Here is a 57,671-nt window from a genome sequence, read left to right as displayed (position 1 = left end):
GGCTCGGTCCAGGCGGCGACGCGGGTGTGGTGCTCGGCTTCGCGGGCCCGCCAGACGGATTCGGGGAGGACGAGGGGGGTGATGTGCTGCTCGGCCTGGTCCACGCTCACGCTTCGACGGTACCTGGTGCGGTGGGCGGGGCCGAATCGCGATGCGGGCTGAACCAGCGATGGGGGCCGAGCTGCGTTTCGCAGCTCGGCCCAGCGGCTCCTCGGCGACTAGGCCGCCGAGGAGGAAGCGCTGCTCGACGCGCCGGTCGACGTCGGCGAGGCGGGGGCGGTGCTCGACGTGCCGGTCGGCGCTGGGGTGCTCGGCACGCTCGGAGTGTTCGGCACGCTGGGCGTACCCGGGGTGGTCGGCGCGCTCGGCGTCGTCGGGCTGCTCGGCGTGCCCGGAGCGCTCGGCGTACCCGGCGTGCTCGGCGTGCTCGGGCTGCTCGGCGCACCAGACGGCCCCGACCCGTCCGAGCTGGCCGGGGCACTCGGCGTCCCGCTCCCGTCCTGCGAAGCCTGCGACGCGGCCTCCTCCTGCTTCATGATCGCGACGAAGTCCGCGCTCTGGCTGTCCGGGATCGGCGTCACCGTCACCTTCGTGCCCCAGTCGCTGTAGTCGATCTCCCCGGTCATCGAGCCGATCGACGTGCTCTCGGTGAACGTCATCGCGACCGGCAGCCCGTCGGCCCGCAGCCACACGTCGTACGCCAGCTTCGTCACCACGCCCTGGCCCAGGGCGTTGCCGACCACGTCGGCCTGGTCCTGGGTGAGGCCGGTGCGGCCGGCGATGTTCGGGTCGGTGGCGTCCGCGCCGCTCACCGCGCCGGAGTAGTGCACCGTCTGCACGCCGCCGCGCTGCTCGGTGCCGACGGCGTGCAGGTCCTGCGCGGCCGCCAGCAGGGTCAGGCCCTTGGTCGGGGAGGTGTTCTCCAGCACGTCGGCGCCGAAGTTGGCGGTGTTCGGGTCGGCCGCCATGGCCTGCAGGTCCATCTTCATCCACTGCTTGCCGTTCATCTGCGCGGCCAGCAGCGGGTCGTTGCCCATCTGCACGTACATCACGTCGTCGGCGAAGCGCATCGGGAGGGCCTGCGGCTGCGCGCTCGGGTCGCCGGAGCTCATCGCCATCGTGCCCTGCAGCGTCGGGTGCTCGTCGAACGTCGCCACCACGTCGTCGGTCTCCGTGGCGGTCGGCGCCACCAGCACCGTGTGCACCTTCGCGCTCGGGTGCGCGGTGACGGCGCGGGTCGCGGCCTGGATCGCGTCCTTGGCGCTGAGCGAGGACAGCTGCGCGAAGGACTGCGGCGTGCCGTCCGACGCCTGCAGGGAGCAACCGGTGAGCGAGGACGCGGCCACGGCCGCCAGCACGGCGCCGGACCATATCTGCTTGCGGGGCATGTGTTTCCCACCCTTGATCGTGAAAGCTGAAGAGCGGGGGAATCTTAGCTTTGCCGCAGATCAGAGCCGTCGCCGGGGGTCGGGGCAAGATCGCTGATCAGGGAAGTCGATCACGCGGAGCGAGCGGACGGGACGAGAAAGCGGCGGCGACGGCCGAAAAGCCGTCGCAGCCGCCACCTCGAACTCATCAGGCCCAGCACTTCGCAGACCCAGCTGTTCGTCAAGCCCAGCTGTTCATCAAGCCCAGAGCTGCCCCTCGATCCGGTCCTCGGCCTCGTCGAGCGTGCCCTCGTAAGCGCCGGTGGACAGGTACTTCCACCCGCCGTCGGCGACGATGAACGCGATCTCCGCGCCCTCCCCCGCCTCGACGGCCTTGCGCGCGATGCCGAGCGCCGCGTGCAGCGCGCAGCCGGTGGAGATGCCCGCGAAGATGCCCTCGGCCGCCAGCAGCTCCCGGGTGCGGCGCAGCGCGTCGTGCGCGCCGACCGAGAAGCGGGTGGTCAGCACCGACTCGTCGTACAGCTCCGGGACGAAGCCCTCGTCGAGGTTGCGCAGGCCGTAGATCAGCTCGTCGTAGCGCGGCTCGGCGGCGACGATCTGCACGTCCGGCTTCTGCTCGCGCAGGTAGCGGCCGACGCCCATCAACGTGCCGGTGGTGCCCAGGCCCGCCACGAAGTGCGTGATCGTGGGCAGGTCGGCCAGCAGCTCCGGGCCGGTGCCGTGGTAGTGCGCCAGGGCGTTGGCCGGGTTGCCGTACTGGTAGGGCATGACCCAGTCGGGGTGCTCGGCGGCCAGTTCCTTGGCCACCCGGACCGCCTCGTTGGAGCCGCCGGCGGCGTTCGAGGAGATGATCTCGGCGCCGTACATGCGCAGGATCTGCCGGCGCTCCTCGGAAGTGTTCTCCGGCATGACGCAGATCAGCTTGTAGCCCTTGAGCTTGGCGACCATCGCCAGGCCGATGCCGGTGTTGCCGGAAGTCGGCTCCAGGATCGTGTCCCCGGGCTTCAGCCGCCCTTCCTTCTCGGCGGACTCGATCAGCCCCAGGGCGACGCGGTCCTTGACCGAGCCGGTCGGGTTGCGGTCCTCCAGCTTGGCCCACAGCCGCACCTCGGGGGACGGCGAGAGGTGCGGCAGCCCGATCAGCGGGGTGTGGCCCACGGAGTCCAGGAGCGAGTCGTAGCGCATCGTCGGCGCCCTCGTGCTTTTCCCGTGTCCCGCGCCTCAGCCGCCGGCGACGGCGGGCAGCACGGTGACGGCGTCGCCGTCGACCAGCGGGGTCTCCAGGCCGCCGAGGAAGCGCACGTCCTCGTCGTTCTTGTACACGTTGACGAACCGGCGCAGCTGCCCGGCGTCCAGCAGCCGGTCGCCGAGTCCGGGGTGCCGGGCGTCCAGGTCGGTGATCAGGGCGGCGAGGGTGCTGCCCTCGGCCTCGACGCGCTTGGCGCCGTCGGTGTAGGTGCGCAGGATGGTCGGGATCGACACGTTGACGGACATGGCCGGTCATCTCCTCGGGGGAACAGGGCGGAACAGGCGAGCGGGGCGTATGGGAGGCTCCGCGGGGAGGTCGCGCGCGACGGAGGCGGCCCGACCTGGCGGAACGGATGCGGTCGCGGGTTCAGGCGCCCCGGCGACACAGCGCGCTGGCCAGCCGGCCGAAGTCGACATGGCGGCGCGCGACGAGCAGCACCGTCGGATCCATGCCGGGAGAACGCATGCCTCCATGATATTCATCCCGGCCGGACAGTGGACCCCTGTTCCCGAGCGGTGAGATACCCCACTACCGGGAGAAACCGACGGGCCCGCCGACGCCCCGGGTAGGGGTCGGCGGGCCCGTCGCCCGGCTTCGGTCACCGCCGCCGAACGGCTCAGGCGCCCGGCACGCGGTCGGCGCGGTAGCGCTCGATCGCGGCGTTGGTCGAGGAGTCGTGCTCCAGCGGCGCGTCCGTGGACAGCTCGGGCACGATCTTCTTCGCCAGCACCTTGCCGAGTTCGACGCCCCACTGGTCGAAGGAGTCGATGTCCCAGACCGCGCCCTGGACGAACACCTTGTGCTCGTACAGCGCGACCAGCTGGCCCAGGATCGCCGGGGTCAGCCGCTGCGCGGTGACCGTGGTGGTCGGGTGGTTGCCGCGGAAGGTGCGGTGCGGGACCTGCGCGGCCGGCACGCCCTCGGCCTCGACCTGCTCGCGGGTCTTGCCGAAGGCCAGGGCCTCGGTCTGGGCGAAGAAGTTCGCCATCAGCGCGTCGTGCTGCCCGAACGGGTCGGTGCCCTCGATCGGCCGGTCGAAGCCGATGAAATCGGCCGGGATCAGCGCGGTGCCCTGGTGGATCAGCTGGTAGTAGGCGTGCTGGCCGTTGGTGCCCGGGGTGCCCCAGACGACCGGGCCGGTCTCCCACTGCACCGGCTCACCGTCGCGCCGCGTCGACTTGCCGTTGGACTCCATGTCCAGCTGCTGCAGGTACGCGGTGAACTTCGACAGGTAGTGCGAGTACGGCAGGACGGCGAGCGTCTGCGCGTCCCAGAAGTTGCGGTACCAGACCCCGATCAGGCCCAGCAGCAGCGGCAGGTTCTGCTCCGGCGGCGCGGTGCGGAAGTGCTCGTCGATGGTGTGGAAGCCCTGGAGCATCTCCTCGAAGCGCTCCGGGCCGATGGCGATCATCAGCGACAGGCCGATGGCCGAGTCGTAGGAGTAGCGGCCGCCGACCCAGTCCCAGAACCCGAACATGTTGTCGGTGTCGATGCCGAAGGCGGCGACACCCTCGGCGTTGGTGGACACCGCGACGAAGTGCTTGGCGACGGCGGACTCGTCGCTGCCGAGGCCGGCCAGGAGCCACTTCTTCGCGGAGGTGGCGTTGGTGACGGTCTCGACCGTGGTGAAGGTCTTGGAGGAGACGATGAACAGCGTCTCGGCCGGGTCCAGGTCGTGCGTGGCCTCGTACAGGTCGGCGCCGTCGACGTTGGAGACGAAGCGGAACTGCATGTCGCGCATGCTGTAGGGCTTCAGCGCCTCGTAGGCCATCGCCGGGCCCAGGTCCGAGCCGCCGATGCCGATGTTGACGACGGTCTTGATGCGCTTGCCGGTGGCGCCGGTCCACTCCCCGCCGCGCACGCGGGCGGAGAAAGCCGCCATCCGGTGCAGCACCTCGTGCACCTCGGGCACCACGTCGGCGCCGTCGACCTCGATGCGCTCGGTTTCCGGGGCGCGCAGCGCGACGTGCAGCACGGCGCGGTCCTCGGTGAGGTTGATCTTCTCGCCGCGGAACATCCGGTCCCGCAGCTCGAACACCCCGCGCTCGCGCGCCAGGTCCAGCAGCAGCCGCAGGGTCTCGTCGGTGACCAGCTGCTTGGAGTAGTCCACCGACAGGTCCCCGGCCTGCGCGAAGTAGCGCTCGGCGCGGCCCGGGTCGGTCTTGAACAGCTCGCGCAGGTTCACCCGGTCGAACTCCGCGTGGTGCGCCTCCAGCGCCTTCCACTGCGGCAGATCGGTGAGTTTCTCGGTCATCGGCGTCCTCCTAGCGACGTGCTGTATCGGCGTGAAAACCCTATCGCCGCGCCGGGCGCGTGGCCTGGCCAGTGCGGTGAACGCCGTGGACCGAGGAGATGATTCCGGTATGACGAGGATCGGAAATCGCGATGCACGCCTGGCCGAGGCGGTGGCCCTGCGCACCGCCGGGGAACCCGAGCAGGCGCGGCAGTTGCTGGTCGCGCTGAGCACCGAGTTCCCTGCCGACGCCGAGGTCGCTTATCAGACCGCGTGGGTCCACGACGTGCTCGGACTGGAGGTCGAGGCGGTGCCGTTCTACGAGCGCGCACTCGCCGGTGCGGGGCTGTCGAGCGACGACCGGCGCGGGGCACTGCTTGGGTACGGCAGCACCCTGCGAGGACTCGGCCGGTATCCGGAGGCCGTCGAGGCGTTCCGGCGCGGGCTCGCGGAGTTCCCCGAAGACAACGCCCTGCGGACGTTCTGCGCGATGGCGCTCTACAACGTCGGCGAACACCACGAGGCGACACGGAACCTGCTTTTGCTGCTGGCGATGACCACCAGCGACCCCGACATCCAGCGCTACCGCCGCGCCATCGAGCACTACGCGAAGGACCTGGACGCCGTCGAGTAGCAAGATCGCGCAGGTCGCGGCACACCCTGTGCCGAAACTGTGCACGGCCTGTAACAACGCCGACCCCCGGCGTCCTGGTGCCTATGCTGAAGCCGTGACCAGCATTCTCGTCGTCGAGGACGAACCGACCCTCGCCGAGGCGATCGCGGCCCGCCTGCGCGCCGAAGGCTTCGCCACCCACCTGGCCGGCGACGGCCCGGCCGCGGTGCGCACGGCCCAGGAGCACCTGCCGGACCTGATCGTGCTGGACGTCATGCTCCCGGGCTTCGACGGCCTGGAGGTGTGCCGCCGGATCCAGGCCGAGCGGGCCGTCCCGGTGCTCATGGTCACCGCCCGCGACGACGAGAGCGACCTGATCGAGGGCCTGCGCACCGGCGCCGACGACTATCTGACCAAGCCGTTCTCTATGCGCGAGCTGATCGCGCGGGTGCACGCGCTGCTGCGGCGGGTGGAGCGCGCCGCGGAGATCGGGGCCGGCGGCGGCGCCGAGAGCACCGGTACCAGCAACGTCATCCCCATCGGGACCGGCTTCGGACCGGGCACGGCCGCCGCCGCCCGCACCCCGCGGCCGCTGCGCTTCATGGCCATCGGCACCAGCGCCGGCGCGCGGATGCTGGAGATCGACCCGGCGCAGCGCCGGGTGCGGATCGGGGCCGGGCGCTCGCAGGACGAGGCGCACCTGACCCCCACCGAGTTCGACCTGCTCGCCTGTCTGGCGGGGCAGCCGCGCACCGTGCTCACCCGGGAGAAGCTGCTGGCCGAGGTGTGGGACTGGCTGGACGCCTCCGGCACCCGCACCGTCGACAGCCACGTGAAGGCCGTGCGCCGCAAGATCGGCGCGGACTGGATCCGCACCGTGCACGGCGTCGGCTACGCGCTGGAGGCCGAGCCGGTCCTCGGCGACACCAGCCTGGAGGCGGCCGGACGATGAACTCCCGCGTCTCGCTGCGCTTCGGCACCCGCGTCACCACGCTGAACGCCGCCTCGCGCAAGGTCGGCGGCACGGTCGTGGACCGCGCCCGCGAAGTGCGCCCGCTGGACCGCTTCCACAGCATCAAGGTCAAGCTCGGCGTGCTGGTCGTGGCCTCGGTGTCGGTGGTCGGCGTGTTCACCGCGATCGGGGTCTCGGCCGGCATCCAGGCCCGGTACGTGGTCAGCGTCGCGGTGATCCTGTCGCTGGGCGTCACGCAGATCCTGGCGCACGGCATGACCAGCCCGCTGCGCTCGATGGCCGACGCCGTCTCGCGCATCGCCCGCGGCGACTACAGCCGCCGCGTCACCACCTCCAACTCCCGGGACGAGGTCGGGCAGCTGGCGACCGCGTTCAACCTGATGGCGGCCGACCTGGAGGCCGTGGACCGGCAGCGCAAGGAGCTGATCGCGAACGTCTCGCACGAGCTGCGCACGCCGATCTCGGCGCTGCGCGCGGTGCTGGAGAACGTCGTCGACGGCGTCACCGAGCCGGATCCGCCGACCATGCGGCTCGCGCTGGAGCAGGCCGAGCGGCTGGGCCGGCTGGTCAGCACCCTGCTGGACCTGTCCCGGATCGACGCCGGGGCGGTCGAGCTGGACCGCGAGGACGTGGCGCTGGAGGAGTTCCTGGCCACCGTGGCCCGCGAGGCCACGGTCTCGATGCTGACCCGGGATTCGTCGCCCGGCGCCGACCGGCGCCCCTACACGGTCGTGGACGTGGTCCCGGCCGAGCTCACCGTGCGCGCCGACCGCGAGCGCCTGCACCAGGTCGCGGCCAACCTGCTGGACAACGCGGTCCGGCACTCGCCGCCCGGCGGCCGGGTGACGCTGCGGGCCCGGCGGCTGGAGGAGGGCGGGGTCCGCGTCGAGGTCTGCGACCAGGGCCCCGGCATCCCGCAGGGCGAGCGGGTCCGGGTCTTCGACCGGTTCGACCGCGGCTCGCGGCAGGCCGCGGACGGCGGCACCGGGCTGGGGCTGGCGATCGCGCGCTGGGTGGTGGATCTGCACGGCGGACGGATCTCGGTGGCCGAGCCGGTCGTGCCGGTCGTGCCGGCGGCCGCCGGCGATTCCAGTGCCGCCGCCCCGTCCGGCCATCCGGTGGCCGTCGGCGCGCAACCCGGATGTGTCATCCGCGTCGATCTGCCGTAACCGGACCGGTGAGCACAACGCACTAATGTGCGGCCCGCGTGTGAATCTGGTCACTCCTGACCACCGCGTTGCCACCTGTCCCTAGTCACATGGAGGGATTTTCCCCGCACGGCGGTGTGATCAGTGCCTCGAACCCGGGGCGCGACTGCAATAAAGCCCCACATCGGCGTAGCCTGGATGACCGCTATACGTCTACGGCCGGAGCCGGTCGTAGCCGCTGTGCACTCCTATACGCACCCACGCGGAAGAGGGCGGAAACCGCCGTGTCGCCACAGCCGTCGCAGCAGGCAACCACCGATCAGACTGCCGGTACTCCGGGCTCCACGCCGGGGCACACCCTGGCCGAGTTCGGCCCGAACGAGTGGCTGGTGGACGAGATCTACCAGCAGTTCCTGCGCGACCCCGAAAGCGTGGACCGCGCGTGGTGGGACTTCTTCAACGACTACCAGCCCACGGACAGCTCTGCCGCCGCGCAGGCTCTTGCCCCCGTTGCGAAGGTTGATAACCCCGAAGTGACTGTGACCTCCGACACATCGGCCCCTGCCCAAGCCGCTGCTCCCGCCGCGCCGACCGCTCCGGCGGCGGTGCCGGCCCCGGCGCAGGCCCCCGCCCAGGCGGCGGCCGCCGCCCCGGCGGCCCCGGCCGCCCCGGCTCCGACCGCCCCGGTCCAGGTCCCGCGGGACGCGGCGACCACCGCCGCCCCGGCCCCGGCCGGCGGCAGCGCGGGCACCACCACGGCGGTCCTGAAGGGCCCGGCGGCCCGCGTGGTCACCAACATGGAGGCCTCGCTGGAGGTCCCCACCGCGACCAGCGTGCGCGCCGTCCCGGCCAAGCTGCTGATCGACAACCGCATCGTGATCAACAACCACCTGAAGCGGGCCCGCGGCGGCAAGGTCTCCTTCACCCACATCATCGGCTACGCCCTGGCGCAGGCGCTCAAGGCGATGCCGGAGATGAACCGCTCCTACACCACGGAGAACGGCAAGCCCGCGGTCGTCACCCCGGCGCACGTCAACGTGGGCCTGGCCATCGACCAGGTGAAGCCGGACGGCACCCGGCAGCTGCTGGTGCCCTCCATCAAGGGCGCCGAGCTCATGGACTTCCGCGAGTTCTGGCAGGCGTACGAGGACGTGGTCCGCCGCGCCCGGAACAACAAGCTCACCCCGGACGACTTCGCCGGCACCACGATCTCGCTGACCAACCCGGGCACCATCGGCACCGTGCACTCCGTGCCGCGCCTGATGAAGGGCCAGGGCGCGATCCTGGGCGTCGGGGCCATGGAGTACCCGGCCGAGTACCAGGGCACCAGCGAGGAGACGCTGTCCCGGCTGGCGGTCAGCAAGGTCATGACCCTGACCTCGACCTACGACCACCGGATCATCCAGGGCGCGCAGTCCGGCGACTTCCTGCGGATCATCCACCAGCTGCTGCTGGGCGAGGACGGCTTCTACGACAAGCTCTTCGAGTCGCTGCGCATCCCCTACGAGCCGGTCCGCTGGATCCAGGACATCTCGGCCTCGCACGAGGACGACATCAACAAGACCGCGCGCGTGCAGGAGCTCATCGAGTCCTACCGCACCCGCGGCCACCTGATGGCCGACACCGACCCGCTGGAGTACAAGCAGCGCCGGCACCCGGACCTGGACGTGGTCAGCCACGGCCTGACCCTGTGGGACCTGGAGCGCGAGTTCGCCACCGGCGGCTTCGGCGGCAAGAAGATCATGAAGCTGCGCGACGTGCTCGGCGTGCTGCGCGACTCCTACTGCCGCACCATCGGCATCGAGTACATGCACATCCAGTCCCCGGACGAGCGCAAGTGGATCCAGAACCGGGTGGAGCACGGCTACGCCAAGCCGGACCGCACCGAGCAGCTGCGGATCCTGGAGCGCCTGAACGCCGCCGAGGCCTTCGAGACCTTCCTGCAGGTCAAGTTCATGGGCCAGAAGCGGTTCTCGCTGGAGGGCGGCGAGTCGGCGATCCCGCTGCTCGGCGAGATCCTGGCCGACGCCGCGCGCTCGGGCCTGGACGAGGTCGCGATCGGCATGGCCCACCGCGGCCGGCTCAACGTGCTGACGAACATCGTCGGCAAGGAGTACGCCGAGGTCTTCCGCGAGTTCGAGGGCAACCTGGACCCCAAGAGCATGCACGGCTCCGGCGACGTGAAGTACCACCTGGGCGCCTCGGGCTCGTTCACCGCGCTGGACGGCTCGGAGATCGCGGTGACCCTGGCCGCGAACCCCTCGCACCTGGAGACCGTGGACCCGGTCCTGGAGGGCATCGTCCGCGCCAAGCAGGACATCATCGACAAGGCCTCGGCCGGCTTCACCGTGCTGCCGCTGCTGATCCACGGCGACGCCGCGTTCGCCGGGCAGGGCGTGGTGGCCGAGACGCTGAACCTGTCGCAGCTGCGCGGCTACCGCACCGGCGGCACCGTGCACCTGGTGATCAACAACCAGGTCGGCTTCACCACCTCGCCGGCCGCCTCGCGCTCCTCGATCTACGCCACCGACGTGGCCCGGATGATCGAGGCGCCGATCTTCCACGTGAACGGCGACGACCCCGAGGCCTGCGTGCGGGTCGCGCAGCTGGCCTTCGACTACCGCCAGGCGTTCAACAAGGACGTCGTCATCGACATGATCTGCTACCGCCGCCGCGGCCACAACGAGGGCGACGACCCGTCGATGACGCAGCCGCTGATGTACAACCTCATCGAGGCCAAGCGCAGCGTCCGCAAGCTCTACACCGAGGGCCTGATCGGCCGCGGCGACATCACCCTGGAAGAGGCCGAGGAGGCCCTGCGCAACTACCAGGGCCAGCTGGAGCGGGTGTTCGCGGAGACCAAGGAGGTCTCCAAGGCCCCGGTCTCGGCGACCTTCGCCGTGGACGTGCAGCCCTACCCGGCGCAGGTGGACACCGCGATCAGCGAGCAGACCGTCAAGGTCATCGCCGACTCGCAGGTCTCGCTGCCCGACGGCTTCACCCCGCACCCGAAGGTGCTGCAGCCGCTGCAGAAGCGCGCGCAGATGATCACCGACGACCGGATCGACTGGGGCATGGGCGAGACCCTGGCCTTCGGCTCGCTGCTGATGGAGGGCGTCCCGGTCCGGCTGGCCGGCCAGGACTCCCGGCGCGGCACCTTCGTGCAGCGCCAGCACGTGCTGGTGGACCGGGAGAACGCCACCGAGTACACCCCGCTGTCGAACCTGACCCCGGACCAGGCCAAGTACACGGTCTACGACTCGCTGCTGAGCGAGTACGCGGCCCTGGGCTTCGAGTACGGCTACTCGGTGGCCCGCACGAACGCCCTGGTGCTGTGGGAGGCGCAGTTCGGCGACTTCGTCAACGGCGCGCAGTCGGTCATCGACGAGTACATCTCCAGCGGCGAGCAGAAGTGGGGCCAGCGCTCCGGCGTGGTGCTGCTGCTGCCGCACGGCTACGAGGGCCAGGGCCCGGACCACTCCTCGGCCCGCCCCGAGCGCTTCCTGCAGATGTGCGCGCAGAACAACATGACCGTGGCGATGCCCTCGAACCCGGCGTCCTACTTCCACCTGCTGCGCTGGCAGGCGCACAACCCGGCGCACAAGCCGCTGGTGGTGTTCACGCCGAAGTCGATGCTGCGCCTGAAGGACGCGGTCTCGCCGGTGGCGGACTTCACCTCCGGCCGCTTCGAGCCGGTGCTGCCGGACGTCACGGTCGACCCGGCCGGCGTGCGCCGCGTGCTGCTGGTCTCCGGCAAGCTCTACTGGGAGCTGGCGGCCAAGCGGGCCAAGGCGGGCATCACCGACACCGCGGTCATCCGGGTGGAGCGGCTGCACCCGCTGCCGGCCGCCGAGATCGCCGCGGCGCTGGCGAGTTACAGCCCGGACGTGGACGTGCGCTGGGTCCAGGAGGAGCCGGCCAACCAGGGCGTGTGGCCGTTCGTGGCGATGAACCTGCCGGCCGCCCTGGGCCGCGGCCTGACGGTGGTCTCGCGGGCCGCCGCCTCGTCCCCGGCGGTGGGGTCGGGCAAGCGCCACGCGGTGGAGCAGGCCCAGCTGGTCGAGGACGCCTTCACCGGCTGACCTGGCCGATCTCTGGCACGACATACGGGGTGGGATCCGCGCTTCGGCGTGGGTCCCACCCTTTTGCATAGCAACTCAGAGCTCTTTCATAGTGAACGGGTAAAGCATGTACTTCACGGACCGCGGTATCGAGGAACTGGAGAAGCGCCGGGGGGACGAGGAGGTGTCGCTGGCGTGGCTCGCCGAGCAGCTGCGCACCTTCACCGACCTGAACCCGGAGTTCGAGGCGGCGGTGGACCGGCTGGCCACCTGGCTGGCGCGGCTGGACGACGACGAGGACTGAGCAGCCTTCAGATGCCGTGTTCGTCCTGGTCAGGCCGGGGTACTTGCCCTCGGGGGCAACGCGATATATCGTCTCCTACAGAGACGCGATACATCGTGAAAGGGCCCTGGTGATGACGAGACACGAGCTGAGCGGGCCGGACCGGCTCGCCTTCGAGGGGATCCACCGGCTGAAAGTCGTCACCACCTCGGGCAAGGTCGACGTGGTGGGGGCCGGCGAGGACGGCGCGGCGGTGGTGGACGTGACCCGGGTCAAGGGCGAGGAGCCCCTGGTGGTCGCGGACGAGGACGGCGAGCTGACGGTCCGGCACGGCGAGTTCCGGCCGAACGTGCTCGGCTGGCTGATGCACGGCCGCAGGATCGAGGCCGACATCTCGATCCAGGTGCCGCCGGACTGCCTGGTGGACGTCACGGTGGTCTCCGGGCCGCTGGTGGTGTCGAACCTGCACGAGCGGACCCGGGTCCAGGGCGTGTCCGGCGAGATCACGCTGGCGCAGCTGCACGGGCCCACCGACGTCAAGACGGTCTCCGGGGCGATCACCGCGGAGAGCGTCACCGACGACCTGAGCGCGCACACCGTCTCCGGGCCGATCACCGTTATCGCCCTGGGCTCGCAGAACACGATCAAGGCCGGCACCACGTCGGGCGCGATCACCGTGGACCTGGAGGACGGCACCGACGCCCCGCGCCTGGAGCTGAACGTGGTCTCCGGCCAGGTGATAGTCCGCGCGCCGGCGGACGCCAACCTGGAGGTGGACATGTCCACCATGAGCGGCCGGACCGTCACCACCTTCGACGGGCTGGACTCCGCGGCGCTGTTCGGCAACAAGCAGATCCCCTTCACCAAGCCGCGACAGCTGTCCGGACGCCTGGGGACCGGGCAGGGACGTCTGAAGGCCAGAGCGGTGTCCGGTGACATGACGCTGCTGAGAAGGGCAGTCGACCCCGAGACGAAGTTCTCGGTGGACGGCGAAGATGGAGAGGATCGTTAGATGGCACCCGTCTTCGGACACGGACGGCTGCGGCTGTACCTGTTGAAGCTGCTCGCCGAGAGCCCCAAGCACGGGTACGAGATCATCCAGCAGCTCAAGGAGCGGTTCCAGGGCCTGTACGCGCCCAGCGCCGGCACGGTGTACCCGCGCCTGTCGCGGCTGGAGAGCGAAGGCCTGATCCGGCACGAGACCGACGAGCGCGGCCGCAAGGTGTACCACATCACCGACGCCGGCCGCACCGAGCTCGCCGCGCGCGCCGACGACATGGACGCGCTGGAGACCGAGATCCGCGAGTCGGTCAGCAGCCTGGCCGAGGAGATCCGCGACGAGGTCAAGGAGTCGGCGCGGCACATCCAGGAGGAGCTGCGCGCCGAGGCGGCCGAGGCTCGTACCGAGGCCCGCACGGACTCCGCGAAGGGCCGCGGCGGCGCCGCGCACGCCCCGGCGCATCCTCCGGCGGACCGCTCGCAGTGGGGCAAGGACGAGTGGCGCGACTGGAAGCGTGCGCAGAACGACTGGAAGGAACAGTGGAAGGACCAGTGGGCCGCGCAGTGGCGCGAGCACTGGCAGGACGAGGCCTCGCGCTGGCAGCGCTTCGCGCAGGACAGCGTGGACGACTGGACCGGGCGGCGCTCGCGCGACCGGGCGGACCGGGAGCAGCTGGACGAGCTGCGGGCCACGTTCATGCGGTTCCGGGACGAGGTGCGGACGATGGCCCGGGAGCACCGGGACGACATCCCGGTGTCGCAGGACCAGCTGAACGCCGCGCGCGAGGTGCTGGAGCGCGCGGCACGGGAGCTGCGGGACATCTTCCGGGGCTGATACAGGACGAGCCGGGACCGGTCTGGGCTCCATGAGCTGACCGGTTCGGTTTGAGGGGGATGACGGCGCGTGCCGTGGGCTTGGGTCCACGGCACGCGCCGTCAGCGTCTTGCGGCATCATGGGGCCTGGGAGGGAGCCGCTGTGGTCGCTGGATTGATCGACGCTTTGCACTTCGCGCACCCTGACGACGTCGCGGCGGTGCTGCACGGCATCGGCGACGCGCAGGTGGCTGAAGGGATCGCGCAGGCTTCGCTTCCTCTGTCCGCGGCGGTCAGCGATTTCGTGCTCGGACAACCTCCTTCCGCCGCGGCCGCCGCTGCCGCCGCGCTGGCCCGGAAGGCGCTGGCCGACGAGACCGTGGCCGACCCGGACGCCGTGCTGCGCGCACTCCTCCGTATGGCGGATCCGGCGGTCGACGAGGTGCTGGTCCGGACCGCGGGGAAGCGGTCGCGGGCCTGGATCCTGGCCGCGCTGGTGCGGGACCGGCGCGGGGCGGAGGGCCGGCCGGTCATCGCGCCGGGCGTGAAGAAGTTCCTGCGGAACCAGCTGGCGCGCACCGAGCGGCGGCACGCCGACCGGCACTCGCCGATGCCGGCGCGGATCGAGACCGACCTGACGGTGGCCGCGTGCTCCGCGGACGACATCGGGCTGGCGCTCACGGCGCTGCCGCTGGCCGTGCACCTGCGGCAGGTGGCCGCCGTGGTGCGGGGGCTGCGGACGCTGCGCGACGCCGGGATGCTGGCCGACGTGTGGCAGGACGAGCTGCGCGAGCGGGTCACCACGGTCCTGGCGGCCGGGGCGTCGTACTACGCGCCGTGGTGGGAGACGGTGCTCGCCTTCGGGGACACCGGCGACGACGCGGAGCTGGACAAGGCGCCGCGGCCGCTGCGCCTCGACAGCCTGCCGCCGGCCGAGGAGGCGGACTCCTGGACCGCGCCGAACACCGGGTCGCAGCACTACGCGATGCCGTGGGACGCGGTGTTGGCGTACGCGTCGGTGGTCGGCACCGGCGAGGAGTGGACGCAGGCCGGGCAGGCGACGTCGCGCGGCCTGGACGAGGCGGCGGCGCGCGAGGACGTGCCGGGGGACGTGCGGGAGCTGTTCGAGGCGCGGTATCCGCGTGCGGTGTTCTGGGCGGCGCGGCCGGATGTGGAGACGGTGCTGCGGGCGCACGCGGCGGCCGGGGCGCTGAACCCGGCGACGCGCCACTTCGCGACCCGCGAGCTGCTGCGCCGCGGCCTGCTGCACGGCTCGCTGAACGCGACGGAGGCGGTGGCGCACGCGGCCCCGGCGGCGGACGTGCTGGCCCTGGCGCTGCCCACGCCGCCGGGCCTGGCGGAGTACTACACGGCGAAGGGCAAGAACGGCTTCGCGCCGCACTTCGTCACCATCCCGCCGCAGGCCGAGGAGCGGTACCAGGCGGAGCTGCGTGCGGCGGTCGCCGAGGCGATCGGGCCGGACGCGGGGCGCTGGCTCCGGGTGCTGACGCGGGTCGCGGCGTGGGAGGGCAGCCTGGGCGGGCTGCTGGAGGCGGTGGACGCCGGGGCGCCGCTGCCGGCCCGGCGTGCCGGGCGGTGGCCGCGGGGGGTGGATCCGGCGGCGGTGTTGTTGGAGGTGGCGCCTGCGGGGGTGGTCGGGGCACTGGTGGAGGCGGCGGGGTTCGGCGGTGCTGAGGCGCCAGCCGGCACAGATCGACCGGCCGCGGAGCCGGTGCGATCATCCGACCCCGAAGTACGCGCCCTGATCGGCGTCCTCACCCGCGTCCTGGACCGCGGCCCCGAGCCCCGCTGGCTGCTGGACCTCGCGATCGGCCCGCACGGGACCCCGGCCATGCGGCTGGCCGCGGCGCGGAATCCGGCGGCGTCGGTCGGCACGCTGTGGCGCCTGGCCGACCGCGAGCCCGCGGAGCCCGGGGTGCTGGCGGCGGTGTATCAGCACCCGCTGGCCTCGCTGGAGCTGCGGATCGCGGTGGTGGTGCGTTCCGAGGCCGTCGGCGGCATCTACCCCGCGCTCGTGCAGCGCCTGGTGACCCGCTACGCCGAGCCCGCGCTGTTGCAGCCGGCCCTGGAGTCGCACGACCCGGAGTTGCTGCACGCCGTCCTCCGGCGCAGCAACCGCTCGCTGCAGACCGACCGCCGCATCGTCGCCTACGCGCGCCTGGCCGCGGCCGCCGGGCCGGAGCCGGTGTGGGCGCTGGAACTGGAGCGTGCCGGGAGTCTGGAGAAGATGCACGAGGCGGTGCGTGACTCGATGAGCGAGCACAGCGACGAGCCTCTGCGCGCGGCGGCGACCGGCATCGCGCGGCCGGATCCGGAGCGGGTGATCGCGCTGTGGGACGCCGGGTTCCAGCCCACGCGTCCGGTCACCGCCGACCTGGTCCGCCGGCATCTCGAAGGCCGCCCCGAGCGCTGGATGCGGCTCGCCGAGGACGGGGTCACGCTCCACGGCCTGCTCGCGGAGTTCGAGGGCATCACATCTGAGTACGCCGGCCAGCACCTGCCGCAGCCACGTCAGAGCTCCGACATGCCCGCGCCCCACACCCCGCGCGAGCCCAGGCCCCGCCTGAGCCAGACCCCGAGCCTGCTCCCGCCCCTCCCCCGCAGCGAGCCCCCGAAGCCGCCGGCCCCGTGAGCACTCCGACTCGTGCAATGGGCAACAGCCCAATCGGTTCGACCGACGGGCCGCGACATAGAAGACTTGTATCAGGCCGCAGTACCGCGCAGGAGGACGCCGCATGAAGACCGACGAGTCGGGCCGCCGCTCGCGCCGCCTGCCGGTCAGCGCCACCGACCGCAAGGCGCTGGCGGCGTGGCAGCCGGCCGAGCCGGCGACGATCGCCGAGGCCGTGCGGCTGAAGGAGGCGGCGCTCGTCGACTTCGGCATGGAGTCCTCGGCGGTGGCCGGGTGGATCTACTCCAAGTGCACGCACCAGATACCGACCACCGCCATCGACAGCGCGGCGGTGATGGCCGCCGGGGACGGCACCTGCCTGCTGCTGTTCAACCCGGACTTCTTCGTCGAGCTGGGGCTGGACGGGGTGAAGTTCGTGCTCTTCCACGAGGCGCGGCACCTGATCCAGCGGCACCTGTTCACCGAACCGGAGCTGCGCGAGGACCCGGTCTTCGACATCGCCATCGAGAGCACCATCAACCACGTCGCGCTGACCCGGCTGCGGCGGGACGCGCTGCCGGTGGTGGACGGCAAGCCGACCGGCGTGGACCCGCGCAAGATCTTCGCGAGCTACCGCGCGGACCTGACGGCGCAGGGCCTGAACCCGTTCCCGTACGAGGAGTTCATCCGCACCGACATGGGCTGCTACACCGAGCTGCGCCGGATGAAGCACCCGCCGAGCCCGCCGCCGATCTGCGTCCACGAGATCCTGCAGGAGCTGCAGGACGAGCTCGCCGACGCCGAGACCATCGAGCGGATCGGCAACGAGGTGCTGGCGAACGTGCTGCTGGCCGCCAAGCGCGGGGTGCGCGCGGCGCGCTCGGAGCTGCTGGACCTCATCGACCGCACTGACGGTGCCACCGACCGGCTCGCCAAGCTGTGGGGCGACCTGGGCGCCGGGATGATCCGCGGCCAGACGCAGAAGACCCGGCGGGTGGACTGGTGGCAGCGCTGGCTGGTGGACGTGCTGGCCTCCAAGCTGGCCGAGGGCGAGCGCCTGGTCTACCCGAAGAAGCGCGGGGCGGTGCTGGCCGCGCTCGGCGAGGACCCGATGCTGTCCCGGCGCGGGCCGGAGCGGCAGCGGGTGGTGGCGATCGCCGTGGACGCCTCCGGGTCGATGCCGCCGCCGGTGGTGGACTGGGTCGCCTCGCTGGTCGGGCAGCTGGACGGGGTCGAGGCGCACTGGCTGTCCTTCGACGCCGAGGTGGTGCCGTTCGCCCCGGGCGACCCGCTGGTCGGCGGCGGCGGGACCAGCTTCCAGGCGGTCGCCGACTACCTGGAGGGGCGCGCGCCGTCGGCGCGGACCGGGGAGCCGTTCGACGAGACGCTGGACGCCGTCATCATGGTGACCGACGGCATCGCCCCGCCCATCACGCCGGCCGAGCCCGACAAGTGGATCTGGCTGATCACCGAGCACGGCGACGACTGGCCCGAAGGGCACACACCGCAGATGGCCTGTCACAAGGTACGAACGGGGGACCGTTGAGCGAGCACACCACCGGCCAGACCGCCTGGGCGCCGGACGAGGAGCAGTTCACCGCCGGGTACGGCGGCGACCAGCTGCCGCGGCAGAGCGGGGGCGCCGGAGCGGGCGGCGCGGCCGGAAGCGCAGGGGCCGCCGGAGCCGCCGGGTCCGCCGGAGCCGCCGCGGGCCGGGCCGCCGCCCGGCCGTCGGCCCTGGAGGCGTTCATCGACGCGATGATCGACCTGGGCCAGACCGGGCAGATCTTCGGCGAGCACGGCATCGGCAAGACCGCGACGTTCGCCGCGCACATCAAGCAGGCTTACGACGACACCGAGCTGGTCTACGTCCCGGCCGCCAACCTGGCCCCCGACGACCTGCTGGTGAATGCCCCGGTCCGGGACCCGCGCACCGGCGAGCTGGTGCTCCGGCAGCTGGTGATGCGCCAGCTCAAGCCGGGCCGGCGGTTCGTGCTGCTGATCGACGACTCGCTGCAGGCGGGCCCGGCGATCCAGTCGCAGCTGATGCAGATCGCCTGCAACTGGACCCTCGGCGAGCACGACCTGCGCGCGCTGGGCTGCATCGGCGTCTTCCTGGCCGACAACGAGTCGCTGGCCGAGACCGCGGCCCGCCGCAGCGACTTCGCGATCCTGGACCGGATGGTCACCATCAGGGTGACGGCGAACGACACCGCGTGGCGCGACGCGCTGCGCCGCAAGTTCGGCCAGTTCGACCTGACCGGCGTGTTCCGCGTCTGGGCGGCGCAGCCCCCGGAGATCCGCCGCCTGCTCTCGCCGCGCACGCTGGAGCACATCCTGGCCAACGCCGCCGAGGGGTTCCCGCTGATCTGGGGCCTGCCGCTGCTCAACGGCACCCGGCTGCGGCTGGCGCTGCCGCCGGCCGAGGGTACGCGGGCCCAGGAGGCGGACCGCACCGCGGAGATCCTGGACGCGATCGCCGGGGCGCTGAACGTCCCGAACCGCTCGACGATCGCCGACCCGGTGCGCCGGCTGGTGCGCGCGGCGTTGAAGAACCGGTGGTGCGTGCTGGTGCAGGGCCCGCCCGGCTGCGGCAAGACCGAGGTGGTCAGGACGCTGATCCAGGAGGTGCTGCGCCGCGACCCGCTGTACTTCTCACTGCCGGTGACCAACGTCGAGGACCTGTGCGCCCCGGTGCCCTCCCCCGACGGCACCCTGGACAACCTGCTGGCCGCGGGCTTCACCGGCGACGAGCCCAAGGCCGTGGTGTGGGACGAGTACAACCGGCCGAAGGACAAGGCGGCGTTCGCCCGGCTGATGGAGATCACGCAGGAGTGGTCGGTGGCGGGGCGTCCGATCCGCGGCCTGCGGGCGCAGATCGCGTTGCAGAACCCGCCGTACCACGTGGGCCGCAAGCTGCTGGTCTCGCGCAACAACATCGCGCAGGCCTCCCGCTTCACCGCCTCGCTGGACATCACGCCGGAGGACATCCCGGCGAACGAGTGGCTGATCGCCAAGTACGGGCCGGTCGCCGAGACCGTCCTGGAGTGGTGGAAGAACGACATCGACGACGAGGGCCGCGCCTGGATCACCAAGCGCACCCTGGAGCGCCTGATCCGCCTGCACGGCCGCGGCCTGCCGCTGCAGCAGGGGCTGGTGTACCTCGGCGACGGCGAGTACGCGCCGGTCCCGCTGGGCGCGCTGACCGCGCGGCTGGCGGGATCGCAGCGCACCGGGCTGAAGGAGCTGGCCGCGGACGTCGACTCCTGGGAGCGCCGCCTGGCCCAGGCGGTCGCGGGCAACGCCGAGGGCGACGACGCCTCAGACGTGGTGCACCAGGTGTTCGCCAACGCGGAGCTGTCCCAGCTGAAGAAGCAGAAGGAGGTGGTGATCCGGCTCGCCACGCACCTCCCGCCGAAGCTGCGCGCCACCTACCTGGTGGGCGCCTCGGAGGACGCGCAGGCGTTCTGGGTCGGCATTCTCGCGGCTTGCAAGGCGCGGGAGGGTTCCGCCAGGATTCCGTGAACGGCCCCGTAGCGCAGAGGCAGGCGCACCGCTCAGATCCACTCAAGCGACGCGGGGAACGCCGGTTCGAATCCGGCCGGGGCCACCTGGGGAGGGCGAGGGCCGCATGGATCCGGAGGAACTGAGCCGCGCACTGTCGGCGCTGAGCGCCCTGCCGGTCGACGACCCGGTAAGGCTGCGCGTGGAGCGCGTCGCGGAGTCGTTCGTGCGCGACGGCCGCCGGCGCCGGCAGAAGGAGCAGCGGCTCCGGCGCGAGGCCGCGGACCGGGCGGTACTGGCGGCTTCGGCGACCGGGGCCGCCGGGCGACGCGAGGATGCGGCGCTGGCGGTGCCGGGGGCACGAGTGCCGGCTGCGGCGGGAGAGCTGGCGGCGGCGGGCACGCGGTCGGGCGAGTCGGCGGCGGAAGGTGCGCCAGGAATCGTGCACACAGCGCAGCAGGCGGGCACTCGGGCGAGCGGCTCGGCGGCGGCGGAAGGTGCGCCGGCTATCGGGCGTGCAACTCTGCGCACGGAAACGCGGGCGAGCGGCTCGGCGGCGGCGAACCAGGCGGCGGCGAGCGCGCAAGTGATCGAGCACACGGACCGGCAGGCGGCGATATCCCTGGTCGCGCCGAGCATGGCGGGCCCGGCGTCCGATTCCGTCGGCACCCTGCTGCGCCCCCGCCGCTGCTACGTCTGCAAGCAGCACTTCACCGAAGTCTCAGCCTTCTACCACCAGCTCTGCCCGGCCTGCGCGGCCAAGAACCTGGCGTGGCGCTCGGCCCGGACGCCGCTGGACGGCCGGCGGGCGCTGGTCACCGGCGGGCGGGTGAAGATCGGGTTCCAGGTGGCGCTCATGCTGCTGCGCGACGGGGCCGCGGTGCGGGTGGTCACGCGGTTTCCGCATGACGCCGTGCGGCGCTTCCGGGCGGTCGAGGACAGCACGAAGTGGCTCGACCGGCTGACCGTCACCGGGCTCGATCTGCGGGATCCGCGGCAGGTCGTCGAGCTCTGCGACGGGTTGCTGGCCGCCGGGGAACCGCTGGACGTCCTGATCAACAACGCGGCGCAGACCGTGCGGCGCCCCGAGTCCTCCTACGCGCCGCTGATCGCGGCCGATCGGCGGGCCGCGGCCGAGCTGGGCGGCGGGCTTCGGGAGCTGGCGCCGATCGCGGGGTATCGGGGTGCGAGTGCTGACGCGGTCCCGCACAGTCCCGAGCCGGCGGTCGACGAGAACGGCCTGCTCCCCGACCCCTCGCCGAGCAACTCCTGGTCCGCGGAGCTCGGCGGGCTCGACGCCGTCGAGCTCCTCGAGGTCCACCTCGTCAACGCCGTCGCCCCGGCGCTCCTGGCCGACCGGCTGCTGCCGCTGATGACCGGCTCGCCGTTCCCGCGCCGCTACATCGTGAACGTGACGGCCGTCGAGGGACGCTTCGAGGTGCGCAACAAGACCGCGGGCCATCCGCACACCAACATGGCGAAGGCCGCCCTCAACATGCTGACGCGCACCAGTGCCGAGGCGCTGGCCCGCCGCGGCGTCTACCTCAGCAGCGTGGACACCGGCTGGATCACCGACGAGAAGCCGATGCCGAGCAAGACCCGGCACGCCGAGTCCGGCTTCCGCACGCCGCTGGACATCGTCGACGGCGCGGCCCGGATCTACCATCCGATCGTCAGCGGCGAGAACGGCGAGCCGTTGTTCGGCGTGTTCCTGAAGGACTATCGGGCGGTGGCATGGTGAACGACTCCCCCGCACGCCCAGCACGCCCCGCCGAGGAGCTGGCGCCGGTCCTGGCCTGGCTGCGGCGCGGCGAGCCGGTCCGGGCCCGCACCGCGTTCCCCGCCGGGACCGCGCTTCCCGACGGCCGCCTCGACATGTGCAAGCAGGACCTCGGCCCGCTCGGCGCCGCCGCCGTGGCCGACGCCCTGCCCGAGGGCGGCGGCCCGGTGAGGCACCTGCTGCTCGGCACCGACGGGCTCGGCGACGGAGGCGTGGCCGCGGTGGCTCCGAAAGCCGTCGCCGCCCGCGTCGAAACGCTCTACCTGGGCTGCAACAACATCGGGGGCGGCGGCGTCTGCGAGATCGCGGGCCAGCTGATCGCCGCCCCCGGCGTGGTGAAGGCGCTGTGGCTGAAGCGGAACCCGGTCGGCGCGGACGGCGTGCGCGCCGTCGCCGAGACCGTCCGCGCCGGCACCGTCCTGCGCACGATCGATCTCACGCAGACCGGCCTGGCCGCGCCGGAGGTCGCCACTCTCGTCGACGCCATAATCGACGCCGGCAGCGGCGCCGCCAACGGCACCCACGCCATCGAACGCCTCTACCTCAGCGGCAACAAGCTCGGCGCCGAAGAAGCCCAGGAACTCGCCCGGATGCTGTCCGCGGGCGCGGTCGCAGAGCTCTACGTCTCAGCCGCGCGACTCGGCGACCCCGGCGCCCGACTCCTCGCCGCAGCGCTGCGCACCGCACCGCCCGGAGCCCTGCGGCGCCTCAGCGTGGCCAGTAACGGCATCGGCTCGGAAGCCCTCGCGGACCTGGTCGCGGCGGCCGCCACGGCTGGCGTCGAGCTGATCGACGCCGGCCGCGTGAAGGCCGCCGCCGTCCTGTCCGCCGCCGACAACCACCTCGACGAGTCCGGCGCCACGGCCATCGCCACCGCCCTCGCCGCTGCGCCCCACAGCCTCGCCTTCCTCAACCTCCGCTACACCGACCTGGGCAGCCCCGGCGCCCTCCGCCTCCTCGACGGCGCCCAGCGCGCCGCCACACCGACCCGCTTCATGCTCGGCACCGGCATCGCCAAGCGCGTGAAGAAGGAGCTCGCCGCGCTGGCCGCCGACATCCCGGCATCAGTGTTCGACGTCGCGCCCGACGTCCGCGCCATCCGCAGCGTCTACCGGACCGCGCCGCCGGCCTGAAGCGCCGACCTGACCCGAGGCCGTGACGGCGCGCACAGTGGCAACGACACCGCACTGCGCGCCGTCTAAGCTCGGCCCCATGTTCGCAGTGAGCGCCGTGCGCATCGACTCCAAGGACCCCCTCTCCGGCCTCGAGCTCGGGGAACGCGACGAGCCCGCGCCCCGCGCGGGCTGGACCGCCGTGACGGTCAAGGCCGCGTCCCTGAACCACCACGACCTGTGGACCCTGCGCGGCGTCGGCATCAGCGAGGACAAGCTGCCGATGGTCCTGGGGTGCGACGGCGCCGGGATCGACGAGGACGGCAACGAGGTGATCATCCACTCCGTGGTCGACCCGCGGGACGGCAAGCCGTCCATCCTCACCGAGGTCTACGACGGCACCTTCGCGCAGCGGGTCCTGGTCCCGAAGGCCAACCTGGTGCCCAAGCCCGCCGCGCTGTCCTGGGAGCAGGCCGCGTGCCTGCCCACCGCCTGGCTCACCGCCTACCGCATGCTCTTCCGCAACTCCGGCCTCAAGCCCGGTGACACGGTCCTGATCCAGGGCGCCGGCGGCGGGGTGGCGACCGCGGCGATCGTGCTGGCGCGGGCCGCCGGATTCCGGGTGTGGGCGACGTCGCGCAGCGAGGAGAAGCGCGCGCGGGCCGTGGAGCTCGGGGCGCACGCCGCGTTCGAGTCCGGGGCCCGGCTGCCGGAGCGCGTGGACGCCGTGCTGGAGACGGTCGGCGCCGCGACCTGGTCGCATTCGGTGAAGTCGCTGCGCCCGGAGGGCACGATCGTCATCTCCGGCGCGACCTCCGGCGCCATGCCGCCGGCCGAGCTGACCCGCATCTTCTTCCTCCAGCTGCGCGTCATCGGCTCCACCATGGGCTCGCTGGACGAGCTCAAGGCGCTGGCGAAGATGTGCGAGGTGACCGACGTGCGGCCGGTCATCGACTCGGTCCTGCCGCTGGCCGAGGCCCGGGCCGGCTTCGAGCGCATGGAGCAGGGCGAGGCGTTCGGGAAGATCGTCTTCACGGTGTGACCTCGACGATCCCGAGCCGCCGCGTCGCTCGGGTGAGCGCGACGTAGAGATCGTTCTCGCCGTGCGGGGCGGCGGCGATCGCAGCCGGGTCGACGACCAGCACCGTGTCGAACTCCAGCCCCTTCGCCTGGCGCACCGGCAGCACGACGGTGCGCCGCTCCAGGTCCGGGTCGGAGCCGTAGCCCGCCTCGGGCAGCAGCGCCGACACCGCCCCGGCGACCTCGGCGAGCCGCTCGTTCGGCACCAGCACCGCCATCCGGCCGGTGTCCCCGGCGCCGCCGCCGTCGGTGCCGATCCCGCCGCCGCCGTCGGCACCACCGCCGTCGGCACCACCGCCGTCGGCACCAACACCGTCGGCCCCGGCGGCCAGCGCCGAGTCCTCGCGCGCCGCCAGCTCGGCGACCTTCTCAGCGAGCGAGGACGCCGACACCGACACCCGCCACGGCTCCTCGCCGCTGGAGCGCACCGAGCGCGGCGGCTTGAGCTCGGGGTCGATGCGCTGGAGGACTTCGGCGGCGACCGCCATGATCTCCGAGGGGGTCCGGTAGTTCACCGTCAGCTCCGCCAGCCGCCACCGGTCGCCGACGTGCGGGGCCAGCACCTGGCCCCAGGACGCCGCGCCGGCCGGGTCGCCGGTCTGCGCCACGTCCCCGACCAGCGTCATCGACCGGGCCGGGCAGCGCCGCATCAGCAGCCGCCAGGCCATCGGCGAGAGCTCCTGCGCCTCGTCGACGATGACGTGCCCGAAGGTCCAGGTCCGGTCGGCCATCGCGCGGTCGGCCACGCTGCGCTCGTCGCGCTCCTCGAACCGCTCGGCCAGCATCTCGGCCGACACCAGGTCCACGGCGGTGACGATCTCCTCGCGCGGGTCTTCCAGGTCGATCGACCGGGAACCCTCGGCCACCTCCAGCGCGCCCTGCGCGTAGGCGATCCGGGCCCGGCGCTCCGCCTCGGCCCGCGCCGCCGCCTCGGCGGTGTCGGAGTCGCCCAGCAGCTCCGCGGCCTCGTCCAGCAGCGGGATGTCGGCCGCCGACCAGCCGCCGGGGGTGCGGACCAGCAGGTCGATCTCGGCGTCCGTCAACAGCGGAGCGCCGGCGCCTTCACCGGAGCCTGCGAAAACTCCGCCGACCTCCTCCACCGCCTCCCGCAGCAGCTCCGGCGTGGCGAACAGCTCGGCCAGCATCCGCTGCGGCGTGAGCTGCGGCCACAGCCAGTCCAGCGCCTCCTGCACGCTCGGCTCCTCTACCAGCGACGCCGCGATCTGCTCGCGGTCCGCCCGACCGAGGAACACCCCGTCGGCCATCTCCGCCGGGTCCTCGCCGAGCTCCTCGGCGATCAGGTTCACCATCGCCAGCGTCTCCTGGCGGTGCGGATCGTCGTTCAGCCGGTCCACGACCTGCCCGGCGAGGGCGTCGACGACGTACTCGGCGAAGGCCTTGCGGCCCAGGTTGGGCAGCCGGCTCGCCTTGCGCCCCAGCTCGCGCGCGGCGATGCAGGTCTCGCGGTCCAGGCGGTACTTCACGCCCTCGTACACGACCTCCAGCACGTCCTCGGGCACCCGCTGCCGGGCCCGCACCGCACCGGCGATCAGCTCCGCCATCGCCGCCCGGCCCTTGATCTCGGCGACCTCCGCCGAGTCGGCGCGCGAGGCCCGCACGCCCGGGAACATCTCCCCGACCGTGGCCAGCACCGCGCTGGTCTCCCCCAGCGCCGGCAGCACGTGCGAGACGTAGCGCAGGAAGGTCGGGTTCGGCCCGACGATCAGCACGCCGCGCTTGGCCAGCCGCTCGCGGTAGGTGTAGAGCAGGTAGGCCGCGCGGTGCAGCGCCACCGCGGTCTTGCCGGTCCCCGGGCCGCCCTGCACCACCAGGACCCCGCGCAGCTCCGAGCGGATCGCGTGGTCCTGCTCGGCCTGGATGGTCTCCACCACGTCGCGCATCCGCCCGGTGCGGCCGGCGGTCAGGGCGGCCAGCAGCGCGCCCTCGCCGACCAGGCCGGAGGCGTCGCCGTCGGCCGCCACGTCCAGATCCAGGACGTCGTCGTCGACCCCGACGACGGTCCGGAACCGGGTCCGGATGCTGCGCCGCCGCCGTACGCCCTGCGGCGCCGCGGAGGTCGCCACGTAGAACGGCCGCGCCGCAGGGGCCCGCCAGTCCAGGAGCAAGGGCTCGAAGTCGCCGTCGTCGTCCAGGATGCCGATCCGGCCGACGTAGCGGCGCTCACCGTCGTCCAGGTCCAGCCGGCCGAAGCAGAGCCCTTCCTCGGCGGCGTCCAGCTGCGACAGCCGGCCCGCGCCGACCGATGCCATGCCGTCGCGCTCGGTCCGGGCCTGCTGGGTGCCGCCGGAAGCCTGAAGCACCCCCGCGAGCTGGCCCGCGACGTGCGCGCGCAGGGCGTCGAGGCGGGTGTACAGGAGATCCAGATAGCGCTGTTCGTGGAGGATTTCTTCCGTGCCCCTTGACAAAACGCCTCCCGCTGCCTCAGAATCAAGCACGTACCAGTTTTCTGGTTATGTGATTGTGCCCGAAAACTCTACGATAGCAGATGCCATCGTCAGAGCCTTCGGGCCTGTTTTGTTTCCGGGCTTCGCCGGTTCCGGCAGCTTCGGCCGGCGGATTGTTCAGCCGGCCGTGACCAACTCCTCCACCTCGGCCAGCGCCTCGGCCTCCGCCTCGCTGTGCACGTTGCGGGTCCGCAGCGCGATGACCGCCGCGCACGCCACCGCGACCGCGCAGGCCGTCAGCGCCCAGGACAGGCCGGAGGTCATCGCCGCCGCGGGTGAGACGCCGGCCTTCAGCTCGTGGTTCAGCCGCGCCGTGGAGATCGCCGCGAAGATCGCCAGCCCCAGCGCACCGCCGACCTGCTGCGAGGCGTTCAACAGCGCCGCGGCCAGGCCCGCCTGGTGGTGCGGGACGCCGGCGTTGGCCGCCGTCGAGACGCCGACGAACAGCAGCCCGAGCCCGACCGCCATGATCACCATGCCCGGCAGCAGGCCGCTGACATAAGAGCCGTGCACCTTCAGCTGGGCCAGCAGGTAGATGCCGACCGACGCGATCGCGGCGCCGGTCACCACCACCGGCCGGGTGCCGACCTTGGCGATCAGCTTCGGCGCCGCCCCGGCCCCGATCCCGACCGCCACGGTGATCGGCACGTAGGCCAGGCCGGCGCGGATCGGCGAGTAGCCCTCGACGTTCTGCATGTAGAGCGTCAGGAAGAAGAACAGCGAGATGAAGCCCGCGACCCCGACCAACTGCGTCACGTCGGCGGCGACCAGGCCCCGGATCCGGAAGACCGACAGCGGCAGCAGCGGATTGCGGCTGAAGCGCTCGTTGATGATGAACACCACCAGCAGCACTCCCGCCCCGGCCAGCTCCAGAATCGTCCGACTCGACCCCCAACCCTGGTCGGGCGCCTTCACCAGGCCGAACACCAGCAGCAGCATGCCCGCGGTGACCAGGAACGCGCCGACGAGGTCCAGGCCCTTGAAGGAGACCCGCTTGTCTTCGGGCTCGAACATGCGCAGCGCACCCACCATGATCACGACGGACAGCGGCGGGTTCACGAACATCACCCAGCGCCACCCCGGCCCGTCGGTGAGCAGCCCGCCGGCCAGCACGCCGACCGCGGAGGCGAGCCCGGCGACCGCGCCCCACACCCCGAAGGCCTTGGTGCGGTCCTGACCCTCCTTGAACGTGGTGGTGAGCAGCGACAGGGCGGCGGGCATCATCAGGGCCGCCCCGACGCCCTGCGTCAGCCGCGCGCCGACCAGCAGCCCGGCGCTGTTCGCGAAGCCGCCGGCCAGCGAGGCGACGCCGAACACCGTGGTCCCGGCGAGCAGCACCCGGCGCCGTCCGAACAGGTCCGCGGCGCGGCCGCCGAGCAGCATGAAGCCGCCGTAGGTGAGCAGGTAGCCGCTGGTCACCCACTGCAGGTTCTGGGTGCTGAAGTGCAGGTCCTCGCGGATCGAGGGCAGGGCCACGTTCACGATCGAGGCGTCGACCAGATCCAGGAACGCGACACCGCACAACAACAGCAGAATGAGCTTGCCTCTGCCGGTTGATAGGAAGGATGCAGACACGGGAGACCCCCTCCGGTACGCTTTATTTTGAGTTTCGTACGTTACGAAGAAGGTATCATATGAGTTCCGTACCATCTACCGGGGCTGCGGGCTCCCGCGAACGCCGCCGGACCATGAACCAGATCACGGACACCATCCGCGAGATGGGCGTGGTGATGACGGTGCTCAACCTGCGGGCCGGGGAACAGGTGGGGCTGCGGGACGTCGAGCTGAAGGCGCTGGACGTCCTGATGCGCGACGGCGCGATGAGCGCCAAGGCGCTCGGCCAGCGGCTGGGGATCCACCCGGCGACCATGACCGGGATCCTGGACAAGCTGGAGAAGTCCAGCTGGGTGACCCGCGAGCGCAGTCCCGAGGACCGGCGCGTGGTGCTCATCGAGCCGGTGCGCGAGCGGGTCGGGGAGATCGTGCGGCTGTTCACCGGGATGAACACGATGGCGGTCGGGCTGCTGGACCGCTACGACGACGAGAAGCTGGAAGCGATCGCCGGGTTCCTGGACTCGATGGTGACCATGGCCAAGGAGGCTTCGAAGGAGTGGGGAGCATGACGGCACCGGACTCGACATCCCTGAGCAAGGACACGACGATCGTGTCGAACGCGCGCTTCAAAGTGCCCGAGGAGTGGCGCGCCGACTTCGAGCGCGTGGCCGCCGAGCTGGTCGCGCGTTCTGAGAAGGAGCCGGGGACGTTGACGTACCGGTTCTTCCGCGGCGCTCCCGGCGACTACGCGGCGATCGAGGAGTATGCGGACGCTGAGGCGGTGGACACCCACCAGGCGGCCAACCAGGACCTGCTGGCCCGCGTCTTCGAGTACGCGGACGAGTACTGGATCAACGTGCATGGCGCGGTCGGAACGGAGCTCCGCGAGTGGGCTCGGGATGCCGCGGGGGTCAACCTGTTCGAGGAGCCGCTCTAGAGCCGCCTTTGCCTGTTCCGCGCCTAGATGATTGAGTCCAAGGGATACCTGCGGACATGAGGCGAGGGAGTCCATGGTCGGTGTGTGAAGACTGACTTGGACTCCCTCGCTACCGCACTGTACGTGAAGACCGATGACCTGCTGAAGGGTTCGCCGCAATTGGCGCCGTGGCGGCCGCTGGTGGGGATCACGCCCCGGCTGTCGGATGCCGAACTGGTCACCTTGGCGGTGATGCAGGCGCTGCTCGGGTTCGTCTCCGAGGCCCGGTGGCTACGGTATGCAGGCTCCCACCTGCGTCATCTGTTCCCGTACCTGCCCGGCCAGTCCGGCTACAACAAGCGTCTGCGCCGGGCCGCCGGCCTGATCCGCAGCTGCGTCCGGGCGCTGGCGATCGACACCACAAGGTGGACCGACGACGTGTGGGTCGTTGACTCCACCCCGGTGGAATGCGGCCGGTCACGGGAGACCGCCAAGCGCTCCGAGCTGGCCGGATGGGCCGAGTACGGCTACTGCGCCAGCCACAGCCGCTTCTTCTGGGGCCTGCGGCTGCACCTGGTGTGCACCCTTGGCGGACTGCCGATCGCATTCGCGCTGACCGGCGCCAAAGCCAACGAGCAACAGACTCTGCTGGACATTCTGGCAGCCGAACCCGTGTTGCTGGCCGATCGGCCCGGTCAGACGGTCATTGGCGACAAGAACTACTTCGGACGGGCCTTCGAGGCCCAGTTGGCCGATGCCGGAGCAGTGCTGCTGCGCCAAGCGCGCAAGGGCGAACAGCCGCGACCTGGCGCAGCCCTGTTCAAACCGCTGCGCCAGGTCATCGAATCGATCAACCAGACATTCAAGGGGCAGCTTGACCTGGAACGCCACGGCGGACGCACCATACCCGGCGTCATAGCCCGCATCCTGCAGCGGATCCTCGCACTCACCGCCGCGATCTGGCACAACGACCACGCCGGCGCCCCGATCCACCGCTCACTGACCGCCTACGACCACTGAGCCCTTGGACTCAACCATCTAGTCCATGTGCGGGTAGCGGTGGTCGGTCGGCGGGCCGAACGTCTCCTTGATCGAGCGCGTGGACGTCCAGCGCATCAGGTTCTGCGCCGAGCCTGCCTTGTCGTTCGTTCCCGAGGACTTCGACCCGCCGAAGGGCTGCTGGCCGACCACGGCGCCGGTCGGCTTGTCGTTGATGTAGAAGTTGCCGGCGGCGAAGCGCAGCACGCTCATCGCCTCGGCGACGGCCGCGCGGTCCTGCGCGATGATCGAGCCGGTGAGGGCGTAGTCGGTGACGCCTTCGACGCCGTGCAGGACGCGGTCGTAGTCGCTGTCGTCGTAGACGTACACCGACAGCAGCGGGCCGAAGTACTCGGTCGAGAAGATCTCGTGCTCAGGGTTCGTGCACACCATCACGGTCGGGCGCACGAAGTAGCCGACGGAGTCGTCCGCGGTGCCGCCGGCGGCGATGCGGATGGTGTCGTCGGCGTGCGCGATGTCCAGGACCCGGCGGTGCTTGGCGAAGGCCCGGGCGTCGATGACCGCGCCCATGAAGTGCGCCAGGTCGGTCGGGTCGCCCATGCTCAGGGCGTCGACCTCGGCGGAGAACTCCTCGCGGAGCCCCGCGCCGTGCCACAGCGAGCGCGGGATGTAGGCGCGGGAGGCGGCCGAGCACTTCTGGCCCTGGTACTCGAACGCGCCGCGGGTCAGCGCCGTCTTCAGCACCGCCTTGTCGGCGCTGGGATGCGCCAGGACGAAGTCCTTGCCGCCGGTCTCGCCGACGATGCGCGGGTAGGCGCGGTAGGCCGCGATGTTCTCGCCGACGACCCGCCACAGGTGCTGGAAGGTGGCGGTCGAGCCGGTGAAGTGGATGCCCGCCAGGTGCGGATCGGCGAGCACCACCTCGGAGACCGCCAGGCCGTCCCCCGGCAGCATGTTGATCACGCCGGGCGGCAGGCCCGCGGCCTCCAGCAGGCGCATGGTGAAGTGCGCGGCGAGCTGCTGCGTCGGCGACGGCTTCCAGATGACGGTGTTGCCCATCAGCGCCGGGGCGGTCGGCAGGTTGCCGGCGATGGCGGTGAAGTTGAAGGGCGTGATCGCGTAGACGAAACCGTCCAGGGGGCGGTGGTCGCTGCGGTTCCACACGCCGTGGGCGTTCTCCGGCGGCTGCTCGGCGAGGATCTGCCGGGCGAACTCGGCGTTGAAGCGCCAGAAGTCGATGAGCTCGCAGGCACTGTCGACCTCGGCCTGGACCGCGGTCTTGGACTGGCCGAGCATGGTGGCGGCGTTGAGCCTCGCGCGCCAGGGGCCGGAGAGCAGGTCCGCGGCCTTGAGGAGGATCGCGGCACGGTCGTCGAAGGAGAGCGCGCGCCAGGCCGGGGCGGCTTCGCGGGCCGCGGCGACGGCGGCGCGGGCGTCGTCCTGGGTGGCGTTGCGGAGCGTGCCGAGGACAGCCTCGTGGTGGTGCGGCTGGACCACGTCGACCGGGTCGCCGCCACCGGGGCGCCGGACGCCGCCGATGGTCGCGGTCAGGTCGTGGTGCCGGCCCGCCAGGTCGGCCAGCTCCGCGGTGAGGGCGGCACGCTCGGGCGTCCCCGGCGCGTAGGTCAGCACCGGCTCGTTGTACGGGACGGGGACCTTCGTGGCGCCGGTGACGGGGTCGTGCTCATTCGCGTGCGCAGCCATGTCCGCATCCCACCGCGACCGGGAACGGCGCGCCACACCACTGCGCCGATCGACGTACCGGCTCAGCCCTCGCCGGCCGCCGCCTCGGCCACGACCTCGTCGATCAGCGCCACCGCGGCGGTCAGGCTGTCCGCTATCGGCGCCCCGGCGGCCTGCAACGACCGCGCGGCGGCGAACCCGCCGGAGTAGAGGATCACATGCGCCCCGACACTGGCGGCAGCGGCGGCGTCGTCAGGCGAGTCGCCGATGAGCACCACCCGCGCCGGGTCCACACCCAGGCGCGCCAGATGGTCCCGCAGGTGCTCCCCCTTGCGCGCCGGCCGCGGCGGCGTGGTGCCCTGCACCAGGTCGAAGTACCGGTCGATGCCGTGGTGCCGGACCACGGGCACGAGCTTGTCGTCGTGGTACATCGACAGCAGCGACTGCGAATGCCCGCGCCCGGACCACTCCCGGAACAGGTCGGGCAGCCCGTCGGAGAGCCGAGCCTCCCGCTCGTAGGCCACGTAGTACTTGTGGAAGGTGGCGTCCAGCGCCTCCCACTCCTCGTCCTCAGGCTCATGGCCAAGGATGTCGGCGTAGAAGGAGCGGATCGGCATCTTGATCTGCGTGCGGTACTGGTCGGCCGTTATCGCCGGCAGCCCGTGGTCGCTGAACGAGTCGTTCGTGGAGCGCAGGATGATCTCGAAGTCGTTCAGGACGGTGCCGTTCCAGTCCCAGACGAGGTGCAGCGGTTCACGATTCTTCGGCACGATCACCTGGACAGGCTATCGGCGGGCGGCAAGGGATTTTGGTGCTTGCGGGTGACGCTTTTGTTAACCAGTGGGACTGTGCGGGTTGGTGATCTCGGCCGCGCGCCCGCCACCTGACCCCGCCTACCCCAGCAGGTCCGGCAGCTCCTGCGTCGCGTACCAAAGCAGCTCGTGGTCGTCGATCCCGTCCACGGTGAACGACGCGTCCTCGTCGCCGGCCTCGGCGGCGCCGAGCAGCACCACGGCGAGCGCCACCTCGTCGATGACGCCGGGGTCGTCGACGTGCAGGGAGGCCACCCAGGACAGGGGGATCTCGGTGTTGACGCGGACCAGGCCGGGTTCGGCGCCGTCCAGGACCGGCTGGGCGTGGGTGTCGGGCACCTCGGCCGCCACCACCACGCGGCGGCGGGGTGACTCGGGGGCCTCGGCCAGCAGGCGTAGGGAGGCGCGCGCGGCGTCGGTCAGGGCGGCGTACTCCAACTCCTCGCTGTCCCCTTCGGTGTACCACTCGCGCAGCGCGGGGGTGACCGCGTACGCCGTCAGCGGCGCGGGGGTGATACGGCCCGTCTTGTGGAGCTCGGCGAGCACTGACAGGGTCGCGGGAAGGTAGACGCGCATTGCGCCATTATCCCCTTCTGCCGTGCGGTGGAGTGCGCCGCGCCGTGGAGCGCTATAGCGAAGTTCTACGGGAGGGTGCGCTGGGCATCGATCTGCTCGCGGGTGGTGCGCATCGCGGTCTCCAGAACCTGCGGGCGGCGGTCGCCGTCCATCACGTTCAGGCCGATGGCCTCGAAGTCGTCCGCGGTCGGGCAGAAGACGATCACCTTGGTGCCGTCCGCGCGCACCTTCTGTGCCTCCACCAGCATCCGCCGTGTCACAGCCCTTCTATAGCGGCGCGCCACACGCTCCATGACGCTGTGCGGCGGGCCGTTGAAGCCGCGCACCGCCATCGGTGCCAGGACGTAGAGCTCGTCGAGCGGTGCCTCGCCGATCTCCTGGAAGCTCTGCTTGGCGGCCACGTCCACGTTGGTCGCGGACCACATGCCGCCGTCCACGTAGCGGCGCCCGTCGATGATGATCGGGGCGAACCAGCCGGGGATCGCGCAGGAGGCGGTCACGGCCTCGGCCAGCGTGGTGTGCGGGGCCCGCGGGCTCCCGAAGGTCACACGCTCGCCGGTGGTGAAGTCCAGCGCCACGACGCGCAGCGCCTTGTGCGGCGACCAGCCGTCGGCGGTCCGGGGCAGGGCCTCGACGAGCTCTCCGACGCCGCCGAGGGAGCCCCGGCCGGGCGGCATGGCGGCGGCCATGACCGCGGTCGGGGGCACGGAGCGGGGGTGGCGCGCGGTCCGCGCCAGCAGCGGCCCGGAGCCCAGGCGCAGCTTGGGACGCTCCGGATGCGCGCCGCCGGCCGCGGTGGCGTAGTCGAACTCCACGCCGGTCAGCGGGCCCTGCTCGATCCGGCCGGTGAGCTGGTGCTCGTGCAGGTCCTCGGGGCTGGCGCCGGCGCCGATCAGCGCGGCCATGACCGCGCCGGCGGACGTCCCGACGATCATCTCGGCCGCCCGCGGATCCCAGTCGATCGCCTCGCTGAGCACCGTCAGCGACCCGACCATCCAGGCCGCGCCGAGCATGCCCCCGCCGCCCAGGACCAGGCCGCGCCGCACTGCCGTGGAGGCCATCGCTTCTCTCCCGTCGCCGGTGAGCCGGTGATCCGATCTCTCGACTGTAACGGTGCAGGCGGCGCGGGACCCGCCAACAAGAGCGACGAAAGTCGCATACACGGGGGTTACTAACGGGAATAACGTGACACGCGGGGGCTGTTCGTGTGTCACGGGAGGTAGTGCCCATGGCTGACCGGGATGGAAGTGAGACGTCGGTCCCTGAGGATCGGCTGACGGTGTGGCCCTTCGCCGCACTCGTCCTCGCGGCGGCGGCGACGCTGTTCGCGTACGCGGCCGCTTCCAGCCCACCGTCCTGGCTCACCAGAACCGTCATCGTGATCGTCGGCGCGGTACCCTCCGGCGGCCATGCGGTGCACATAGGCCTGGCGCTTCTGCTCCTGGGACGCGGTCTCTATGTACGGCGTCTCATGGCGCTTTATCTGATTTCTGCCGCAGTGGCGTGGTCGACGGTGATGTCGCTGATCACCTGGGACCAGCCGTGGCGGCTGCTGCCGATGGCGGCCTTCGCGTGGGCTCTATGGGGAGCACGGCACAGGTTCACCGCAGTGCCCGACACGACGCGTCTACGTACAGCGCTTCACGTGCTTCTCGGGCTCGGCATCGTCGCGGTCGTGGTCGGCGGCGGCGGGATCTTCCTGCAGCGGGACCGGCTGAGCTCCTCGCTCACCCCGGTCGGGCTGGGGCGCGAGCTGTTCGACGGGCTGACGGCGAACTCCGGGCCGATGACGATCGAGGGGCGGTCGTGGTTCCTGCACGGGCTGTCGCTGCTCGGCGGGGTGACGCTGCTGCTGGTGCTGACGTGCCTGCTGGCGCCGGCCCGGGCGCCGCTGCCGGGGACGGACGCCGAGCGCGACCGGGTGCGGCGGCTGGTGCAGCATCCGGACTCGGACACGCTGGCGCCGTTCGCGCTGCGTCATGACAAGTCCTACGTGTTCTCCCCGGACGGCCGGGCCGCGATCGGGTACCGGGTGTTCCTGGGCACCGCGGTCGTGGGCGGCGACCCGTTCGGCGCGGCGGACGCGCGCGAGGCGGCGGTCGTCGCGTTCCTGGCGCTGTGCCGGCGCCGGGGATGGCGGCCCGCGGTGGTCGGCGGACGCGAGGAGCTGCTGCCGCTGTGGCAGGCGCACGGCGTGCGGCGCGCCATCGGGATCGGGGACGAGGTCATGCTGGACGTGGCCAGGTTCTCGCTGGAGGGGCGGTCGATCCGCAACGTGCGGCAGGCGGTGCGCCGGACGCACAAGGCCGGGATCACCACGCGGGTGCTGCGCGAGACCGCGCTGGACGGCGAGGAGGCCGACCAGCTGCTCGGCATCCACCGGCGCTGGCTGAAGGGGCACGCCGAGCACGGGTTCGCGATGAACCTGGACGCCATCACCTCGGCCCGGCACCCCGACGCGCTGCTGATCGTGGCGTACGGCCCCGACGGCCGCGCGGTCGGCTTCCAGCGCTACCACCCGGTCGGCGCCGACCGGGCCGCCGGGCCCACGGCGCTGTCGCTGGACGTGATGCCGCGCGACCCGCAGAGCCCGAACGGCGTGAACGAGCGGCTGATCGTGGACCTGGTGGACTGGGCCCGCGAGCGCGGCATCGACGAGATCTCCCTGAACTTCGCGGCCTTCCGCCCGATCATGGACGCCGGCAGCCGCCGCACGCCGCTGCAAAGCGCGGCCTACCACGCGATCCACCTGCTGGACCCGTGGATCATGCTGGAGAGCCTGTACCGCTTCAACGCCAAGTTCCGCCCCGGCTGGCAGCCGCGCTCGGTGGCGTTCCGGTCCTGGGGCGAGGTCGGCTGGCTGGCCGCCGCGGCGCTGGCGATGGAGTTCTCGCTGCCGCTGGACCGGCGCCGGGTGGCGTCGGCGGAGAAGCTGGCGCAGGGGCACGGGACGCCGGCGACGGAGAGCGGGGACGGCGCGCTGGAGGATGGCGGGATCCGGGATGAGGATGCTGTCGGGGGGCCGGTGCGGCGGCATGTCGGATAGGGCAGGCTTGGCGGCGGAACTGCTGCGGCGACCGGCGCGCGCGACGGACCGAGCCGCGGCGGACCGGCTCGCACGAGGCTGAGATGCGGGCGGCCTAGCAGCCGGCGGCAAGGCTGCGGCGAGCGCCCGGCGAAAGCGAGCCGCGGCAGGCCGGCTCGCGCGAAGCTGAGACGCAGGCACCGAGCCGCCGACGGCAGGCGGCCGCAGCGGCCGGCGGCAAGGTTGCGGCAAGCGCCCCGCGAAAACGAGCCGCAGCGGGCCGGCTCGCGCGAAGCTGAGACGCAGGCACCGAGCCCGGACAAGCCGGCGGCAGTCGGCGGCAGTCGGCGACAAGGCCGCGGGAGGCCGTGCGCGATGAGCAAGCAGAAGTGCGGGCTGGCTGAGCGTCAGCCAGTTTGAAGCGCGGTGCACCGCCAGCGGGACTCTTCATCGCGATCGAAGCGCAGCGCCACGGCGCGCGTGCGTCCGCCGTCGCGGAGCAGCGCGAGTGCTTCGACGCCGGCGCCGCTTTCGGAGAGTCGGACTGACCTGAGCGTGGTGGTGCGGGCGTAGCGCGGGGTGCGGAGCTTGCCGCGGACTTCGGCGTCGGTCCAGTGGGCCGCGTGGGTGGCGGTGCGGCGGCCGACCAGGACTTCGACCAGCATGCCCACCAGGGCTCTGATTTCGGTGTACGCCTTCTGCGACGGCATGCGGCGAGGCGGCGGCGGTGGCTCGGCATCCACTGCCAGCACCTCTGGACGCCGCTCGGGACGCTCGACTCGGGCCAGCGCACGCGCCAACGCTCCGGTCGGCGGGTCCGGCAGCGGCGTCGGACAGGCCACCACCACGCCCGCCCGCACCACCGACAGCAAGAGTCCTGGACGCGGCTCGCGTCCACTCCCGGCGAGTGGCCGCCAGACCTTGCCGTAGTCCGCCGACCAGGCGTCCACCGCCCACGGCACGGGGTCGCAGTCCTCTGGTTCCTGCGAGGCCGCCTCGCGACGGACGGAGCCCTCGGCGAAATCTTGGTTCCGGCCGTTCCCGGCATCGCCCCGGCCCTCGCCGCCACCCCGGCCCTCGCCGCCGTCGCCGCCCTCGAACCCGAAAGCCCCAGCGTCGATCTCGACCTCGGCCACCGCGTCCACCCACACCGCGATGCCCGAGAAGTCTGGCCTGTTATCACGCCGCCACCGTGCTCCGACCCCGACCCGCACCGGCGTCACGTCAGACCGCCTCCCCTTTGCCCGACCCTGTACCCGAGAAATGAGGCTCCAGCAGATCACAGGGGCATGCGAAACGGCTGACTTCCCGCGGGAAGTCAGCCGTTCGGCCCAGCTGTGTCAGGGTGCTCCGGCGCTGCCGGAAGCGCCCCGGTGCCTCAGCGCTTCTTGCGCTTGCCCGAGGAGCGGCGGCGCGGGGTGTCGTCCTCGACCGGCTCCGGCGCCGCGTCGGCCTCGGGGTACTCCGCCGCGAAGGAGACCTCGCGCTGCAGGACGCCGCCCTCGCCGTCGACCGTGGGGGCCGTGTAGCTCAGGTGGTCCGGGCGGCGGGGTGCCTCCAGGCCCTTGGCGAGCAGGTGCGGGGTGCCCGGGACGGCGTCCTGGACCCCGTTCTGGCCGGCCGCCAGGGCGTTCGCGGTGGCGGCGGCCTGGGCCTGTGCCTCCGGGTCCTGGTTCACCGCCTCGACCTCGACCTTGAGGTTGAACAGGTAGCCGACGGACTCCTCCTTGATGGCGTCCATCATCGCCTGGAACATCGCGTAGCCCTCGCGCTGGTACTCGACCAGCGGGTCGCGCTGGGCCATCGCGCGCAGGCCGATGCCCTCCTGGAGGTAGTCCATCTCGTACAGGTGCTCGCGCCACTTGCGGTCCAGGACCGAGAGCACGACGCGGCGCTCCAGCTCGCGGGTGATCTGCTCGCCGAGCTGGGCCTCGCGGGCGTCGTAGCCGCTGCGGATGTCCGCGGTCAGCTCCTCGGCCAGGACGTCGCGGGTGACCTTGTCCTGGCCGCCGGCGGCGTCCTCGATCTCCTCGATCGACACCGAGATCGGGTACAGGGTCTCCAGCGCGGTCCACAGCTTGCCCAGGTCCCACTCCTCGGCGTAGCCCTCGGAGGTGGCGGCGTCCACGTAGCCGGCGATGGTGTCGTCCATCATCAGCCGGACCTGGTCCTCCAGGTCCGCGCCGTCCAGCACCTTGCGGCGCTCTTCGTAGACCACCAGGCGCTGGCGGTTGAGGACCTCGTCGTACTTCAGGACGTTCTTGCGGATCTCGAAGTTCTGCTGCTCGATCTGGGTCTGGGCGCTGGCGATCGCGCGGGTGACCATCTTGTGCTCGATCGGCACGTCCTTGGGCACGTTCGCCATCGCCAGCACGCGCTCGACCATGCCGGCCTTGAACATGCGCATCAGGTCGTCGCCCAGCGAGAGGTAGAACCGGGTCTCGCCGGGGTCGCCCTGGCGGCCGGCGCGGCCGCGCAGCTGGTTGTCGATGCGGCGGGACTCGTGGCGCTCGGTGCCCAGCACGTACAGGCCGCCGAGGTCCTGGACCTCGTCGTGCTCGGCCTTCACCTTGCGCTTGGCCTTCTCCAGCGCGTCCGGCAGCGCCGCGACCCACTCCTCCTGGGTCAGCTCCGGGTCCAGGCCGCGCTGCTGGAGCTCGGCGTTCGCCAGGTCCTCGGGGTTGCCGCCGAGCTGGATGTCGGTGCCTCGGCCGGCCATGTTGGTGGCCACCGTGACCGCGCCCTTGCGGCCGGCCTGGGCGACGATCGCCGCCTCCCGGTCGTGGTACTTGGCGTTCAGGACCTCGTGCGGGACGCCGCGCTTGCGCAGCATCTGCGAGAGCCGCTCGGACTTCTCCACCGAGGTGGTGCCGACCAGGATCGGCTGGCCGAGGGCGCTGCGCTCGGCGATGTCCTCGACGACCGCCTCGAACTTCGCCTCCTCCGAGACGTAGATCAGGTCCTGCTGGTCCATGCGGACCAGCGGCCGGTTCGTCGGGATCGGCACCACACCGAGCTTGTAGATCTGCTGGAACTCCGCGGCCTCGGTCATCGCGGTACCGGTCATGCCGGCGAGCTTGTCGTAGAGGCGGAAGTAGTTCTGCAGCGTGATCGTGGCGAGCGTCTGGTTCTCGTCCTTGATCTCGACGTTCTCCTTGGCCTCGATGGCCTGGTGCATGCCCTCGTTGTAGCGGCGGCCGGCCAGGATGCGGCCGGTGTGCTCGTCGACGATCATGACTTCGCCGTTCATCACGACGTAGTCCTTGTCCTTCTTGAACAGCTCCTTGGCCTTGATGGCGTTGTTCAGGTAGCCGACCAGGGGGGTGTTCACGGACTCGTAGAGGTTGTCGATGCCGAGCAGGTCCTCGACCCGCTCCACGCCGCGCTCCAGGATGCCGACGGTGCGCTTCTTCTCGTCGACCTCGTAGTCGACGTCCGGGGCCAGCCGGTCCACGATCTTGGAGAAGTCGGTGTACCACTTGGTGGCCTGGTCCGCGGGACCGGAGATGATCAGCGGGGTCCGGGCCTCGTCGATGAGGATCGAGTCGACCTCGTCGACACAGGCGAAGAAGTGGCCGCGCTGCACCATCTCGTCGCGCGACCAGGCCATGTTGTCGCGCAGGTAGTCGAAGCCGAACTCGTTGTTCGTGCCGTAGGTGATGTCGCACTCGTACTGCTCACGGCGCTCGGCCGGCGTCATGTTGGCCAGGATCACGCCGACCTTCAGGCCCAGGAACCGGTGCACCCGGCCCATCCAGGACGAGTCGCGCTCGGCCAGGTAGTCGTTGGTGGTGACGATGTGCACGCCCTTGCCGGCCAGCGCGTTGAGGTACGCCGGCAGCGTGCCCACCAGGGTCTTGCCCTCGCCGGTGCGCATCTCGGCGATGTTGCCCAGGTGCAGCGCGGCCCCGCCCATCATCTGCACCTTGTAGTGCCGCTGGCCCAGGGTGCGCTTGGCCGCCTCGCGGACGACCGCGAAGGCCTCCGGCATCAGGTCGTCGAGCGTCTCGCCGTCCTCCAGGCGGGCCCGGAACTCGTCGGTCTGAGCACGCAGCTCGGCGTCGCTCATCTGGACGTAATCGTCCTCGATCTCCTCGACGAGGTCGGCGATGGCCTCCAGGCGGCGCAGGATCTTCCCCTCGCCGGCCCGCAAGACCCTGTCCATCAGACGCGCCACGGCAGACAACTCCTCGAATACGGGCTCGGGCAGGCAGGTGTGTGCCCCGCCTTTTCCAACATGTTATGCGACGGTCCGCGCTCCAAGGGAAGAGCGCGGCGTAATGATCATCGGCATATTCCCTGGAGACCGCCGATCCGGCTCGCCTACGGTGGAGCGATGGACATACGGCAAACGCACGAGCGCCGCGAACCGGTTCCCGTACCGGACCGGTTGCTGGTCGCTCCGCCGCTGCCCCAGGGCCCTTTGCAGACCCGGCGGCTGATCCTGCGGCCGTGGCGCGAGGACGACATCCCGGCGATCTTCACGATCTGCCAGGATCCCGAAGTCCAGCGGTGGACCACCGTGCCGTCGCCGTATCAGGTGAAAGACGCGGAGTGGTTCGTGCGGGAACACACCCCGAAAGGGTTCCGATCCGGGGACGAGGCGACGTTCGGGGCGTTCGTGAAGGACACCGGGCAGATCGCCGGATCGGTCGGGCTGGCCGGCATCACCACATTGGCCGCGGGCCGCGGCGTGCGGACGGCGGAGGTCGGGTACTGGGCCAATCCGGACACGCGCGGACGCGGGTACATCACCGAGGCCGTCCGGGAGGTCGTGCGCTGGGCGTTCGAGGACCTGGGGCTCGGGCGTGTCGTCTGGCAGGCCTTCGACGGCAACACGCCCTCACGCAGGGTGATTGAGAAGGTCGGCTTCACGATCGTCGGACGGCAGCGTTCCTCGCACCTGCACAACGGGGCGGTGCGGGACATGTGGCTGGCCGACATCCTGCCCGGAGAGCTGCGGTAACGGAAAAGCTGTCGGTGCCGGCGGCTAGCGTGACGGATGTGACATCCGCACCTGCACCGCGCACCGAACTGTCCGCCGCCGAGGCCCGCCGCCTGGCTCTGCACGCGCAGAGGCTGATCGGCGTACCGGACCGGCGGGCCGGCGCGGCGGGCGTGCTGCGCGACCTCGGGGCGGTGCAGCTGGACACCATCAGCGTGCTGGCGCGCTCGCACGAGCTGGTGCCGTACGCGCGGCTCGGCGCGGTCGGGCGCGACGGGATCGAGAAGGCGTACTGGAACCACGAGCCGCACGGCGCCTCGACGTTCGAGTACTGGGCGCACGCGGCCTGCATCCTGCCGGTCAAGGAGTGGCCGACGTTCGCCTACCGCCGCGCGAACTACCGCGACCGGGCCAGCGGCGGCTGGGGCCTGCCGACCTCCGGCGAGGCCGAGGCGCTGGTGTTGGGCAAGCTGCGGGACGAGGGGCCGTGCATGACCTCGGACTTCGGCGGAGCGCGCAAGAGCGCCGAGTGGTGGGACTGGTCGGAGACGAAGGTCGCGGTCGAGAAGCTGCTGGCGACCGGGGACGTGGTGTGCGTGGAGCGGCGCGGCTGGCGGCGGGTCTACGACCTGCCGGAACGGGCGCTGCCGAAGGCCGTGCTGGACGCCCCGGAGCCGACCCGCGCGGAGTCGCACGTCCGGCTGCTGGCGCAGGCCGGGCGGCGGCTGGGCGTCGGCACGATAGGCGATATCGCGGACTACTACCGGCTGAAGATCCCTGACGCCAGGCCCCTGATGGAGCAGACCGGCCTGGTGCCGGTGAGCGTGCGCGGCTGGACCCAGCCGGCCTGGGCCGATCCGGCGGCGCTGGACCTGCTGGCCGCCGGCGGACCGCGCGGCCGGCACCGCACGACCCTGCTGTCCCCGTTCGACTCGCTGATCTGGGAGCGGGACCGGATGGAGCGGATCTTCGGCATGGTGCACCGGATCGAGGCCTACACCCCGGCCGCGAAGCGGGTGCACGGCTACTTCGCGATGCCCCTGCTGGCCGGCGGCAAGCTGCTCGGCCGCGTGGACCCCAAGCGCGAGGGCAAGACGCTGGTCGCGCGGAAGGTATCGCTGGACGCGGCCGGGGCGGTGCAGCCGATGGCCGACGCGCTGCGCGAGGCTGCGGGGTGGGTCGGGTGCGACGCGGTGGCGGTGGAGCAGGTGACGCCGGCCGATGCGGCGGGGGCTTTGCGGGCGGCGCTGGACTGAGGGCGGCGGCAGAGGACCGGGATCGGTCGGCTCGCGAGAAAAATCAAACTGCCAGTCAACATTCGTTGAGGGCTCGGTGCGGGGGCAGGCGAGCAATCAGCCCGCGAAGAAAACTCCGGCGATGGTGTTCAGCTGAGCTCAGGCATCAAAGCTCTGCGCTCGCACACCTCCGCGCTCCCCTACCGCCACAGCGGCTGCGGCGGCGCCCCGAACCACCCGGCCAGGATCTCGGCGTCGTCGGTCCGCAGCCCGCCGCGCCAGTCGACCAGCTCCAGCCCGCGCTCGCGCAGCAGGCCGCCGAAGACGCCGGCGACCTCGGCGCCGGCGATGCCGGTGCGGTGCACGCCGGCCACCGTCACCCGGCTCGCCGTGTCGACCTGGCCGTAGACGTGCACGCCGTCGGCGACGGTCAGGGCGTAGCCGCCGTGGACCACGCCGCGGCCCTCGATCGCGACCGGGCGGACGAAGTGCGTCGTGGTGCCCAGGCCCGCGGCCAGGTCCTCGACCGTGAGGGTGACGCCGGCCAGCGGCTCGGCGGGGGTGGTGCGCAGGTGGATCTCGGTGAAGCCGGGGCCGGAGCGGAAGTCGTCCTGGATCCGGCGGATGGCCAGCAGGTTCTCCTCGACCGCGGTCGCGCCGGCCGGGCCGACCAGCTCCACGTCGCGCCACAGGTCGTCCTTCACCAGCAGCACCGTGCGGCCGTCCAGCGGGCCGGCGATGTCCGGGAGGCGGTCGCTGATGCTGGACATGCTGAAGTGGATGTCGCGGGCCGGGAGCATCTCGACCCGCGGCTCCTGCTCGACCCGGCGCAGGGTCAGCTCCAGCTCGCCGATCAGCTCGTACTCCTCGCGGAAGGCCGGCTCGGCGCGGGCCACCCGCCAGACCTGTCCCGCGGCTTCCAGCAGCTGCGTGCCGTCGAACGCCGGGGGAAGGTTCTCCGACGGCACCGTCGTGCGCGCTATCACCCCGCCGTCCGCGGCGTCTCTCAACGTCACGGATATGTCCATGGTCACGAACCTACGCGGGTGACGTCTTGCGATGTCAAGCTGCGAACGCTAGGTGATCTCCAGCAGTTTCTCCCGCACGGCGTAGACCACGGCTTCCATGCGCGAGTGCAGGTTCAGCTTCTCAAGGATGTTGCGCACGTGGTTCTTCACCGTGTTCTCGGTGATGAACAGCTCCTTGGCGATCTCCCGGTTGTTGCGCCCGGTGGCCACCAGCTTGAGGACTTCCATCTCGCGGTCGGTGAGCTTGGGCGCCGGGGCGACCGGATCCGGCACGGGGGCCGCGTCCGCGCCGCGGGCCAGGGCCGCGAAGCCGGTCATCAGTTTGGCCGCCATCGAGGGGCTGACCTGCGACTCGCCGCGCTGCACGGCGCGCAGCGCATCCGGGATGGTGTGCGGCAGCACGCTTTTGAGCAGGTAGCCCGAGGCCCCGGACTTCACCGCCTCGTAGAGGTCGGTCTCCTCGTCGCTGGAGGTCAGCATGATGACCTTGGCGCCCGGGACCGAGCGTTTGATCGCCGCGCACGCCGTCAGACCGTCGGTGTCGGGCATGCGGACGTCCAGAATCACCACGTCCGGGGCGAGTTCCTCAGCCTTGTGCAGCGCTTCCGCGCCGTTCGACGCCTCGCCCACCACCTCGATGTCGTCCTCGGTGTCCAGGACGACGGCCAAGCCTCGGCGCAGCAGCGTGTGGTCGTCGGCTATGAGGACTCTTATGGCTTCCGACACAGCACCATGATGACACCTCAGAAGGACAAGTGACATTACCCATCTGGGTGATCGTTGAACCTCCCTCCTTTGCGGAGCCAGGTGCGACCGGCTCCGCAAAGGAGTCCTTTGAGATCAGAGCTCTGCCGGCTGTGGCGTCAGCCGCGTTCGGCGGGCCTCAGCGGCGGGAACTGGCCATCCGGTCGGAGGGCGACGAACCGTTGATCGACGGCTCGGCCGGCTCCTCCCCGGGCTCCAGGCGGATCACTCCGTAGTCGTACGCGCGGCGCCGGTACACGACCGCCGGCAGGCCGGATTCCTTGTCCACGTAGAGGTAGAAGTCGTGGCCGACGAGTTCCATCTCGTACAGCGCCTGGTCGAGCGTCATCGGGGCCGCGGTGTGCGTCTTCTCGCGGACCACCATGGGACCGTCGTCGTGCGTGGGGCCGGGGATGCCGTAGGGCTGGAGGTCCACCTCGGGGTTGTCGCTGACCGCGCCGTCCGCCGTCAGCAACGGCTCCGTGCCCGGCGGCAGGTCCGCCATCGGCGGGAGGTGCTTGATGGAGTCCGCGATCGCCTTGCGGTTGCGGTGGATCTTCTTGCGGTCCTTGGCCCTGCGGAGCTGCGCCTGAAGCTTGGCTGCGGCCATATCGAGCGCTGAGTACGGATCGCCGGCACACGCCTCGGCCCGGATGACCGGGGCCCGGGGGCAGTCCAGCGTCAGCTCGATCCGGTCCTTGCTCTCGGCCTGGCGGGGGTTCTTCTCCTCGCCGAGCACGACGGTGAGGCTGATGGCCTTGCCATCCATCTCCTCAACCTTGGCCAGCTTCTCCATGACGTGCCGACGGAACCGGTCGGTCACCTCGTGGTGGCGGCTCTTGACGACGATGTCCACGCGCGTTCTCCAATCTCGCGTTCAGATCTGTGCCGGGCTCAAGGGCTCGGCTTCGGCGTCGAATGAGAGTGGATCCAGCGGCGCCTCCGCGAAGTGATCGGGGACTGCTCTGACTTTGATCTGTCGAGTAGATCGGTATGGACTTGTAGATCTCTAACGTACGCCGGGTGCGCTTGGTGCCCGGTTTCCTGAGTGGAAGAAGTCACAGCCGATACGGGTTCCGGCGGGAGTCGCCGGGGGTACGGCTGCGACGCGAGTTCTCGCGAGGGGTCCGGGGAGGGGATCAGCCGTCGGAACCGGCCTGCCGCCTGCTACAGGCGGCTGATTATGTGCGTGCTGGTGCGCATCGTGCCTGCTCACTGTCTCGTGCGCGGGTGCCTATGGCTGAAAACTAGCCCCGGATCGCCCTCGGCGGAAGGGGCCGGAGGCGGCGTTGGACCGTTCGAGTGATCGGAACGGTGTTCGACCGGGGTTTGTGTGTGGTTTCGTGCCGATTCCTCGGTAGTTCACACAGTGAGACGGCGGCCGGGCACCTCTTACGAGCGGACCCGCGCGGCCGCGATCGTGGCCGCGCCGAGGACCGGCACGCCGGCCTCCCGCAGCGCGCGGGACGCCTCCGCGAGGCTGGCGCCGCTGGTGCTGATGTCGTCGACGAGCACCACACTGGAACCGGTGACCGCCCCAGCGCGACGGGCCCGCAGGGCTCCTGCCAGGTTCGCCTGACGCCGCTCACGGGACAGCCCCGCCTGGTCCTCGACGGCGCGGGCGTGCGTCAGCGCGGGCACGGCACGGACCGGCACTCCGACCTCGCGCAGGGCCCGTGCCGCAGTCCTGGCCAGGCGCGCGGTGGTGTCCTGGCCGCGGTCGCGGACGGCTTTGCGCCGAGAGGGCATGGGAACCAGCGCCACCGACGCGCAGCCCGCGGCACCCGCCGTGCCGAGCGATGCGCCCAGCGTCGTATCCAGCGCTGTGTCCAGCGTCTGCGCGACGGCCCGCGCGAGAGCCCGGCCCAGCGCGCGCCGCAGATCGGTACGCCCGCGCTCCTTGTACCCGATGAGCATGGTCCGAACCGGGTCCTCGTAGCGGGCCACCGCGTGCGTGCGCGGGGTGCCGGGCACGGACGCCAGCGTGCGCCACGGCCCGCTCTCGGCCAGCAGGCCGTCGCAGGCGGGGCACAGCGGCTCTCCGGAGGGCTGCGGACGCCCGCAGCCCCCGCAGTCGCGCTCGGCGGCCAGGTCGAGCAGGGCGGCCCAGAGCGGGCGGACGAGCGGCATCGGACCCCCTGGTCGCGCTGTGGTCGGAACGTGGCGGAATTATCCGCTATGCCCGGTTACCAGCGCCAGCCGAGCCGGCCCGCCTCCGCGGTCGGTCCCCTGTCGTGCCGCAGCCGGCCGCCGCGCCTCAGCCCGCCGTCGCCGTCGCCGCGACCGGGCTCCAGCCAGACTCCTGGAAGCTGTCCGCGCCGCCGCTGCGCTTGAAGTACGAGTACGTGGTGTTCGGATCCGTCGGTCCGGGAGCGTCGCTGAACGTCCACAGCGAGGTGTGCCCGCCGACCACGCCGGTCGCCGCGCCGGTCACCGCGGCGATGTGCCGGGCCGCGGTCTGGGCGTCCTCCAGGGCCATGATCGTCGAGTCCTGCGAACCGTCCAGGTACACCTTGTAGAGCTTCGGCGTGCTCGACCCGGCCTGCTGCAGTCCCAGCAGCACCACGGTGCGGCCGTCGGCCCAGGCGGCGTCGGTGACGCTCTGCAGGCTGGACGCCGCCTGATCCGCGTTCTGCGGGAGGGTCTGGAGCAGCGAGAACTCCCCGGAGGCCGACCCGTCGGGGCCGGTCAGGGCGACGCCGGCCCCGGTGCGGGCGACGAACACCATCGTGGCCTGCTGCGGGGCGTCCGCACCGTCGGCGTCGGTCGTGTTCGGCCCGCCGACCACGACCGCGCGCAGGCCGTCCGGCGAGGGCTTGAAACGGAGCACCTGCTGGTAGGGCACCGGGACCTGCTGGGGCGTGCCGTTGCCCGACCCCGTGGCGCCGGGATCCTGCGCCCGGTACAGGTTCTTGTCGTCGACCACCCACAGCGAGCCGTCCACCGGATCCCACTCCAGGTCGGTCACGGACTTCGCGGACTTCGCGTGGTACCAGACCGGCTGGTCGTTGTTCTTGTCGTTGACGACGACCACGTCACCGTTCTGCTTGACCACGGCCACGAAGATCGTGGCCTGCGGCGATTTGCCGTCGGAGGAGCCGGAGAGCTGCTTCACCGCGATCGGCTCGTCCTTCTCCAACGGGATGCCGTTCAGCGGGACCAGCGACGGGACCTTGGCGCCGTTCAACGGGCAGACGGCCGGCGCCTCCGCGGCCCCCGCCAGCTGCGCCCGGTCGACGATCGCGGCGTTCGCCTCGCCCTGCGTCTGCGGACACACCCAGTACACCGGCGGCGGCGGCGAGCCGTCCGGGCCGACGCCGCCCACCGCGCACGTGGTGCAGCCGGGGTAGTCGACGAGCACCTGGCTCAGCGCCGTCGAGGAGAGCAGTTGCTGGTTCTCCGAGGCGTCCCGGAAGGTCCTGGTCAGGGCCAGCTGCACGTCGCTGACGAGGTCCGCCCGGCCGGCCGGCGGCCGGTTCAGCGTCACCTTGGCCAGGCCGTTGGAGTCCACGGTCACCGGAGCGGCCAGCGTCAGACCGGTGTCCTGCGACGTGAGCCGGCCGTGCAGCACGGCCCGGGCCAGCGCGTCGTAGGTGTAGTCGACCTTGCCGGAGTCCTGGGTCAGGTAGACCTGGTCCATCACCGGGGCGACGGAGCCGCGCGAGGGCAGGTAGACCGCCAGCGGGGACTGGTACGTCTGGTAGGCGCGCTTGAACGACTCCGGAAGGATCATCCGGAAGTCCGGGGGCGTGGCGATCCGCCACCCGATCGAGGCCCCCAGGTACTTCAGCGTGAACTGCTGGATGACCGGCCCGCTCTGGTACTGGAAGAAGCCGTACCGGTCGATCTGGGCCACCTGGGCACCGCTCTCGGTGATCATCTGCTCGGCACCGACCGGTGTCGGCGCGGCGGCCTGCGGCGCGGTGGCGCCGGCCGGAGCCTCGGCCGGGTGCGCGGGGTGGTTCGGGGACTCCTGCTGGGAGTCCGGGAGCGGGGCGTCGTACTTCACGATCTTGGTCGTGGTGGTCCAGGTGGAGCCGGCCGGGATCCACTTGCTGCGGGCCTCGGGGGTCAGGAACTCCTGGGCGACGCTGAAGCTCGGGTCCTCCTGGTCGCCGGTCAGCGCCTGCAGGAAGCTGGTCACCAGCAACCCCGGCGACATCGAGGGCGTCGGTTCGTTGGCCAGGATGGCCACGTTGTTGCGGCTCTGGTTCAGCGGGGCGCTGCGGACGTCGCCCTTGGAGGGCGGCCCGGCGCAGGCCGCGGCGCCCGCGAGGGTGAGCAGGGCGAGCAGCACGGCGGCCCATCGGCGGGCCCGGTTCGCCGGGACCCGGCCGGGCTCGGCCGGCCCGCCCGGCCCGCCTGGCCCGCGTGGCCCGCCCGGCCGCCGGCGCGGGTCCTGCGGGGTCCGGCAGTCCATGGCGTCTCCTGGTCGCGGGGCGGACGGCGGCGGCCCGGCGGTCATCAGCGCTCCCCCACCCGGTCGCTGCCGCGGCCGGTGAGCCCGGTCAGGTCCGGGCCGCCGGTGTGCCGCGGCGGCGCGGCCGCGGCGCCCTCGGCGGCCAGCCGCGCGGCCTCGGCCTGGCGCTTGTGGTGTCGCGAGTCGTCCGGCTCCAGCGGGATCGGCGAGCGCACCAGCTCCATGCCGGCGGTGCAGGGCAGCGTCAGCCGGAACTGCGAGCCGCCGCCGGGTTCGCCCCAGGCCTGCAGCCAGCCGTGGTGCAGGTGCGCGTCCTCCAGCGAGATCGCCAGGCCCAGCCCGGTACCGCCGGTGGTCCGGGCCCGCGCCGGGTCGGCACGCCAGAAGCGCCCGAACACCAGCGAGGACTCGCCGGGCTTCAGGCCGACGCCGTAGTCGCGCACCGCGACCGCGACCGCCTCGGCGGAGGCGGCGACCTTGACCAGCACCGGCCGGCCCTCACTGTGCTCGATGGCGTTGACCACCAGGTTGCGCAGGATCCGCTCGATGCGGCGCGGGTCGATCTCGGCCACGCAGGGCCGGTCCGGCGCCACGATCCGGACGTCCGAGCCCTTGCGCTCGGCCAGCACCTGGCTGCTGTCGACCACCCGGCGCGCCAGCTGGCGCAGGTCCACCGGCTCGGCGTCCAGCACCGCGGCCCCGGCGTCGAACCGGCTGATCTCCAGCAGGTCGCCGAGCAGTTCCTCGAACCGGTCCAGCTGGGTCTGCAGCAGTTCGGCCGAGCGCGCGGTCGGCCCGGAGAAGTCGTCGCGGGAGTCGTGCAGGACGTCGGCGGCCATCCGGACCGTGGTCAGCGGCGTGCGCAGCTCGTGCGAGACGTCGGAGACGAACCGGCGCTGGACCCGCGAGAGCTCCTCGAGCTTGCGGATCTGCCGCTGCAGGTTGCCGGCCATGGTGTTGAAGGAGGTGGCCAGCCGGGCCAGGTCGTCCTCGCCGCGCACCCGCATCCGCTCGTCGAACGTGCCGTCGGCGAGCCGTTCGGCGATCCCGGCGGCCTGCCGGACCGGGGTCACCACCAGCCGCGTGACGAACCAGGCGACCCCGGCCAGGGCCAGGACCAGCACCGCGCCGGCGATCACGATCATCTCGTTGTCGAAGTTGAGCGCGTCGCTCTCGGTGGTGAACGGGAAGGCGTAGTACAGCTGGACCTTCCCCAGCTCGCCCAGGTTGAACGACGCGCCGTACAGCAGGCCCGGGGTCTTGTGGCCGGACACGGCGGTGCCGGGGGGCCCGTCGCCCGGCGTCGAGGTGACGTCGACGATCCCGCCGCCGGTCGTCTGCGGGCCGTACTCCAGGTCGGTGGTCTGGTACTGGACCTGGAAGCCGTCCGAGCCGTAAACCTGGAGGCTGTCCTTCAGGGCCTGCTGGATGCTCTGGTGCTGGATCCCGCCGCAGGTGTAGCCGGCGACCGGGAAATTGTGGACGGACGACAGCAGCACCACCTGGTAGGTGTCGCTGTTGGCGCCGCTGCACAGGTTCCGGACCATGGCGTCCAGGCTGTTGACCCAGGCGGCAAACGGCTGGCTGTTGGAACTGCTGGAACTGTTGGAACCGCCGGGGCCCAGGGATGCGTTCGGGTTGTTCTGCCGGATCGTCTCGGCGGCGGCCGTGATCGAGGCGCTGGCCTCGCTGAAGCCGCTGCTGGCCATGGCCAGCGACGAGCTCTCCTTGGCCTGCACCAGACCGTCGCGGATCTTGCTGTTCAGCATCCAGCCCAGCACGAACGCGATGACGATGGACAGCAGCAGGGTGAGCGACACCACGCGCAACTGCAGCGAGCCGCGCCAGGTCCCGGGCAGTTCCAGGACGGCGCGGCCGAAACGCCGGGCACCGCCGGTGAACTTCGAGACCCGCATCTACTTCCCCGTGCCGTTAAGCCGGACCGGCTTTGTAACCCACCCCGCGCACGGTGACCACGATCTCCGGGTTCTCCGGGTCGACCTCGATCTTGCTGCGCAGCCGCTGGACGTGCACGTTCACCAGCCGGGTGTCCGCGGCGTGCCGGTAGCCCCAGACCTGCTCCAGCAGCACCTCGCGGGTGAACACCTGCCAGGGCTTGCGGGCCAGCGCGACCAGCAGGTCGAACTCCAGCGGGGTGAGCGGGATCTGCCGGCCGTCGCGCTTGACCGAGTGGCCGGCCACGTCGATCGACAGGTCGCCGATGGCCAGGGTCTCGGGCTTGGGCTCGTCGGCGCGGCGCAGCCGCGCGCGCACCCGGGCCACCAGCTCCTTGACCTTGAACGGCTTGATCACGTAGTCGTCGGCCCCGGACTCCAGGCCGACCACCACGTCGACCGTGTCGCTCTTGGCGGTGAGCATGATGATCGGGACCCCGGACTCGCCGCGGATCAGGCGGCACACGTCGATTCCGTCGCGTCCGGGCAACATCAGGTCAAGCAGGACCAGGTCCGGCTTGAAATCACGGAAGACCTGCAGAGCCCGGTCACCGTCGGCGACGGACGTGGTCTCGAAGCCCTCGCCGCGCAGGGCGATGCCCAGCATCTCGGACAGGGCTATGTCATCGTCGACGATGAGGACACGACCTTTCATGCGGACTATCGTCGCATTACTTTCTGCTTTTGGTGAATCCCCGGTGCCACTGGGAAGGATCACGGGTGTTGGTGCGGGGGTGGCGCCGTCCTCGCGGCTGCCTGCATGCTGGGGTGCACACTCCCGGCGGCACGCCGGTCCGCGCCCGAGGAAGAAGCGTCCACGCAGCCCATGAGCCATCTCACCGGAGCGAACGCGCCTGTCGGCGACCCTGGTACGGCGTTCACGCCGGCCGGTCTCGGCCGGGGAGTCGTCCCCCTGCGTCCTTTGCAAGCGGGGGAAATCCTCGACGGCGCCGTGACCGCCATGCGCTCCTATCCCGGCGTCATGCTCGGGCTGTCGGCCCTGGTGGTCGCGCTCGGCCAAGCGGTGGCGATCCCGCTGGACTACCTCTATCTGCACTTCCTGGCCGGACTGGTCAACGGCAACACCACGCTGGGCAGCGGCACCGGGATCAACGACCTGGCGCTGCTGCGGCCCGGCGTGCTGCTGAACGCGCTGATCGTCTCGCTGCTGGTCGGGCTGCTGACCACGGCTGTGGCGCGGGCCGTGCTGGGCCGGCCGGTGACGCTGGCGGAGGTCTGGGCCCAGACCCGGCCGCGGCTGCTCCGGCTGCTGGGGCTCGCGCTGGTGATCTTCATCGTGCTGTTCGGGGTGCTGGCCCTGGGGATGCTCCCCGGCCTGCTGCTGGCCGCCGCCGGGAGCCCGGCCGCGGCCCTGGTGCTGGTGCTCGGGCTCGGCGGCGCGGCGGCGCTGGCGGTCAACCGGTGGGTGGCCTGGTCGCTGTCCGCGGCCGCGCTGGTGCTGGAGGACCAGCCGGTACGGCGGGCGCTGAAGCGGTCCTCGACGCTGGTCAAGGGCGGCTGGTGGCGGGTGCTGGGGGTCTCGCTGCTGGGGCTGCTGGTGTCCGAGATGGTCGCCGTGGTGCTCTCGGTGGTGCAGCAGGTGGTCGTGGGCTCGAATCTGAGCCCGGTGAGCGACAACGGGGACGGGACGTACTCCGGGCACCATGTCTCGCTGGTGTACGTGTTCCTCGGGGCGTTGTTCTCGGCGGGGATCCAGGCGGTGGTGTCGCCGTTCGCGGCGTCGGTGATGGCGCTGCAGTATGTGGACCGGCGGATGCGGCGCGAGGGGTTGGACATCCAGCTGGCGATGAGCGCTCGGGCGCGGCGTGACGGCTCGGCCGGGGCAGCCGGTGCGGCGAGCGCGGCAGGCGCGACGGCCGGCCTGGCGACCGCGGCGGCAGCGGCAGCCGGCGGCGGGCCGGAGCCGGGGAACGGCCCGGCCGCGTGACCGGTCCGGGGGCCCCGGTCACGCCACCGCCCGGCGTACCGATCACCGTCGGCCGCGACGAGGCACGCCGCGCGGCCGCGGACGAGCTGGCCAAACCGGTCTACGCGCACGCCCGGCCCTCGCTCACCAAGCGCGCCCTGGACTGGCTCGGACACCAGATCAGCACCTTGTGGGACAAGGCCTTCGGCAGCAGCTCGGGCGGCGGCAGCGAGGGCTGGACCGCCGTGCTGGTCCTCCTGGTGCTGCTGGTGGTGGCCGTGGTGGTGATCCGGCGGCGCTACGGGCCGATGCGGCGGCGGGTCACGGCCGACCGGGCGCTGTTCGACGAGGCGGCCCCGATGGACGCGGCCGGCTACCGGCGCACGGCCGAGGAGCACGCGGCCGGCGGACGCTGGGCCGAGGCCGTCCGGGCCCGGCTGCGCGCGGTCATCGCGGCGCTGGAGGAGCGGGCGGTCCTGGACCCGAGGCCGGGGCGGACCGCCGACGTGGCGGCGCGCGAGGCCGGGGCCCTGCTGCCGGACCAGGCGCCGGCGCTGCTCGCCGCGGCGCGGGTCTTCGACGACATCTGGTACGGCCAGAACGCGGCCGGGCCCGAGGACTACCAGCGGCTGGTCGCCGTCGACACCGCGGTCGCCGCGGCGCGGGTGCGCGTCGGCAGTGCGGCCGGGGCGCCGCCGGCCGGCGACCTGCCGCGGCTCGCCGAGACCCCGGCCGGCCGCCGGGACCCGTCGGAGCCGCGATGACCACGCTGCGGGCGTGGCGCTGGCCGGTGGCCGCGCTCGCCGTCCTGCTGCTCGGAGCCCTGGTCACCGCGATCGCCATCGGCGGCAACGGCGGCGGGACGCTCGATCCGGACTCCGCCTCCCCCGACGGCGGCCGGGCGCTGGCCTCGCTGCTGCGCGACCGCGGCGTCACGGTCACCCCGGCCCGGACCACCGCCGACGCGCTGGCCGCGGTCCAGGGCGCGCAGGGCGACGCGACGCTGCTCGTCACCGATCCGGGACTGCTGACCCTGCTCCAGATCGACACGCTGGCCTCGACGCCGGTGGCGCGGCTGGTGGTCGTGCAGCCGGACCCGGAGTCGGCGCGGCTGCTGACCACGCAGACGGCGCGGGTGGACGCGCCGCCCGAGGGCTCGGGGCTGGTCGATCCGGCGTGTCCGGACGCCGACGCGACGGCCGCCGGGAACGCCGACATCGGCGACGGCGAGGTCTTCAGCGGCCTGACGAGCGGGTGCTACGAGATGTCCGGCGGGTACGCGCTGGCCACGGCGGCCGGGCCGTCGTCGGACGACACGGTGCTGGTCGGCAGCCGCACGCCGTTCCGCAACGACCGGCTCGCCGACCACGGCAACGCGGCCCTGGCGATGCGGCTGCTCGGCAAGCACCCGACGGTCGTGTGGTACCTGCCGGACGGCGCGGACCCGGGCGCGACGGCGTCGGGACAGAAGAGCTTCACCTCGGTCCTGCCGGCCGGCTGGCGCTGGGGCGCCCTGACGATGGTGCTGGCGATCGCGCTGCTGGCGCTGTGGCAGGCCCGGCGGCTGGGGCCGGTGGTCGCCGAGCGGATGCCGGTGGCGGTGCGCGCGGCCGAGACGGTCGAGGGCCGCGCCCGGCTGTACGAACGCGGCAAGGTGACCGACCGTGCGTCCGGGGCGCTGCGCGAGGCGACCCGCTCGCGGCTGGCCGCGCGGCTGGGGCTGCCGCGCGCGGCCGCGGTCGGCGACATCGCCGCGGCGATCGCGGCGCGCGGCGGGCCGGAGGCGGGCGCGACGCTGGCGGTGCTGGCGGGGGCGGTGCCCGCGGACGACGCGGGGCTGGTGGGATTGGCTTCGGCGCTGGACCGGCTGGAAGCCGAGGTCGGGCGGCTGTGAACGAGGGACAGGAGAGCGAGATGACGCAGCAGGACCCGGCATCCGGCGTGGGTGGGTTCGGGGGGTTCGGAGGCTTTGGCGGGTCCGGGGCGGCTGGGGCGGCTGGGGGATCCGGTGCTTCCGGCACTCCCGGCGTGTTCGACGGTGCGGCTCAGGCTTCTGGGTCGCCGGTATCAGGATCCGTGTCGGGAGCCGTGCCGGGTTCCGCATCGGGAACCGTGTCAGGATCCGCATCGGCTTCCGTCAGCCCCGAGGACGCCCGTACGGCACTGCTGGCGGTGCGCACCGAGGTCGCCAAGGCCGTGGTCGGCCAGGACTCGGCGGTCACCGGGCTGGTCATCGCGCTGCTGTCGGGCGGGCACGTGCTGCTGGAAGGCGTGCCGGGCGTCGCGAAGACGCTGCTGGTGCGCTCGCTGGCGGCGGCGCTGGCGCTGGACTCCAAGCGCGTGCAGTTCACCCCGGACCTGATGCCCGGCGACGTGACCGGCTCGGCGGTGTTCGACAGCCGGACCGCGGAGTTCTCGTTCCGCGAAGGCCCGGTCTTCACCAACCTGCTGCTCGCCGACGAGATCAACCGCACTCCCCCGAAAACCCAGGCCTCGCTGCTGGAGGCGATGGAGGAACGGCAGGTCACCGTCGACGGCCGCCCGCGACCGCTCCCGGAGGTGTTCCTCGTCGCCGCGACCCAGAACCCGGTCGAGTTCGAGGGCACCTACCCGCTCCCGGAGGCACAGCTGGACCGCTTCCTGCTGAAGCTGGTGCTCCCGCTCCCGGGCCGCGACGAGGAGATCGGCATCCTGGACCGGCACGCCAACGGCTTCGACCCCCGCGACCTGGACGCCGCCGGCGTCCGCCCGGTGGCGGGACGCGCGGACCTGGCGGCGGCCCGGGCCGCGGCACGCAAGGTGACGGTCAGCCGCGACGTCCTGGGCTACATCGCCGACCTGGCCCGCGCCACCCGGGTGTCCCCGTCGCTGTCCCTGGGCGTCTCGCCCCGCGGCGCCACGGCCCTGCTCAACACGGCGCGCTCCTGGGCCTGGCTCGCGGGGCGCGGCTACGTGACGCCGGACGACGTGCAGGCGCTGGCGAAGCCGACGCTCCGGCACCGGGTGCGGCTGCGCGCCGAGGCGGAGATGGAGGGCGGGACCGCCGACGGGGTGCTGGACGCGGTGCTCGGTGCGGTTCCGGTGCCGCGGTAGGCGGCGGGTGATGGCGATGGCGGGTGCGGCAGGTGCGGCAGGTGCGGCAGGTGCGGCAGGACAGGTCGCGGGGCTGAGGCGTGCGCGCGCGGTGTGCTGCGGATGCCCGGCGGAAGCGGCGACGAAGGCTGCTGCGGAGAGGCAGGCCGCGAGGCTGCGGCGTGCGCACACAGCGTTGTGCGGATGCCCGGCAGAATCCACTGCGGAGGCGCGGGTCGCAGGGCTGCGGTATACGTGCGCAGTGTTCTGCGGATGCCCGGCAAAGGCAGAGCGCTCATGCGCGCCCGATCCCAAGGCTCGGTTCGCGGAGGCTGCCCGACGCCGATGCGGTTCCACTTTTGGGCGCGCAGCCGCTGCCATCATGCCGCTAGGGGCGCCGTCATGGCCCTGACCTGGCGTGCCGGCGCCTTGGCCGCCCTCGGCGCGGTGTTCGTCGGCGTCGTGCTGCCGTCGTGGGTGGGGATCGCGGTGGTGGCGGCTGTCATCGCGGTCGGGGTGGCCGTCGACGTTGCCTTGGCCGGTCCCGTGCGGACGCTTCAGTTCGAGCGCGGTGGCGACACCACCGTGCGGCTCGGCACCACGGCCCGGGTGCAGCTGGTCGTCACCAATCCTTCGGGGCGACGTGTGCGGGCGCTGATCCGCGACGCGTGGCCGCCGTCCGCGGGGCTGCAGGGCGTCGCGCGGTCGGCGAACCGGCTGGCCGACCCGACCATCGTGCAGCCCCGGCACGCGGTCACGATCCCGGCTGGCGAGCGTCGGCGGATCGAGTCGGTTCTGGTGCCGACCCGGCGCGGCGATCGACAGGCCGAGCATGTCAGCGTCCGCTCCTTCGGCCCGCTCGGCCTGGCCGCGCGGCAGCGCACGATGCGCAGCCCGTGGCGCGTGCGGGTACTGCCGCCGTTCCTGTCCCGGCGGCACCTCCCCTCGCGCCTGGCACGCCTCCGCGAGCTCGACGGCCGCACCTCGCTGCTGGTGCGCGGGCAGGGCACGGAGTTCGACTCGCTGCGCGACTACACGGTCGGCGACGACGTCCGCTCCATCGACTGGCGCGCCACGGCCCGCCGCCACATCGGCGACCACTACGACGTCGTGGTCCGCACCTGGCGCCCGGAGCGCGACCGCGCGATCCTGATCGTCCTGGACACCGGCCGCACCGCCGCGGGCCGCATCGGCACCGAGGAACTGGGCACCGACGGCGTCCGCCTCGACGCGGCCCTGGACGCCTCACTCCTCCTGACAGCCCTGGCCCTGCGCGCCGGCGACCGCGTGGACCTCCTGGCCTACGACCGCCACGTCCGCGCCGCCGTCACCCGCACCGCCGCCAGCCAGACCCTGGCCCGAGTCACCGAGGCCATGGCCGTCCTGGAACCGGAACTGGTCGAACTCGACGCCCGCGGCCTGGTGACCACCATCCTGAACCGCGCCTCCCAGCGCGCCCTGGTGGTCCTCCTGACAAGCCTGGACTCGGCCCCGATGACGGAAGGCCTCCTCCCGGTGATCGGCCGCCTCACGGCCCGCCACGAAGTCGTGGTCGCCTCCGTCGCCGACCCCCGCATCGAGCAGATGGCCCGAGGCCGCGGCGACGCCACAGCGGTGTACGAGGCCGCGTCGGCCGAGCGCGCCCGCGCCGAACGCCGACACGTGGCGGACCTGCTCGCCAAGCACCGGGTGACGGTGGTCGACCAACCGCCCGCACTCATCGCACCGGCACTGGCGGATGCGTACCTGGCACTGAAGGCAGCCGGGCGGCTGTAGGCAGAAGCAGCACTGATGGGCCGACGGGTCGGGGCCGGCGATCGTGCCCGGATTCTGACTGCGGCGCACCACGGACCGCGGGCCTGTTGGACAGGCACGGCGGATCAGCACAAATGCTGGGCCACGCCGGGATGCTCGCCAGCGCTCAATTCGCGATGAATCGGCGGAGGCGTGCACGGATCGAGCCAGGGCAGGCACCCAGACCAAACCAAGCAAGGAGGCTCGCCCGCGCTCGACTCGCGATGAATCGGTGGCGGCACGCGCGAATCGAGCCAGCGCGGCCACTTTGGGCAAGCCAAGCGAGCAGGCTCGCCAGCACTCGATTCGCGGCGAGCCAGCCCGGGTGTGAACGCGACCGCAGTGCGCGGATCGAGCTGGCGAAGGTGCATCGGCCAGGCCACGCGGCGAGGCTCGCAGGCATCCCTTTCGCAATCGGTGAGCGCGGAGGGCAAGTCCTGTCGCAGCGCCTGGATGCAAGCTGGCTGGCGCTCGTTCGCGATGAGTCAGCGTGGGCCGTACGCGCCCCGAGCCGGAAAAGCAGTAGACCCCCGATGGAAAACCATCGGGGGTCTACATGAAATTTAGTTCGGCCGCGTCCTACTCTCCCACCAGGTCCCCCTGGCAGTACCATCGGCGCTGGCGGGCTTAGCTTCCGGGTTCGGAATGGGAC

General features: G+C 72.0%; 45 protein-coding genes, 1 tRNA gene and 1 rRNA gene (1 of these 47 running past the window's edge). 25 read left to right on the top strand and 22 right to left on the bottom strand.

All coding sequences use genetic code 11. The features are described 5' to 3' along the window. The 6 genes from ABH920_RS36750 to pgi form a co-directional block, all read right to left on the bottom strand. Positions 1-104 carry the 5' portion of a 3-methyladenine DNA glycosylase gene (locus tag ABH920_RS36750; protein WP_370354004.1) on the bottom strand. 865 nt of this gene lie to the left of the window's left edge, so 104 of the gene's 969 nt are visible here — the first part of the coding sequence; it begins with the start codon at positions 102-104; its stop codon lies off the left edge, out of view. A gap of 114 nt (positions 105-218) precedes the next feature. Continuing rightward, positions 219-1,388, bottom strand: coding sequence for a hypothetical protein (locus tag ABH920_RS36745; RefSeq protein WP_370353886.1), 1,170 nt, complete (start codon positions 1,386-1,388; stop codon positions 219-221). Between the two features lie 237 nt (positions 1,389-1,625). Further along, positions 1,626-2,573 (bottom strand): PLP-dependent cysteine synthase family protein, encoded by a 948-nt coding sequence (locus ABH920_RS36740; protein ID WP_370353885.1) that lies wholly within the window; start codon positions 2,571-2,573, stop codon positions 1,626-1,628. A gap of 36 nt (positions 2,574-2,609) precedes the next feature. Further along, a complete protein-coding gene (locus ABH920_RS36735; RefSeq protein ID WP_370353884.1) occupies positions 2,610-2,882 on the bottom strand; it encodes a MoaD/ThiS family protein in 273 nt (90 codons plus the stop codon). Positions 2,883-3,003: 121 nt separating this feature from the next. Continuing rightward, positions 3,004-3,102, bottom strand: a complete 99-nt coding sequence (locus tag ABH920_RS36730) for a putative leader peptide (RefSeq protein WP_317623733.1) — start codon at positions 3,100-3,102, stop codon at positions 3,004-3,006. 151 nt (positions 3,103-3,253) lie between these two features. Further along, positions 3,254-4,891, bottom strand: coding sequence for a glucose-6-phosphate isomerase (gene pgi, locus ABH920_RS36725; protein ID WP_370353883.1), 1,638 nt, complete (start codon positions 4,889-4,891; stop codon positions 3,254-3,256). A gap of 109 nt (positions 4,892-5,000) precedes the next feature. Between pgi and ABH920_RS36720 the strand changes: the two genes are divergently transcribed. The 14 genes from ABH920_RS36720 (at position 5,001) to ABH920_RS36655 (ending at position 23,831) form a co-directional block, all read left to right on the top strand. After that, positions 5,001-5,504, top strand: a complete 504-nt coding sequence (locus tag ABH920_RS36720) for a tetratricopeptide repeat protein (RefSeq protein ID WP_370353882.1) — start codon at positions 5,001-5,003, stop codon at positions 5,502-5,504. 94 nt (positions 5,505-5,598) lie between these two features. Further along, positions 5,599-6,435 (top strand): response regulator transcription factor, encoded by an 837-nt coding sequence (locus ABH920_RS36715; RefSeq protein WP_370353881.1) that lies wholly within the window; start codon positions 5,599-5,601, stop codon positions 6,433-6,435. Next, positions 6,432-7,625, top strand: coding sequence for an ATP-binding protein (locus tag ABH920_RS36710; RefSeq protein ID WP_370353879.1), 1,194 nt, complete (start codon positions 6,432-6,434; stop codon positions 7,623-7,625). The genes ABH920_RS36715 and ABH920_RS36710 overlap by 4 nt, the downstream gene beginning before the upstream one ends. A gap of 263 nt (positions 7,626-7,888) precedes the next feature. Continuing rightward, complete coding sequence (locus tag ABH920_RS36705; protein ID WP_370353878.1) at positions 7,889-11,686, top strand: multifunctional oxoglutarate decarboxylase/oxoglutarate dehydrogenase thiamine pyrophosphate-binding subunit/dihydrolipoyllysine-residue succinyltransferase subunit; 3,798 nt, start codon at positions 7,889-7,891, stop codon at positions 11,684-11,686. Between the two features lie 106 nt (positions 11,687-11,792). After that, positions 11,793-11,969 (top strand): DUF6104 family protein, encoded by a 177-nt coding sequence (locus tag ABH920_RS36700; protein WP_370353877.1) that lies wholly within the window; start codon positions 11,793-11,795, stop codon positions 11,967-11,969. A 112-nt stretch (positions 11,970-12,081) separates the two neighbouring features. After that, on the top strand, positions 12,082-12,960 hold the full coding sequence (locus tag ABH920_RS36695) for a DUF4097 domain-containing protein (RefSeq protein ID WP_370353876.1): 879 nt from the start codon (positions 12,082-12,084) through the stop codon (positions 12,958-12,960). Further along, positions 12,961-13,782, top strand: a complete 822-nt coding sequence (locus tag ABH920_RS36690; RefSeq protein ID WP_370353875.1) for a PadR family transcriptional regulator — start codon at positions 12,961-12,963, stop codon at positions 13,780-13,782. Positions 13,783-13,924: 142 nt separating this feature from the next. Then, positions 13,925-16,414 (top strand): hypothetical protein, encoded by a 2,490-nt coding sequence (locus tag ABH920_RS36685; protein WP_370353874.1) that lies wholly within the window; start codon positions 13,925-13,927, stop codon positions 16,412-16,414. A 103-nt stretch (positions 16,415-16,517) separates the two neighbouring features. Continuing rightward, positions 16,518-17,939 (top strand): hypothetical protein, encoded by a 1,422-nt coding sequence (locus ABH920_RS36680; protein WP_370353873.1) that lies wholly within the window; start codon positions 16,518-16,520, stop codon positions 17,937-17,939. After that, positions 17,936-19,918, top strand: a complete 1,983-nt coding sequence (locus tag ABH920_RS36675) for an AAA family ATPase (protein WP_370353872.1) — start codon at positions 17,936-17,938, stop codon at positions 19,916-19,918. The genes ABH920_RS36680 and ABH920_RS36675 overlap by 4 nt, the downstream gene beginning before the upstream one ends. Before the next feature lie 2 nt (positions 19,919-19,920). After that, positions 19,921-20,003 (top strand) — tRNA-OTHER (locus ABH920_RS36670). A 21-nt stretch (positions 20,004-20,024) separates the two neighbouring features. After that, the gene (locus ABH920_RS36665) at positions 20,025-21,638 is read left to right on the top strand and encodes an SDR family NAD(P)-dependent oxidoreductase (RefSeq protein WP_370353871.1); all 1,614 of its coding nucleotides are present in this window, start codon (positions 20,025-20,027) and stop codon (positions 21,636-21,638) included. Continuing rightward, on the top strand, positions 21,632-22,810 hold the full coding sequence (locus tag ABH920_RS36660) for a ribonuclease inhibitor (protein ID WP_370353870.1): 1,179 nt from the start codon (positions 21,632-21,634) through the stop codon (positions 22,808-22,810). The genes ABH920_RS36665 and ABH920_RS36660 overlap by 7 nt, the downstream gene beginning before the upstream one ends. Before the next feature lie 79 nt (positions 22,811-22,889). After that, positions 22,890-23,831: a zinc-binding dehydrogenase gene (locus ABH920_RS36655; RefSeq protein ID WP_370353869.1), complete on the top strand. Its 942-nt coding sequence runs from the start codon at positions 22,890-22,892 to the stop codon at positions 23,829-23,831. On the opposite strand, the gene ABH920_RS36650 is transcribed toward ABH920_RS36655, so the two are convergent. Together ABH920_RS36650 and ABH920_RS36645 are read right to left on the bottom strand one after the other, a co-directional pair. Then, the gene (locus tag ABH920_RS36650; RefSeq protein WP_370353867.1) at positions 23,821-26,295 is read right to left on the bottom strand and encodes an ATP-binding domain-containing protein; all 2,475 of its coding nucleotides are present in this window, start codon (positions 26,293-26,295) and stop codon (positions 23,821-23,823) included. The genes ABH920_RS36655 and ABH920_RS36650 overlap by 11 nt on opposite strands. 156 nt (positions 26,296-26,451) lie before the next feature. Continuing rightward, entirely contained in the window at positions 26,452-27,909 is a 1,458-nt protein-coding gene (locus ABH920_RS36645; protein ID WP_370353866.1) for an MFS transporter, read from the bottom strand. 59 nt (positions 27,910-27,968) lie between these two features. Here ABH920_RS36645 and ABH920_RS36640 point away from each other — a divergent pair, with 59 nt between their 5' ends. The 3 genes from ABH920_RS36640 (at position 27,969) to ABH920_RS36630 (ending at position 29,824) form a co-directional block, all read left to right on the top strand. Further along, positions 27,969-28,457: a MarR family winged helix-turn-helix transcriptional regulator gene (locus tag ABH920_RS36640; RefSeq protein WP_370353865.1), complete on the top strand. Its 489-nt coding sequence runs from the start codon at positions 27,969-27,971 to the stop codon at positions 28,455-28,457. Beyond that, entirely contained in the window at positions 28,454-28,825 is a 372-nt protein-coding gene (locus ABH920_RS36635) for a putative quinol monooxygenase (protein ID WP_370353864.1), read from the top strand. Before ABH920_RS36640 ends, ABH920_RS36635 begins: the two co-directional genes overlap by 4 nt. A gap of 84 nt (positions 28,826-28,909) precedes the next feature. After that, a complete protein-coding gene (locus ABH920_RS36630; protein ID WP_370353863.1) occupies positions 28,910-29,824 on the top strand; it encodes an IS982 family transposase in 915 nt (304 codons plus the stop codon). A gap of 18 nt (positions 29,825-29,842) precedes the next feature. On the opposite strand, the gene pruA is transcribed toward ABH920_RS36630, so the two are convergent. The 4 genes from pruA to ABH920_RS36610 all read right to left on the bottom strand — a co-directional run bounded on the left by pruA (position 29,843) and on the right by ABH920_RS36610 (position 33,935). After that, a complete protein-coding gene (gene pruA, locus ABH920_RS36625; protein ID WP_370353862.1) occupies positions 29,843-31,507 on the bottom strand; it encodes an L-glutamate gamma-semialdehyde dehydrogenase in 1,665 nt (554 codons plus the stop codon). A 62-nt stretch (positions 31,508-31,569) separates the two neighbouring features. After that, the gene (locus ABH920_RS36620) at positions 31,570-32,262 is read right to left on the bottom strand and encodes an HAD family hydrolase (RefSeq protein ID WP_370353861.1); all 693 of its coding nucleotides are present in this window, start codon (positions 32,260-32,262) and stop codon (positions 31,570-31,572) included. 117 nt (positions 32,263-32,379) lie between these two features. Continuing rightward, positions 32,380-32,874, bottom strand: a complete 495-nt coding sequence (locus ABH920_RS36615) for a hypothetical protein (protein ID WP_370353860.1) — start codon at positions 32,872-32,874, stop codon at positions 32,380-32,382. A 65-nt stretch (positions 32,875-32,939) separates the two neighbouring features. After that, positions 32,940-33,935, bottom strand: a complete 996-nt coding sequence (locus tag ABH920_RS36610) for a patatin-like phospholipase family protein (protein WP_370353859.1) — start codon at positions 33,933-33,935, stop codon at positions 32,940-32,942. A gap of 167 nt (positions 33,936-34,102) precedes the next feature. Here ABH920_RS36610 and ABH920_RS36605 point away from each other — a divergent pair, with 167 nt between their 5' ends. After that, complete coding sequence (locus tag ABH920_RS36605; RefSeq protein ID WP_370353858.1) at positions 34,103-35,920, top strand: bifunctional lysylphosphatidylglycerol flippase/synthetase MprF; 1,818 nt, start codon at positions 34,103-34,105, stop codon at positions 35,918-35,920. A gap of 386 nt (positions 35,921-36,306) precedes the next feature. Here the strand turns inward: ABH920_RS36605 and ABH920_RS36600 are convergent, their stop codons facing one another. Together ABH920_RS36600 and secA are read right to left on the bottom strand one after the other, a co-directional pair. Beyond that, positions 36,307-37,122, bottom strand: a complete 816-nt coding sequence (locus tag ABH920_RS36600; RefSeq protein ID WP_370353857.1) for an Rv3235 family protein — start codon at positions 37,120-37,122, stop codon at positions 36,307-36,309. Between the two features lie 155 nt (positions 37,123-37,277). Continuing rightward, entirely contained in the window at positions 37,278-40,064 is a 2,787-nt protein-coding gene (secA, locus tag ABH920_RS36595; RefSeq protein ID WP_370353856.1) for a preprotein translocase subunit SecA, read from the bottom strand. Positions 40,065-40,235: 171 nt separating this feature from the next. Here secA and ABH920_RS36590 point away from each other — a divergent pair, with 171 nt between their 5' ends. Continuing rightward, the gene (locus ABH920_RS36590) at positions 40,236-40,865 is read left to right on the top strand and encodes a GNAT family N-acetyltransferase (RefSeq protein ID WP_370353855.1); all 630 of its coding nucleotides are present in this window, start codon (positions 40,236-40,238) and stop codon (positions 40,863-40,865) included. A gap of 29 nt (positions 40,866-40,894) precedes the next feature. Then, entirely contained in the window at positions 40,895-42,100 is a 1,206-nt protein-coding gene (locus tag ABH920_RS36585) for a winged helix-turn-helix domain-containing protein (RefSeq protein WP_370353854.1), read from the top strand. Positions 42,101-42,279: 179 nt separating this feature from the next. Here the strand turns inward: ABH920_RS36585 and ABH920_RS36580 are convergent, their stop codons facing one another. The 7 genes from ABH920_RS36580 to mtrA form a co-directional block, all read right to left on the bottom strand. After that, positions 42,280-43,107: a hypothetical protein gene (locus tag ABH920_RS36580; protein WP_370353853.1), complete on the bottom strand. Its 828-nt coding sequence runs from the start codon at positions 43,105-43,107 to the stop codon at positions 42,280-42,282. Positions 43,108-43,155: 48 nt separating this feature from the next. Next, positions 43,156-43,869, bottom strand: a complete 714-nt coding sequence (locus tag ABH920_RS36575; protein WP_370353852.1) for a response regulator — start codon at positions 43,867-43,869, stop codon at positions 43,156-43,158. A gap of 121 nt (positions 43,870-43,990) precedes the next feature. Next, the gene (gene hpf / locus ABH920_RS36570) at positions 43,991-44,707 is read right to left on the bottom strand and encodes a ribosome hibernation-promoting factor, HPF/YfiA family (RefSeq protein ID WP_370353851.1); all 717 of its coding nucleotides are present in this window, start codon (positions 44,705-44,707) and stop codon (positions 43,991-43,993) included. A gap of 536 nt (positions 44,708-45,243) precedes the next feature. Continuing rightward, entirely contained in the window at positions 45,244-45,981 is a 738-nt protein-coding gene (locus ABH920_RS36565) for a ComF family protein (protein ID WP_370353850.1), read from the bottom strand. Positions 45,982-46,108: 127 nt separating this feature from the next. Continuing rightward, complete coding sequence (locus ABH920_RS36560; protein ID WP_370353849.1) at positions 46,109-48,271, bottom strand: hypothetical protein; 2,163 nt, start codon at positions 48,269-48,271, stop codon at positions 46,109-46,111. Between the two features lie 44 nt (positions 48,272-48,315). Next, positions 48,316-50,187 carry an MtrAB system histidine kinase MtrB gene (gene mtrB / locus ABH920_RS36555; protein WP_370353848.1) on the bottom strand — a complete coding sequence of 624 codons (1,872 nt, stop codon included), beginning with the start codon at positions 50,185-50,187 and terminating at the stop codon, positions 48,316-48,318. A 16-nt stretch (positions 50,188-50,203) separates the two neighbouring features. Next, a complete protein-coding gene (gene mtrA / locus ABH920_RS36550; RefSeq protein ID WP_194894868.1) occupies positions 50,204-50,881 on the bottom strand; it encodes an MtrAB system response regulator MtrA in 678 nt (225 codons plus the stop codon). Positions 50,882-51,052: 171 nt separating this feature from the next. Here mtrA and ABH920_RS36545 point away from each other — a divergent pair, with 171 nt between their 5' ends. From ABH920_RS36545 to ABH920_RS36525, 5 genes are all read left to right on the top strand, one after another. After that, a complete protein-coding gene (locus tag ABH920_RS36545; RefSeq protein WP_370353847.1) occupies positions 51,053-52,174 on the top strand; it encodes a hypothetical protein in 1,122 nt (373 codons plus the stop codon). Next, positions 52,171-52,917 (top strand): DUF4129 domain-containing protein, encoded by a 747-nt coding sequence (locus tag ABH920_RS36540; protein ID WP_370353846.1) that lies wholly within the window; start codon positions 52,171-52,173, stop codon positions 52,915-52,917. The genes ABH920_RS36545 and ABH920_RS36540 overlap by 4 nt, the downstream gene beginning before the upstream one ends. Then, the gene (locus tag ABH920_RS36535; RefSeq protein ID WP_370353845.1) at positions 52,914-54,047 is read left to right on the top strand and encodes a DUF4350 domain-containing protein; all 1,134 of its coding nucleotides are present in this window, start codon (positions 52,914-52,916) and stop codon (positions 54,045-54,047) included. The genes ABH920_RS36540 and ABH920_RS36535 overlap by 4 nt, the downstream gene beginning before the upstream one ends. A gap of 218 nt (positions 54,048-54,265) precedes the next feature. Then, positions 54,266-55,246 (top strand): AAA family ATPase, encoded by a 981-nt coding sequence (locus tag ABH920_RS36530; protein WP_370353844.1) that lies wholly within the window; start codon positions 54,266-54,268, stop codon positions 55,244-55,246. A 381-nt stretch (positions 55,247-55,627) separates the two neighbouring features. Beyond that, positions 55,628-57,001, top strand: coding sequence for a DUF58 domain-containing protein (locus ABH920_RS36525; RefSeq protein ID WP_370353843.1), 1,374 nt, complete (start codon positions 55,628-55,630; stop codon positions 56,999-57,001). A 584-nt stretch (positions 57,002-57,585) separates the two neighbouring features. Here the strand turns inward: ABH920_RS36525 and rrf are convergent. After that, positions 57,586-57,671: ribosomal RNA gene (gene rrf, locus ABH920_RS36520) — 5S ribosomal RNA — on the bottom strand; the annotation flags it as partial.

The sequence above is a fragment of the Catenulispora sp. EB89 genome, assembly GCF_041261445.1.
Taxonomy (GTDB): domain Bacteria; phylum Actinomycetota; class Actinomycetes; order Streptomycetales; family Catenulisporaceae; genus Catenulispora.
The sequence above is the reverse complement of the archived record's forward strand: the minus strand, read 5'-3'. Positions and strand labels throughout refer to the sequence as shown.

Excerpts from the sequence above, each read along its gene's own strand:
- pgi (WP_370353883.1), bottom strand. The coding sequence starts at position 4,891 with ATGACCGAGAAACTCACCGATCTGCCGCAGTGGAAGGCGCTGGAGGCG.
- ABH920_RS36610 (WP_370353859.1), bottom strand. The coding sequence starts at position 33,935 with ATGGCCTCCACGGCAGTGCGGCGCGGCCTGGTCCTGGGCGGCGGGGGC.
- ABH920_RS36640 (WP_370353865.1), top strand. The coding sequence starts at position 27,969 with ATGAGTTCCGTACCATCTACCGGGGCTGCGGGCTCCCGCGAACGCCGC.
- ABH920_RS36690 (WP_370353875.1), top strand. The coding sequence starts at position 12,961 with ATGGCACCCGTCTTCGGACACGGACGGCTGCGGCTGTACCTGTTGAAG.
- ABH920_RS36730 (WP_317623733.1), bottom strand. The coding sequence starts at position 3,102 with ATGCGTTCTCCCGGCATGGATCCGACGGTGCTGCTCGTCGCGCGCCGC.
- ABH920_RS36580 (WP_370353853.1), bottom strand. The coding sequence starts at position 43,107 with ATGGACATATCCGTGACGTTGAGAGACGCCGCGGACGGCGGGGTGATA.
- ABH920_RS36665 (WP_370353871.1), top strand. The coding sequence starts at position 20,025 with ATGGATCCGGAGGAACTGAGCCGCGCACTGTCGGCGCTGAGCGCCCTG.
- ABH920_RS36545 (WP_370353847.1), top strand. The coding sequence starts at position 51,053 with ATGAGCCATCTCACCGGAGCGAACGCGCCTGTCGGCGACCCTGGTACG.
- mtrA (WP_194894868.1), bottom strand. The coding sequence starts at position 50,881 with ATGAAAGGTCGTGTCCTCATCGTCGACGATGACATAGCCCTGTCCGAG.
- ABH920_RS36615 (WP_370353860.1), bottom strand. The coding sequence starts at position 32,874 with ATGCGCGTCTACCTTCCCGCGACCCTGTCAGTGCTCGCCGAGCTCCAC.
- secA (WP_370353856.1), bottom strand. The coding sequence starts at position 40,064 with ATGGACAGGGTCTTGCGGGCCGGCGAGGGGAAGATCCTGCGCCGCCTG.
- ABH920_RS36735 (WP_370353884.1), bottom strand. The coding sequence starts at position 2,882 with ATGTCCGTCAACGTGTCGATCCCGACCATCCTGCGCACCTACACCGAC.
- ABH920_RS36680 (WP_370353873.1), top strand. The coding sequence starts at position 16,518 with ATGAAGACCGACGAGTCGGGCCGCCGCTCGCGCCGCCTGCCGGTCAGC.
- ABH920_RS36605 (WP_370353858.1), top strand. The coding sequence starts at position 34,103 with ATGGCTGACCGGGATGGAAGTGAGACGTCGGTCCCTGAGGATCGGCTG.
- mtrB (WP_370353848.1), bottom strand. The coding sequence starts at position 50,187 with ATGCGGGTCTCGAAGTTCACCGGCGGTGCCCGGCGTTTCGGCCGCGCC.
- ABH920_RS36710 (WP_370353879.1), top strand. The coding sequence starts at position 6,432 with ATGAACTCCCGCGTCTCGCTGCGCTTCGGCACCCGCGTCACCACGCTG.
- ABH920_RS36535 (WP_370353845.1), top strand. The coding sequence starts at position 52,914 with ATGACCACGCTGCGGGCGTGGCGCTGGCCGGTGGCCGCGCTCGCCGTC.
- ABH920_RS36720 (WP_370353882.1), top strand. The coding sequence starts at position 5,001 with ATGACGAGGATCGGAAATCGCGATGCACGCCTGGCCGAGGCGGTGGCC.
- ABH920_RS36575 (WP_370353852.1), bottom strand. The coding sequence starts at position 43,869 with ATGTCACTTGTCCTTCTGAGGTGTCATCATGGTGCTGTGTCGGAAGCC.
- ABH920_RS36740 (WP_370353885.1), bottom strand. The coding sequence starts at position 2,573 with ATGCGCTACGACTCGCTCCTGGACTCCGTGGGCCACACCCCGCTGATC.
- ABH920_RS36565 (WP_370353850.1), bottom strand. The coding sequence starts at position 45,981 with ATGCCGCTCGTCCGCCCGCTCTGGGCCGCCCTGCTCGACCTGGCCGCC.
- ABH920_RS36635 (WP_370353864.1), top strand. The coding sequence starts at position 28,454 with ATGACGGCACCGGACTCGACATCCCTGAGCAAGGACACGACGATCGTG.
- ABH920_RS36745 (WP_370353886.1), bottom strand. The coding sequence starts at position 1,388 with ATGCCCCGCAAGCAGATATGGTCCGGCGCCGTGCTGGCGGCCGTGGCC.
- ABH920_RS36700 (WP_370353877.1), top strand. The coding sequence starts at position 11,793 with ATGTACTTCACGGACCGCGGTATCGAGGAACTGGAGAAGCGCCGGGGG.
- ABH920_RS36655 (WP_370353869.1), top strand. The coding sequence starts at position 22,890 with ATGTTCGCAGTGAGCGCCGTGCGCATCGACTCCAAGGACCCCCTCTCC.
- ABH920_RS36660 (WP_370353870.1), top strand. The coding sequence starts at position 21,632 with ATGGTGAACGACTCCCCCGCACGCCCAGCACGCCCCGCCGAGGAGCTG.
- ABH920_RS36695 (WP_370353876.1), top strand. The coding sequence starts at position 12,082 with ATGACGAGACACGAGCTGAGCGGGCCGGACCGGCTCGCCTTCGAGGGG.
- ABH920_RS36590 (WP_370353855.1), top strand. The coding sequence starts at position 40,236 with ATGGACATACGGCAAACGCACGAGCGCCGCGAACCGGTTCCCGTACCG.
- ABH920_RS36560 (WP_370353849.1), bottom strand. The coding sequence starts at position 48,271 with ATGGACTGCCGGACCCCGCAGGACCCGCGCCGGCGGCCGGGCGGGCCA.
- ABH920_RS36525 (WP_370353843.1), top strand. The coding sequence starts at position 55,628 with ATGGCCCTGACCTGGCGTGCCGGCGCCTTGGCCGCCCTCGGCGCGGTG.
- pruA (WP_370353862.1), bottom strand. The coding sequence starts at position 31,507 with ATGGCTGCGCACGCGAATGAGCACGACCCCGTCACCGGCGCCACGAAG.